The sequence below is a fragment of the Collinsella aerofaciens genome, from assembly GCF_015554145.1.
Taxonomy (GTDB): domain Bacteria; phylum Actinomycetota; class Coriobacteriia; order Coriobacteriales; family Coriobacteriaceae; genus Collinsella; species Collinsella aerofaciens_AA.
The window spans coordinates 57,672-98,425 of sequence record NZ_JADNHZ010000008.1; the positions used below are offsets into that span (position 1 = coordinate 57,672).

Consider the following 40,754-nt stretch of genomic DNA (forward strand, 5'->3'; position numbering starts at 1 on the left):
AGCTCGCCTGTGCGCTCAGTCACAATGCTAAGCTGCTCGTTTTGGACGAAGCCACCGCGGGCCTCGATCCCATGGCGCGCGAGGAACTGCTCGACGAGTTGCTTGCCTTTGTCGCCGACGGCCAGCACAGCGTGCTGCTCTCAAGCCACATTACATCCGACCTCGATCGCACTGCCGACCGCGTCATCTGCATCGATAACGGCTCGATTGTGTTTGACCTGCCGCGCGAGGACATTACCGACCGAGCCGGCATCGCCCACTGCACCCAAGCACAGGCGTCCGAGCTCATGGCTTGCGTCGAAGGCGCCCGTGCCGCCCACCACGCCTATAGCGTGGACGTGCTCGTGCCCAACCGTCGCGAGGCGCTCGAGGCCTTCCCCGAGATTCCCTGCGACCGGGCAACAATTGATGACTATCTTCGCCTCATGCTGAAAGGGGCTTCGAAATGAAACGCGCCTTTATGTCTGAGCTCGCCATCGTCCGCACGCTTGTCCCGAGCATCGCGGGCGTCGGCCTGTTCATCTTCGTCGTACTGACCCTCGCCAACGCATCGGATGGCGATTCCGGTATGAGCGCCGGCGCCTGTGCGGTCAGTGCCATGTCGCCCATCATGGTCATGAACTCGCTGGCCGGCTACGACAATCAAAACGGATGGGAGCGCTATCGGGCAACGCTGCCCCTCTCGCGCAAAGACATCATCTGTGCACGCTACCTGAGCATCATTGTCTTCTCGGCCGTCATGGCGTGCGCCGCCGCGCTTCTGAGCATCGTCTCCATCCCGCTCTTCAACAGCGTGGGTATCCCCTCGACGGGACAGATCGTCTTTGAGACCACAATAGCCTCCGCCGCATCGATGCTCATCTCCCTCATGATGGTGTTTCTGGCACAGCCGCTGTTCTTTCGATTTGGACACATGGAGGCGCTGCGCCTTTCCGTCGGCCTGTTTGCCCTGCTCGGATGCCTTGCCATGGCCACGCTGAGCTCCTCCAACCCCATCAGCAACTGGCTCATGTCGATTGCCGGGGCGAATCCCGACCCTGCTGTTCTTGGCTGTCTGTGCGCAGGAATCGCGGTATTGACCCTCGTGCTATGTGCACTTAGCTGCATCGTCAGCACCAAGGTTTATCGAGTACGCGATCTGTAGCCACGCGAAACTTGACCCATGCTGGCCACAATCGGTCGTAATCGCCCATCCGCCAATCCGTGACAAATGGCATGTCCCCGGCCCGTGTGTGACGTTCTATAATAAAAACGTCACGGGCCTCAGCCCAATTTCGATCATCCAAGGGGATGTCTTTTTGGTCATTGTTCTTTAGGGAACGGTCAATCGCATACAAATTGAAAACGGCCGTCTTGCGGCCGTGGTTTGTTGCGCCGTTCCGCCTCCGTCATCTGCCACATATGCACCTGATAGGAAAGAACAATGAACTCTGCGAAATCTCAATCCTTCCCAAAAGCCACCAGCTTCGACGCGGCACTTGTACGTTCTAAGATTATGGGGCCGAACCCCCTCAAGCTCTGCGAAGAGCTGCTTCGCGGCGCAAGCATCCCCCGCGGCGTCCGCGTCTGCGACCTTGGATCGGGCACCGGTATCACCAGCGCCCTGCTTGCCCACGAATACGGGTTGGACACGTACGCTGTCGATCTGTGGAGCGACCCACAGGAAAACCGCGCGTTCTTCGATTCGCTCGGCATCCCCCGCGACACTATTCACCCTGTTAAGGCGGACGCCTCACAAGGGCTGCCGTTTGAGCACGACTTTTTTGATGCAGTCGTGAGCATCGACTCGTACAACTACTACGGTCGCGACCCGCACTATCTGGGCGAGCGCCTGCTCCCCTACGTAAAGCAAGGCGGGATGCTCTACTTAAGCATCCCCGGCATGGTTCGCGACTGCCACGACAACCTGCCCGCCTGCCTGCTCAAATCCTGGGCACCCGAGCAGCTCGACTATATGCACGACATAGCCTGGTGGCGCGCCATGATCGAGCCGACCCCCGGCGTCGAGATTGTCTCGATGCAGCCTATGCTCTGCACGGACGAAGCGTGGGAAGACTGGCTCGCCTGCGACAACGAGTACGCAGCAGGCGACCGCGCTGCCGTTGAAGCCGGCGCGCTCGAATACCTCAACACCATCGCCATCGTGCTGAGAAAGTTCTAAACAATAGCCGCGCGAGCCGTAAACAAACGGCCTCACGCGGCTTCTTTAAAACAAGTTCTGAACAACCGTAAAGCGCAATACGCTACTTGCGCAGCGGCTTGGGCAGCGGAATGCCGGCGGCGATGACGGCCGCGATGATCATGCAAACGATACCCTTGAGTGGGAAGCACATGAGCAGCAGGCCCACAACCATAACAGGCTGGCGCATAACGGCGCCCATCGTCGATGCCGTGCAGACGGCGACGCAAAAGACCGGATCTGCGCCGGTGAGGATGGCAAGGCCGTAGCCCAGGCTTACGCCCGAGAAGATAACCGGGAAGAAGTGGCCGCCGCGCCAGCCCATGTTGATGAGGGCGGGTGTCAGCATGGCCTTGAGAAGACCGGTCGCGATAAGCACGCCGGCGGGAATGGTCAAGTAGGTCTCCATAAGTACGTCGGCCTGGGTCTCACCGGCAAACATGGTATAAGGCAGAACTGTGCCGCAGATGGCGAGCGCCAGACCAGCCAGCATGGCCTTGACGACGGGGCGCTCCCCTATTGCATGGGACAGCGCCTCACTTGCATGCTCGGAGACAAAGTACAGCCAACCGCATACGGTGCCGACCAACGCCAGCGGAATGAGCCAGACAAGTTCCAGGTTACCCACCTGGGCGGCCTCGAACCTGGGCATGCCCATGCCGCCGCCCATAAGCTGGCCGAGCAGCAGATAGGTGCCCAGACCGCCGGCAATCGCGATGCCGTAGACCACGGTCTTTTGCGCCTTGGGCAGCTTGATGGTGATCTCATCGGACGCGGAGTCCTCGCCAGCGCCCTGGCCGTCGGCGCTACCGGCGAGCGGCGCCACAAAGCCAAACACGGGCGCGGTAAAGAGCGCCGTCAGGGCAGCCTGGGTGCCCAGCAGCGTGAGCTCCCTAAACTCGGCGCCAAAGCGACGCATGCGGTCGCCGACCCAGCTGCACAGACCCGCGATAACTCCGGTCAGGCCGGCCTCCGGTCCAATACTTCCGCCAAACAGCAGCGGCAGCAATGCCGCAAGCGAAAGCTTGCCGAGGTTGTCGTACGGGTAGCGACCGTCTTGTTTAACCTTGGCCATCACCTGGTTGAGGTCATCGGTCTTGGTGCCCGTAATCTTTTCGTACAGACCGATCAGCAGGCCGCCCAGCAAGCAGACAAAAAACGGGTACGGCAGAAAACCGAACGGGCCGCTCGCGAGCTCAGGCGAAGCGACGCCCAGCGCGTGCGGAATCTCGGTCCATAGATAGTCGACACCGTGCTCCATCGCAAAAAAGAACAGCCAGACCGCGGCGCCTGCGAACGCACCGGTCACGGCAACGCTAACTAAAAACAGCGCACGGTTTTTGGGTTTTGCAAGACTATCCATCGGGACCTCCCGTGGTCAAATTCGGCAAAGATACGTTTTATTGTAGAGCGAGCGTTACCCGAACGAGCCAACCGTCTGCGCCGCAAACGGCACCATTGGGAGTCATAGTGGGGCAGGCTCAAGACTTATCCGTTGATAATCGAGGCAATCTCGCGCAAATCGTCGGCAAAGTAGATGCCGTGCTGGCGCCTCGGGCTCGAAAGCCCTTTATCAATCATGTGCTCGAGCAACGCCTTAAGATCGTTGTAGTAGCCCCCAAGGTTGTACAGAATGCACGGCGCATCGAGATGCCCCAACGACACGGCGGACATGACCTCGGCAATCTCCTCGAGCGTACCCGTCCCACCGGGAAAGGCGATGAACGCGTCACCGAGCTCAATCATCTTGGCCTTGCGTTCGGCCATGTCACTCGTCACGATGAGGTCGTCGATACCGTCATGTTGAAACTCGGCCTCGATAAAAAAGCTCGGTTCAACACCCGTCACGTGTCCACCTGCCTCGAGTACGCTATCGGCGAGCGCACCCATCAGACCCGACTTGGACCCGCCGTATACCAACGCGTGTCCGTTAGCGCCAATCCAGTCGCCCAGCTCCTGCACCGCGGGCAGAAACGCCGGGTCATTGCCGACGCTGGCACCCAGGTATACCGTGATATTCATATTCAGTCCCCCTCGTCGTGACGCGCGGCGCCCGTTCTAGCGTTGGCGTCGGCGATATTCGCGCACACGGCGCGATAGGTCGGCAAGCTCGTCACGATCGAGCTCTTCCAAATGCTCCAGATCATCCATAAAGCGCGCCATGGTGTCCTTTTGGCGCATCTTGATGAGCGTGTTGCAGTAGTTCACCGCCACGCCCGTGAGCATGGCGATGTAGAAGATGCTGATGACGCTCAAAACGACGGTGATAGCGCGGGCAACCGGCGTCTCGGCCGGGATATCACCGAAGCCGATCGTCGATACGGTCTCAAAGCTAAACCAGAGGCCGTCGCCAAACGTAAGGGTCGTGGGCTCGGACAGCCAGACGGCCGTCGAGCACAGCAGATAGAAGACGAGAAACAGGCCCGTGATGCGCGCAAAGCCAGCCTGGCGCAACACGTCGGCAAGCGTCCTCAACTTGTTCATCGCGACCCCTTTTCCAGACGCCCAATCACATTCGCTCGTTATTGTCCCCAACTGCCGGGAGTGACCGTTTAGCGGTGCGGCGGCTGAATGGGCAGGCTGAGCTGGTATCCTTATGCGAAACTGTCTCAACTCGATAGGATTTCATGTGAAACCTTCCGCCGTCCTTCGCTTGGCTCTATATCGCACCCTGGCCGTCGCGCTTGCCGCGCTCGCCATACTGAGCGCCGTCATGCCCGCCCCCGCCTTTGCCGCCGACTCCGACCAGCAGGTCAAGACGGTCCGCGTTGGCTGGCTCGTCAACAACAAAGGCTTCCAGGAAGGCATGCCGGGCGAGCGACTCTCGGGGTGGGGCTACGAGTACCTCCAGACCCTCTCGTATTACACAAAGGGCTGGCAATACGAATACGTTAGCGGGACCTTCTCCGAGCTTATGGACATGCTCGAAGCAGGCGAAATCGACCTCATGCCCAACATCTCGTATTCGGCAGAGCGCGAGCAGAAGCTGCTCTTTTCCTCGAACCCCGAGGGCACCGAGCGCTACTACATCTACGCCAGGCCCGACCGAGACGATCTGGCCAAGGGTGACCCCCAGGCGCTCCAAGGCCTCACCATCGGCTGCAACTCTGGCGTTATGCAAACTATCGTCGGCCAGCAGTGGCTCGCCGACGAAGGCGTCACCTGCACCTATAAAGAAATCGACACCGGCAGTGCCCTCTTTGAGGCGCTTGCAGACGGCGAGGTCGACGCCGTCATCATGAACGATACCATTTCGTCGCCCGATGCGTCACCCATGTTCTACGTAGGCTCGAGCGACTACTATTTTGCCGTTCCCAAAAGCCGCCCCGATCTGATGAACGACATCAACGCCGCCATGACGACCATCGCCCGCGATAACCCGCGCTATAACGAGGAAGTCAAATCGAGTTACTCGACCCAAAACAGTGGCTCGTCATCGCTCACCGGCCCCGAGACCACCTGGCTCAAAGCAAACGGCAATACCATCACGCTCGGCTATCTTAAAAACCAACTTCCCTACTGTACGCAAAATGACGACGGCGAGATGGAAGGATCGCTCGCCTCGCTTGCAACGACGTTGCACGACAAGTTTGGTATTACGGTCAAAACAATCGCACTCTCGAACAACAAGCAAATGATCAAAGCCCTTTCCAACGGAACCATCGATGTCGCCCTGCCATTGTTTCGCGACTACTGGCTCGCCGAGCAGACAGGGGTCATCCAGTCAAACTCGATGGGAACGGTTTCGCTGACCGCCATTCACAGTGGCAAAAACCTGAACAGCGACCTTAAGAACATCGCTTGTACAAAGAGCACAATCGTTAACCGTTTTGAGCTCGAAAGTCTCTTCCCGAACGCAACAGTAACCGAGTACTCGAATGACGGCGAGGTGCTCAAAGCCCTCAATGAGGGGAAGGCACGTTGCATCATTGTCCCCAGCACGCGCCTGGAAACTCTCCGCGACACCTACGACATCGAGGATTTCGAAACACAGGAACTCACCAACACGGCGCAGCTATCGTGTTTAATTTCGCGCGGCAAGCCCGAGCTGCTGGGAATCATCAATAAGGGCATCGTCAATGCAGGTGAATCGCTCTCTGCAAACAGCTATTTCCCCACATCGTACTCGGCGCAAGAATCGGACACGTTCCAGTTTTTCTATCGCAACCGCACCGCCATTGCGACTGTTATCATCTGCATCTTGCTCACCAGCATCGCCATCCTTGTCTGGTCGCTTTACCGCGCACAGGAGGAACGGCAGAAAGCTGATGCCGCCAACACCGCCAAAACCGCTTTCCTCACGCGCATGAGCCACGACATCCGCACGCCGCTCAACGGCATCCTGGGCCTTATCGAAATTGAGGAATTGAGAGAAGGCGACATGCAGGTCGCCCGCGAAAGCCGCGCCAAGGCGCGCGTTGCCGCCAATCACCTGCTGTCACTGATTAACGACATCCTCGAGATGGGCAGGATCGAGGAGTGCAAAGTGACGCTCGAGCACGAATCATTCAACCTTAAAGAGCTGTGCGACAATGCGCTCGTACTGTGCAAGCTCCGCGCATCGGACCGCGGCATAACCATGCTCGACACCAGCGAGCCCTACGCTGTCGATCAATATATGATCGGCAGCCCCACCCATATTCGGCAGATCCTTGTCAACCTGCTCGACAACAGCATCAAGTACAACAAGCACGGAGGCACCGTCACGTTCTCATCGACCATCAAACCGGTCGACGACGAGCATGCCGTGTTTTGCTTTAGCGTCTCGGATACCGGCATTGGTATGACGCCCGAGTTTTTGACGCACATTTACGAGCCGTTTGCCCAGGAAGGCGACGATGCGCGCAGCAAGTTCCAAGGAACCGGCATTGGCATGTCTATCGTCAAATCGCTCATCGATATGATGGGCGGCACGATTGAGATTTCGAGTGAGGTTGGCGCGGGAAGCACGTTCAACGTCCAGATACCGCTCGATATCGACAAGAACCCTCAGGCAAAAGAACGTGCGTCCAAGCAGGCATACAGTTGCTCGCTTGCCGGCATGAACGTCCTTTTGGCAGAAGACAACGAGCTCAATGCCGAAATTGCCCAGGCTCTACTCGAAAGCGAAGGCATCGTCGTAACGCGCGCCGCCGACGGCAACAAAGCAGTCGACCTATACGTTAGTCGTCCCGCCGGCAGCTTCGATGCGATCCTGATGGACATCATGATGCCAGGCATGGATGGCTACGAGGCAACCCGCGCGATTCGCCTGAGCGAAAAGGCCGATGCAGCCGACATCCCCATCATCGCGCTCACTGCCAACGCCTTCAACGAGGACGCCAAAGCGGCACACGATGCCGGTATGAACGCCCATCTGCCCAAACCGCTCGACTTTAACAAGCTCAAAAACATACTCGCCCGCATCAAGAAATACGGATCCGTTTCGCTATAGTTTGTGCTCAACCACCATGCACAGCCAGAAAGGAAGCCAACGATGTTTAGGCCCTTACGTCGAAAGAAACGCGCCATCACTGACGAGGAAGCGCGCGAGTTGCTCGCCACCTGTAAGCGCGGCGTCTTTGCCGTCAACGGCGATGATGGCTACCCCTATGCCATTCCCGTCAACTACTTCTTTGACGCCGAGCACGACAAGATTTATTTCCATGGCGCCAAGGCCGGCCACAAGGTCGATTCGCTCAGGCGTGACGATAAAGTCTGCTTTACCGTTTACGGCAACGAGTGGTACAAGGACGGCGACTGGGCTCCTTACGTCATGAGCACCGTGGTCTTTGGCCGTTGCCGCCTGGTAGATGAAGCGCCTGCGTTTATCGAGGACAAAGTCCGCCAGCTCGCGCTTAAGTACTACCCTTCCGCCGAAGAAGTCGAGGAAGAAATCGCCAAAGACATCAAGGGCGTCCAACTCTACGAGATTTCAATTGAGCATCTCTGCGGTAAGCAGATTCACGAAAAGTAAGCCCCTCAGCAAGCCTCATCAATAGCAATATGGCCCGGTTCCAACCCACCTTGGAACCGGGCCATATGCTTATGAAGCGTCGGCGGCTATGTGCGCAAGCGCCTCAACGAGCTCCTGCGAACTCACTGGTTTACTCAGGTGCGCGTTCATGCCCGCCTCACGCGAAAGCCTGCGATCGTCGGCAAAGGCGTTGGCGCTCACGGCGATAATCGGCGTGGTCGCGGCATCCTCGCGATCGAGCGCTCGAATCCGACGCGTGGCCTCAAGGCCATCGATACCGGGCATCATGATATCCATCAACACCACGTCGTACTCGTGCGGCGCGCTCGCGGCAAACATCTCGACGGCAGACTCACCATCCTTAGCATGCGTCACGACGGCACCGGCGCGGGCGAGCGTAAACTGTGCGATCTCGGCATTCAGGTCGTTATCCTCTACGAGCAAAACGCGCAAGCCCTGGAGCGCATCGCCGTCGCCCGCATTCACGCGCACTGCCTGAGGAATCTCGGAGCACTTGCACTTCTCAAACGGCAGACGTATGGTAAACGTCGTCCCCTGCCCCAAGATGCTCGAAAAGCTCATGGTTCCGCCCATAAGCTCGACCAACTGTTTGGCAATAGGCGCACCCAGGCCAGTTCCCGATGAAGCGCCTTCCACCTGCTGCTCCTCGCGACAAAACGGCTCGTAGAGGTGCTGTTGAAACTCCTCACTCATGCCAATACCGTTATCGGCAATCGTGTATTCATAGACAGGAACGCCATCCGCTGGCTCCACCTCGCGGCACGCCAGGCGAACATAGCCGCCCCGGCGATTGTACTTGACGGCATTGCCGGCAATATTGAGCAACAAGCGTTTGAGGTGCGTCACGCTCACCCGCGCATAGGGATGATTAAGCGTCTGCTGATCGCAGATAATTGTCACCAGGCGCTCCTCGGCCTGGCGCTCCAGAATATCGCGCACCTCGTGGTTGAGGGTCACCAAATTTGTGGGAACAAGCTCCAGGTCGACCTGCCCGCTCTCCAGGCGACTCATATCCAGGGCCTCATTCGCAAGGTCGAGCAGCAGTCCCGATGCCGTCCAGATCTTTGAGCGGCACTCGGTCTGCTTTTGCAGATCGTCCGCATTGGCATCGCCGACCTCAACCATGCCGCGAATGCCGTTGATGGGCGTGCGCAGATCGTGGCTCATGCGACGCAGGAACTCCGTCTTTGCCGAGTTGGCAGACGAGGCCTCACGCGCCGCCTTTGCCAGCTTGTCGCCATAGTCGCGCTCCTGCTGCAGCAAGTCCGCCAAACGTCGACGATCAGCGCGGCGACGCACCATCACAACAGTGGCTACAACACCGCTGTAGAGCACCAGCACGCCGGCAGCGACAGCCGCGACGACCTCAAAGTAGCGCTGCGCCGAGGCATAGGTGTACACGTAGAATTTTTGCGCTTTGCCGTATGTGCCCAAATACCACTCGCCGTTGACGTTGACCAGTCGGACTTTGCCGGGCAGGCATCGATCCTTAATTTCGTCAACAATGATGGCGTCCGTCGCGGGCAGGTCGAACACGCCCAATACGGTAGGTTCGACGGCATTGGTCGCAACGACCTTGCCATCGTTTTCGATCACGATATTGCCGCTATCGATGGTTTCATAGCCATCAAGCAGGCTCTGCAGTTTGAGTGTATTGCTTGCAACTGCCTTCGCGCTCTGATGCCTTACCGAGATAACGATACCCTCGCCATCCTGCCGGGTTACACAGCCAATGTCTGCGACCGAATCATCCGCAAGCGTGATGCGGGCGGTATAGGACTTAAGCGGATGGGTTGCCACCTCCAGCACGGGTGCCTCTTTGAGATACGTAGCAAGCGACTCGTAGTCCACGCCATCCGTCGAGGACTCGGACACCAAATTGCCCGATGCGTCCGTCACGATCAGTGCGCTCACGTTGAACTGGTCAGCATATTGCTCCAGCGCGGCATTATCCACCGAGCCGTCGCGCTTTATATCGCGCGCTACCTCTCCGGCAATCTCCATCACGCGAATCAGGTTTTTGGTCACATAGGCGCTGTTAAACGCATCGTAGGAAAGGCTCTGCGTCGCCACGTAGTCGACAACGTCGGCAAAGCGCTGCTCGGCCTGGGCCGTGGTGTAGCCGTAGCTCATCATGCCGGCGACAACCGAGAGCGCTATACCCACCAGGGCGGCAAGGAGCCATACCCAGGTCGAATGATTGCCCTGCTCCTGAGCGGTGTAGTCGGGCGCATCGATCACGACAGGCCCTCCATATTCAAAAATGGTGAGGGGTCATCAAAGTACTTTGACACCAGGCGTTCCATGGTGCCATCGGCAAGCATTTCTTGGTAGGCATGGGTGAGTTTAACGTCGATACCGCGCGTGTCGTTGATATCGAAAGCGGTGCCCAAACCAACCTCCAGCAGCGGCTCGTTCAGAATGCGATACGTCACGCCATAGTCTTTTTCATAGGTGAGCAGCGAGGACTCATGTGCGGCGATAGCGTCGACCAGGCCCTCGACGAGCGCCGGGTTCAGGTATGAGCGGTCCGAGAAGCTGTAAAGCTCCTTGATTTGCGGAACCTTTTCATTGGTACGGTTGAGTAAAATGCCCTCGGGCTTGGTGGTGGACTGCACCCCCACGACCCTGCCCTCAAGATCGGCGAGCGTGTAGATGTCGCTTTCGGGATTGACCGCGACCACCTGGCGGCTCGCAAGGTACGGACCGGCCCAGCGATACTCGCTTTCGCGACCCGTCATACTAAAGCTACCCATGACACAATCGAGCTCGCCGCTCGCCAGCAGCTCTTTCTTCTTTTCCCAGTCAATCAGCTGGTATTTTGGCTTGTAACCAACGCGGGCCAACGCCTCGGTCAATATCTCGACATCCAGGCCAACGATATCGCCGTACTCGTCGGTATACACAAACGGTGGGTAGAGGTCGCTGCCGACGTTGAGCGTCTTAAGGTCGTCGTCTTTGACCTGAGAGGCATCCAGGCCTTTTGATGCAGACGTCGAGGCTTCGTCATTCGACCCAGAACAGCCAGCTATCGCTACGACAAAAGCACTCGCCACTGCAAGCGCAACAAACAACGAAACGGCAACCGAGCGACGGGGTCTTTTCATCGAGCTCCAGACGATCCTGTTTACAGACTGAAATGCTAGAAATAATAGCAAATGGAACCACTCGAGCGCCCAATGGTTACAGATGCCTTACCATACGGGGCCTTCCAGCCGACGCGGCAGAAGGCCCCGCATGCAGAGCACACTTACCGTGCATTAAAAACGTAACGGTCCAGGCGGTCGCACGCTTCCCTCACGCGCGAAAGCGGCAGCGCCAGATTCACGCGAATGTGGCAGGGTCCATGGAACGGGCGGCCGTCCTGATACCCCACGCCCACGCGTGCCCCCTCGTCGAGCAGCCACTGAATATCGCGGCCATGCTCGTGGCACCACTCGGTGCAGTCCAGAAACACCATATAGGTGCCCTGCGGACGCGAATAGGACACGCCCGCAAAATGCTCGTCAACGTAATCGCAGAAGTACTCGATATTGCCGGCAAGCACCTGGTTGAGCTCGTTCACCCACTCGTAGCCTTGCGGCTGGTAGGCACCGATAAGTGCATGCATGGAGAGAACATTCATCTCGTTGTAGTGAGTCTTGTTGGACACGGCGCACACGCGGTCGCGCAACGTCTCGTTATAGATGATGTGGTAGCTGCCGACCAGGCCCGCCAGGTTGAACGTCTTGCTCGGCGCATAGAGGGCAACCGTGCGCATGCGGGCATCCTCGCTCACCGACTGCGTCGGGATATGCTTGTGACCAGGCAGGATGATATCGGACCAAATCTCATCCGAGATCACCACGCAATCGTGCTGGCGATAGATGTCCATGGCGCGCTCGATCTCGTCGCGCTCCCATACGCGGCCGCAGGGATTGTGCGGCGAGCAGAACACCGCGGCATGAATGTGGTTTTGGGCGAGCTTTTGCTCCATGTCCTCAAAGTCCATACGCCACACGCCTTGGTCGTCGAGCCTAAGCGGGCTGTGGACAATGCGATAGCCCGCAGCCTCGATGGACTTGGTAAAGCCGATGTAGGTGGGACTGTGGACCAGCACCGTATCGCCCGGCTGGACATATGCGCGCAACGTCGACACGACACCGCCCAGCACGCCGTTTTCGTAGCCGATATGCTCCGGCGCCAAGCCCTCAACGCCGTTGCGACGGCTCTGCCATTCGATGATGCGGTCGAAGTACTCGGGACGCGGATTGAAATAGCCAAACATGGGGTGCTGGGCGCGCTGAATGATGTACTCCTGGACCGTGGGCACCGTGGCAAAGTTCATGTCCGCCACCCACATGGGGATGCGGTCGAAGCCCTCGTCGGGTGCGTTCGGGGCCATACCGGGGATCTCACCCCAAGAGTCAACAGCGATGGCGTCCGTACCGTGGCGGTCGATAAGCGAAGTAAAGTCGTATTTCATGCTGAGCTCCCGTGCAAAGCGGATTGTTTCGGTAGGCGTTATTGTCCACCAGCGTAGACGGTTTTTGCACGGGTTTTGGTCTTAAAGTTGGCGGGGTCGGACGAATCGCCGGTTAGTCCTGCGCCTCTTTGACGGCGACCACCGTTAGCCTGGTTCCGTCAACGGTAAAAGACACGTCGAGTCCGGCGTATGCCAAGTGATAAACGCGGTTTGGCTCGTGCTTGCTGCCTGCGCGGCGCGGATCTTGGCGAAGGACCTCGACCAGGCCGGGGAGCTTTGCGGGCGCGACCATGTCCTGCAGCGTTTGCGGGAGCTCGACATCGAGCTCTTGCCACGGCGCATCCTCAATCCAGCCACCAGTCGCATCCGGGTGACAGTCTGCAAACGGAATGTAGGGCTTGATGTCGTAGATGGGCGTGCCGTCGCGCAGATCGGCCCCCAGCACATGGATGATGGGACCATCGTCGGTGAGCTCAACACGGCTGAGCTTGACGCAGGTAAGACCGATGGGATTAGGGCGAAACGGACTGCGTGTGGCAAACACGCCCACGCGTTCGGCTCCACCCAGACGCGGCGGGCGCACGGTTTTCGACCATTTTGCGTTGGTGCCGGACCTGTCCCGCGTCTTGGCATCGGCGGCAATATCCTTGGCCGTGCCGCCGGGCGTGCCGTTTTCAAAACGCCACAGCAGCCATAAGTGAGAAAAGGAGTCCAGACCCTCAACCGCTGCGTTGGAGGCAAATTCCGGCTCAAAAACGATACGTCCCTGCAGATGGGGCGCCAAAAAGCTGTTGCGTGGGATGCCGAACTTCTGCGGCAGATCGGTGTGTATGTGTGCAATAGGTTCCATGTCGGTCATTGTACGGCATGGAGGTGTGGGGCATTGCGCGCAATTCTTCGCCGCGGTCCCCCGTCGTGCAACCAACGGTTGCTTGGAAGGGCACCTGCTGCCGCGTATGCTTAAGCCATCAACCAGCAGAAAGGAGCCGTTATGGCCTTTGCAGAAAAGCTCATTGCTGTCCGTCGCGCCCATCACCTTACCCAAGAGCAGCTTGCCGCCAAGCTCTTCGTCACACGCCAAGCCGTCAGCCGTTGGGAGCGCGACGAGGTCACACCGGGCATCGACATGATGAAGCTCATCGCCGCCGTAACCGGGGAGCCGCTGTCTCACCTGCTCGAAATGCCCGAGCACTATTGCCAGAGCTGCGGCATGATACTCACGCCCGACGACTGCGGCACCGACGCCACGGGCGCCACGACCGACCATTACTGCAAGTGGTGCTACGACCACGGCAAGTACACCTACGACACCACCATGGAGGCAATGATCGAGGATTGTGCCCCGCGGCTGGCACAAAACACCGGCATGTCGCTCGACGAAGCCGTCTCGCTCATGGGCGCCGTCCTGCCACAACTGGAGCGCTGGCGCACCGTGCAGGAAAACGAGGAGCGCTACGGCGCCGAAGCACGGGCGCGCTATGGCGATGAGGCTATCGATGCAGCAAACGAAACGTTACTGGACATGGATCCTCAGACATGGAACGACATGAAAGAACTCGAGCGCGCTATTCTGGGTCAGCTCTCGATTGCCATGGGCGACGGCGATCCAAAGAGCAGCGAGGCCCAAAAACTTGTTGCGATGCATCGTCGTTGGATTGGCCTCAACTGGGGAAGCGAACCCCAAGACGAGGCATACCTGGGGCTCGCTCACGGCTATCTTGCCGACCAGCGCTTTGTCGACTACTACGACAAGCCCTGCGGCGCCGGGGCCACAGCGTTTCTGGTCCAGGCCATCGAGTCATCGCTGGCTTGCGCATAGACCGCGGCGGCTTTGGGTATCTCAATCGAAACCTCAACCGATTGGAGACACCATGGCTACTGATCATGAGCTCGTGTTGTACGTTATGACCGGCTGCCCGTATTGCATAAAGGTCAAGCGCTTTTTGGCCGATAACGGCGTGACCATTCCCGAACGCAATATCTCGACCGACCCCGATGCCGAGCAGACGCTCATCGCCGTCGGCGGCAAACGCCAGGTTCCCTGCCTATTCATCGACGGCGCACCACTCTACGAATCGAGCGACATCATCGCCTGGGCACAGAACAACCTGCTCTAGCACTCATTGGGGACGCACTTGAATGAGTAGTTTCACTCATTGGGGACGTACTTAAATGAGTAGTCGCTAAAGAACGTCCCCGATGACTAGTCCCCCGCCGAACCCAAACATGTACGCCAGCATCCAAAGTCGACTTTTTTCGACATCTTTGGATGCTGGCGTACAGCTTTTTTGCGCGGGTCCCTCACAACCACTCGTTGGGGACGCACTTAAATGAGTAGGTAGGAATTCAGTTTCTCAAATTTATAGAACATACGTTTGCTTATATGCTATACTCGCCTCAAGGCATGAGACTGGTCGAGAGCTCCCGCGGAGGTCCCCAATGACACGCTGGAGCGGGTTCGGTAAGTAAGATCGGTGGTTACCGCACTCGCCCACCTCAGACAGGTTGCGCTCCTGTTCGCCGTCGCCATCAAAGAACGGCACTCACAACCAAACGTTTCCGTTATCCGTGAGTCACACAGGAGTGCATTGCTATGGCTAAAAAGATTCCAACCCTTTCACCCGACATTATTTCAAACACCTGCTCAGATATCAGTAGGATTGTCGAGGCCAAACACCTCGGCCAGAAAGGTATCAACCATGAGACCTCCTCGGAAGGGGCTCTGCTCATCGGGCGCCGTCTCGAGCAAGAGATTGCCGGATACCCCATCTCCAATCTCAATGGCTTACTCTCGCCCATCGCTTGCCACCTCAAGCAGTACTTTAGCCCAAGCCTGGGCCCGACTTATCTCAAGCGTTGCATAAAGCTCGCACGAATTGTTCCGGAAGACATGGGTTTTCGACCGGAGCTTGATCTGGAACACTATCAGTCGCTCGCTCACATCGCCGACAAAGATCTGCGCTTAGATCTGATGAACGTTGCCGCGGATAACCATTGGAGCGCGATGCGCATCGATCGTCATGCCCGCTATCGAAGTCCGCAGGACACTTTGGATGCTTGGGAGCGCCGTGTGCTTGAATCAAATCAAGAAGTACGGCGCTTCGCCCGCGCCTACACAGATGCCTGTGGAATCATTTCACTCGATGAACTTATTGAGCTCTACAACTCCTGCGCCCCCAATCCAGTCTCGAGATTTGAGATAAATGAGACTATTTGGCAAATCAGGAACGAATCGGGACAAATCGACAATCCCTGCATTATATCCAGAGATAGAAAACTCTATCTCATAGCACCAGAGCTCGATGACGCTGTTGATGAAGCCCCTTATTACTATGATGACTACGGATACTCTTATCGAAAATATGAACGGCGCAGCGAATACACCGGCGAGATGCGCGCGCTGCGCGAACGGCGCGTTGGCATCAGAGTAGCAGCCATCTTCGCCGGTCACGAACGCCTTCCAATCAAAAGGCTCAGCTATGACGAAGTCATCTGCGGGCATATAAAGTGCAGTCGATCTGCCGAACGACTCAAGCAGTACGTCCTGAGAGACCCTGAGCTCAAGGCATCTGATCTCCATGCAAGAGAAGATGAGTTCGATTTCATCATGACAAAGCTTTTGCGTTCCGTTGGACTCAACGGTATGCCGACAGCCCAGCAAATTGCCGAAGACGCAGCTTTCTTATTGATTGTCGTACGACCCGAGCTTTATGAACGCAAGAAAACACCCGAGGTCTCCAAGCTCCTCTCGATAATCTATGAAGACGCTCCCCTCTGGGAGTTCAACGGACGCTCACATTCCGAGCTGAGAAGCGAAGAAGTGCTGGAGCCTCCGGTGCCAATTTCACATCGAGAAGTCCAATCAAAACAGGCCGCTTAACCCTATTAACTGCTTGCATTTTTGTCTACAAAACTGTATACAAAAAGAGAGGCCCTTATGGAGCTCATCGCAATCCACCCCCATGCCCTCAAGCACGGGCTGACGGAGACGGATATTACATGCGCCTGGAACTCCGCTTTCGCATGGTTCAGGCGTGATCTTGAAAATGGAGGTATCGATTACGTTCTCGTTGGACTTGATGGAAGAAGCCGTCTCATGGAACTCATCGCTCGATATTGCCCCGATCGAGATGGCTACATCATTTACCACGCCCTTGTCCCTCCTACGCGCAAGGTGCTCAGGGAAATCGGGGTCGATCGATAGGAGGCGCTATGGACGCTAAGCAGCTCGAGAAGATGATGGGGTTTGCTCCCGGAGAGCTGGAAAAGGCAGCAGAGGCATACGAAAAAGATGAGTGGCCAAAGGGCCGCACCATCAAGTTAGGGAGGCCGCCGATCTCCGATGAGCCGAGCGTTGTTTTGTCGGCACGCGTGGGTGAATCGGTTCTTGAGGCGTTTGACGCAAAGGCAAAGCGTCATGGGCAGACACGCACAGAGCGGATCAGGGAGCTCATTACGCTCGATGCAATGATTGCCTAGTCCCCCGCCGAACCCAAACGTGTACGCCAGCATCCAAAGTCGACATTTTTCGACATCTTTGGATGCTGGCGTACAGCTTTTTTTGCGTGGGTCCCTCACAACCGCTCATTGGGGACGCACTTAAATGAGTAGTCGGTTAAGAACGTCCCCAACGACTACCCGATGACACGGCGATCCTATTCCTCGATCTCTTTCCAGCACTGAGGATCGGCTTCGTACATATCGCCTGTGTAGCCATACGTCACAGCGGGGCAGCCTCGGCACCAGCCGAAAAGCTCGCATTTGGAGCACTTCTTGAACTTTTTAAAGTCGCGCTTTGCTTCCATCTGCGGCGAAAAGAACAGCTCCTCGAGCGTGTTCTCGGCAACGTTGCCCACCTTGCTCTCCATGCGACGACATGCATAGACGTCGCCCGTAGGCAGCACCGTCATATGGCCCGTACCGCAATGGCAGCCGTCATAGATCATGCCGGGCTTGGCGCTCGTGGGAATGGTGAACTTGCCCTGCTCCCACAAAAGAAGCGTCCACAGGTGATCTTTGAGCTGGAAGAACGTTTTGCAGCCCGCAGCCTGGTGAAACTCCATACGCTCTTGCGCAGCCAGCAGCACGTCGCGATATTCCAGCGGCTCCAGATGGAACTCATCGCGCTTTTGGCCCGAGGTGGGACAGTATCGTCCAAAAGCGAACACGTCGACTTCAAGGCTTGCCACAAGGTCAATGAGCTGCGGCAGCTCGGCGGCATTCATGCTCGAAACCGTATTCATAACGGCAACCCAGATACCTGCGCGCTTAAGGCACCCGATCGCACGCAAGGTCTCGGCAAACGAACCGGGCTTACGGAAGTAATCGTGCGTTTTCTCGAGTCCATCGAGCGAGAGCTGGTATTTGCGGCACCCCAACTCTTTCATGCGGGCGCAGACCTCGTCGGTTAGGTGGAACGGATTGCCCATCACGCACCACATAAAACCCCGCTCGTGCAAAAGCTCGGCAAGGCGCCAAAAATCGGGATGGAGTATGGGGTCACCGCCCGTAACGTAAAAGTACGGCTGACGACCGATGCGTTCGCAGAGGGCCTGGGGCTGATCGACGACCTCGACCATCTGCTCCCACGGCATGCGCTTAAAACCAGCGCAGGCACCGTTGGCGAAGATATAGCAATGTTTGCAACGCTGATCGCATTCATCCGTAATATGCCACTGGAAGGCAAACGCGGGCTTTTGCATCGTGGGACTCCCTTGGTCGATGTTCAAATTGATGACGGTATTGGGCTACAGGCGCTCAACGGCGCCGACGGGGCAATTCTCTTCACAGGCGCCACAGTGCAAGCAGTGCTCAGACTCTATGCGATACGAGCCACCCGGCTCGATGCACTTCTGCGGACAGTGCTCAAGACAGGTACCGCAACCGATACACGCATCGGAATCAATACGAAAACCCTTAACGGGCGCGGACGCCATGTCCTCGTCTAGGGTAAAGACAGCGCGCTCAATAGGACGAACCCCCAGGTTAAAGTAGTCGAGCACGATGTTTTCGACCTTAAAGATAATGTTGATATCACGCGTATCACCGGGATAAACGTTGGCAAGATACGGCTGCTCGGCATAAATAACGTCACGCCAGTAAACTTGCTCGGAATCCAAGGCGGGAGTGGCAACGCCGGACATGCGGATCATTTCGTTAAACCGCGTGTGGACGAGCGTTTGGACGCGCCCATCGGCCATAAGCTGGCGGGCCATCTCCTTGCCGCGCGCCGTGAGGAAGTAGATGGCGCGGGACTCGTAATGTACAGCGCTCACGCAGCGAATTTGCGGCGCGCCATTTTCGTCCACAGTTGCCAGCGAGAGCGTCCCGGCAAGCTGCATCTTCTTGAGACAAGTCTGAGCATCCATTACGAGTCCCCTCCTAGCGATTGCCTACTGAGCGTCCGCAGCGCCGCAAGCGGTGCCGCAGGCCGGAGCAGCCTTGGGATCGGCGGAGCCACAAGCAGGGGCGGCAGCAGGATCGACGGAGCCGCAAGCAGGAGCAGCCGCGGGATCGACGGAGCCGCAAGCGGTGCCACAGGCCGGCGCGGCCTTGGGATCGGCGGAGCCGCAGGCGGGCGCGGGATCGGCGGTACCGCAAGAAGCGAAGGCGGCAACGTTCTCGAGATTCTCGGACATGGCAATTCCTTTCGATTGGGGGCGGCTGGGCGAAGCCGCCCGGACGTAGACGCTTTTGCGCCTAAGCACATCATGCGAGGAATACACCCCACCCAAAAGAAGGCACTAATCTATTAGCCAGTTACCAAAAAGTAAGTTGTAGCCGCGGGCGCCAGCAGCTGCGATAATGCAAGCAACCTACCCGATTGCGAGGTTACCATGCTCACCAAAGAAGAACTGCCTCCCTGCCCCGTCGCCACGTGTTTTCAGCTCTTTGGTAACAAGTGGAAAATCTATATCATCCAGCAGCTCATTGAGCAGCCCCTGGGCTTCAACGCGCTACATCGCTCTATTCCCGGCATCAGTCAAAAGGTGCTCTCGTCAAACCTAAAGGAAATGGATGCCGCGGGACTTATCACGCGCACCGTCATTCCCGAAACGCCCATCCGTACCGAATACGCGCTGAGCGAGCTGGGTCAAAGCCTTATGCCCATCATCGATTCTCTTGTGGAATGGGGCACCGACTACCAGCAGCTTGTGCGAAGCTCCTAGCAGCTACGGGCTTTTGCAAATTGAGCGCCGTGGGGCATACCGCTCCACGGCGCTTACCTTTTTGTGCCTTCTTTTGAAGAAGCGGTCCGGGTTGCACACTGCTGTCAAACACGCCCAACTCAATTGGACAGGAGGTCAGCCATGAATCAAGCCGAGCGTCGTATTTGGCTTATCAATGCATTGCTCAACGAGCGAGCGGACGGACGCGGCATTGCCGTTCCCGCCGGAGCCGGCGAGCAGCGCGATTTGCTCAGGGCCCTTATGAACGTGCGGTCGCCCGAAGCGCTCGCGACAGAGGTGCTCGATATCCAGGATGCCTACTTGCAGCAGCGGCTTGTTGAGCGCGGCGGCGCAACCGATGCCGGCACGCTTCCCTACTGCAATCGCATTGCCGTCTGGCGTGGCGACATCACGCTGCTTAAGGCCGACGCCATCGTCAACGCCGCCAACAGCCAAATGCTCGGCTGTTTTGTGCCGGGACACCACCGCATCGACAATGCCATCCACACATACGCCGGCATGCAGCTGCGCCTGACGTGCGCCAGCCTCATGTGTAAACAGGGGCATGAGGAACCGACCGCATGCGTCAAGGTCACGCCAGCCTTTAACCTGCCCTGCAGCCATATCTTCCACACCGTCGGTCCCATCGTGCCCAACCATAAGCCTGGCCCGCGCGAGGAACTGCTACTGCGCCGTTGCTACACCAGCTGCCTGGAAGAAGCGACGAGCCGAAAGCTCGACACGCTTGCCTTCTGCTGCATTTCGACGGGCGTCTTTGGCTATCCCCAACAAGCCGCCGCGCGCGTTGCCATCGATGCCGTTCGTCATCATCTAGACCATAACGACCCCAACCTTAAGGTGATCTTCAATGTTTTTCTCGCGTCTGACGAGCCAATCTACCGCGACCTTCTCCAAGCAGATCGCTAAGCTCCGAGCCGCACTCGATGCATCCGACGCCGTGATAATCGGCGCCGGCGCGGGTCTTTCCACCGCGGCTGGCTACGCCTACGCGGGAGAGCGCTTCGAGAAACTCTTTGGCGACTTCGCCGCACGCTACGGCTTTACCGACATGTACTCCGGCGGTTTCTACCCCTATGACTCCCTCGAGGAATACTGGGCATTTTGGAGCCGCTATATCATGTGCAACCGATATGACCCCATACCCAAGCCCATCTACGAACAGCTTTTGGTCCTGCTGCGCGACCGAGATTACTTTGTGCTGACCACAAACGTAGACCATTGCTTCCAACGCGCCGGTTTCGATAAACAGCGACTCTTTTACACGCAGGGCGATTATGGTCTATTCCAGTGCAGCAAGCCCTGCTGTCAGGAAACTTGGGACAACGAAGAGCTCGTACATTACATGGTCGCCGCCCAAGAAGACCTGCGCATTCCGTCTGCGCTAGTGCCCCGTTGCCCCCATTGTGGCTCCCCGCTCACGATGAACCTGCGCGCCGACGACACGTTTGTGCAGGATAAGGGCTGGTGTGCCGCGGCCGACCGTTACCAAGATTTCCTGCGCCGCCACAGCAATATGCGCGTTCTGTTCTTGGAGCTTGGCGTGGGTGGCAACACGCCCGTCATCATCAAGTACCCGTTTTGGCAGATGACCGCCAAAAACGAGCGCGCAACGTACACATGTGTCAATTTTGGCGAGGCAGTCGCTCCGGCAGAAATCGCCGATCGCAGCATTCTAATCAACGCCGACGCAGGGCGTGTGCTGGACGCACTTGCCGTCCAAGCCGTCAGATGACGAAGCCGATGCTCAACATAGTCATTGGGAACGTTCTTGAATGACTAGCCGTTAAAGAACGTCCCCAACGACTTCATTTAGCCGCAAAAGCGGGCTATGGGCGCGAGCGGCTGCTCACGAAAGACGCGCTCGACGGCGGCGCGGTATTCGTCGACCTTTTTGGTCTTGCGCACGATCTTGTGAACGTTAGCGGGATCGGCGAAGGCGCATTTGGCGTAGAACCACCACTCCTTCATGCGAAAGACCGCATTGCCGCCAATCTCTTCTGCATACGCCGCAAACAGCGTGTCGTGGAAGCGCTGCAGCTCAGCAGGTGTGGCAGCAGGACCGCCCTTAGCCATGCGAGCCAGCGCGGGGTTCGCAAGCAAGCCGCGCCCCAACATTACGTGACGCGTTCCGGGATAGGCCTCCACCAGCGCATCCATGTCCTCAAGATCAAAGATGTCGCCGTTGTAGGCCACCGGGAACGGCGCCCGCTCCAGCGTCTCGCCGTAAAACTCTTTGCGCGGCGAGCCCGCATAGCGGTCCTTTTGCACGCGTGGATGCACGATCAGCTCCGCCAGCGGCATGCGGCAATAGAGGTCGAGCACGCGCTCGTACTCCTCGTCGTTCTCCAGTCCCAGCCTAGTCTTGACCGAGACGGGCAATGGCGAGCGCTCGCACACGTCGCTCAAGAACACCTCGAGCTCATCCAAGTTGCGCAGAAAGCCCGAACCCTTCCCCTTGGCGACAACCGTGCCCGAAGGGCAGCCAAGGTTGAGATTGACCTCGCGGTAACCCATGTCGGCGAGCACCTGCGCCGCCCACACAAACTCGTCCGCGTTTTTGGACATCAGCTGAGGCACCACGTTAAGCCCCTGGTTATTGGCGGGATCGACCTCTTTAAACGCCTTGCCGCCAAAGCGGTTGCCCACCCGTGGCGGAGGCAAAAACGGCGTGTAATAACAATCGAGCGCACCGAAACACTCCGCATGCACGCAACGGAACACATGCCCGGTAATCCCCTCCATAGGGGCCAGCGATAAATACATCGACATCCATTCTCACATCAATGTGACAAAGGGACTGTCCCTTTGTCACATTTGCAAATCATCATTCGGCTGTTTATTTTGGCACACATACGTATCGGGCGGCATCATCGCGTGGGCACAGGAGCAGCCGCTCTAAACCAGGGCTGTCGTGGCACTTTTGCCGTATGACCTGCGCTCACCGATGGCGGGATTCTCTATACTGAGTCACATATGACGGCATCGCGCCACAACGACCGCCACGACACCAAGGACCAGCCATGGCAGCACTCTCCGAACAAGAACGTAAGCGCATCCAGCGATACTGCATCTGCCCCAAGGTTGCCGGAGCGGCGCTTGCCATGGCATTCGTGCTGCCCTTATCGATCATTCCCTTCGAAATGATCGACGACATCGTCTTCCATCACGAAAGCTTTCAAGAGACGGGCATGATGACCGCCTTGGTGCTCACCGCCATCGAGCTCGTCATATTCTGCTATTGCGCTCTCGCCCCGCGCTTTGGCATGCGTGGCAAGCAATGGAAGGAAATGCAGTACCGGCTCGCCGTCGAGCAGAACGAGAAAGACCGCTCGGCACAAATCGCAGGCGTTGTTGGCACGCAGGCCGCCGCACGCCTGCTCAAGAACAGCGACAACGAGGCTGCACGCAACCTGGGCGGCGCGGCAGAAGTCGCCGCTGCCGTAGGCGCCGTCGCCACCGCGGCAGACGTGCTTGCCGAAAGCTTTGCCAACGCGAAGGCCATGGCAGAGGCCTGTGGCGTACCTATCCCCCATGCAAAAAAGTGGATCGTCGCGCTTGTGGCGCTGCCCCTCGCAATCGTGTGCGGCGCCTATATCCCACAGCTGGCGCAGGGAAACATCGAGATGCAAGAAAACGCCGCGGCCGCGGCCGAGCAGATCGCCATCGCTCGCAAGGCGCTCGAGCCCTCATGCGAGTACGTGTCCGCCGATGACCCCTACGAGCGATATCAAGACTACGGCTATCACGTCCGCGGCTATCTGCACGACGGCGACTCCGATGCCCAGAAGACCTATACGTACCTGGATTTTGACAACAAGGGGACGCTCGCGGAAGTGAGCTACGCGGCAGAGGTCGACCCCGATGCGAGCCTCGAGGACAACCTCGCCCGCATCGAGCTCGATCTTGACGAGCTTTCCTCTGTCGTCCAAACCATAGACGTCAAAACCGCAAGTCCCGAGCTCCTAGCGCCGCAAAAGCTCCCCGAAGAGTTTAGGCAGGCTTTTTTGAGCGGCTCACTCTACGAGAGAATCTCTATCAGGACGAGTGACGGCCCCGTCAAAGCGTATTACTCGTTTGATACGGATCCCAAGGACGAGTTTGACGAGTATACCCATCCAACCATCCGCATCACGCTGATGGGCAAAACAAGCTAGACGCAGGAGAGAAATGTGACAAAGGGGCTGTCCCTTTGTCACATTATTCGGAGCGTAGGGCTTCCACGGGGTCTTTCTTGGATGCGCTACGGGCCGGCAGCAGGCCGGCGACAACCGTCAGCAGCACCGAAATCGCGATGAGCACCAGCGCATCCTGCACGGGCAGGCTCATCAGGTTGGGGACCTGCTTGGCCGCAAGCGCCCAGGCATTGACCGGGAAGCTCACGAGCACCACGACGACAATGGCAAAGACGCCGGCAATGAGGCCCTCGATAAAGGTCTCGGCATTGAACACGTTGGCCACGTTGCGCTTCGATGCGCCGATCGCGCGCAGGATGCCAATCTCCTTTTTGCGCTCCAGTACGCTGATGTAGGTGATGATGCCGATCATGATGGAGCTCACGACCAGGCTGATGCTCACGAACGCGATGAGCACCAAGCTGATGGTGTTCACGATGTCGGTCACCGAACCCATGATGATACCCATGTAGTCGGTGTACGAGATGGCCTGTTCATCGTGGCTGGCAGCTTTGACCTGCTTGTTGTACGCATCGATGTGATCAAGAACGCGCTCCTTGGCCTCAAAGTCGCGCGGGAAAATCTTAACCGAGATGGGGTCTGCCTCATCCGCATAGCCCAGCGTGGTCAGATTGTTATCGTAGGTGAGCTTAGATGCCTTGGCATAGCTCATCATGAGCGAACTCAAGTCCTCGGCGTCCATGTTGAAATGGATGGCACGCGCAAAGGCGCTCGCATCCACACGCATAGCGCTCGCCAGGTTGGCAAAACTCGATGACATCTGCGTCGCCATCTGGCCCATGAGCCCTGCCGCGCCCGCCTTGAGCTGAGCTGACACCGTCGCCGCAATCCGATCGCCGATCGACTTCATCACCTGATCCATAGCCTGCTGCAGATACGGAGCCAGCTGCTTTTGCACATAGTCGGTCATCGCCTGCTGCAGGCGCTCGGCCAGGGCATCGCCTCCGAGCGCCTTGAGCTGGGCCAGGATTTGCTGGGCTGCCGTATCACTCTCAAGATACGTCGAGAACGCGGCGGCAAGCTTTGATGCGTCCTTAAGATCTTCGGGCGACAGCGCCTTAAACTGATCAGACTGCAAAAAGCCCTCAAACAGCTGGTTGGCTAGCGTTCCCACCTGCTGCATTTGCTCGGGCGTAAGTTCCAGACCGTCAAAGATACCCGAAAAATCTGGGGTTGGCGCTTTGGCCATGATGTCGCTGAAGTCGATGTCCTTCCCAACACCCGAAAGGTCAAGGTCCAGCCCGGACAAGTCGATACCAGAAAGGTCCATACCGCCGGCCGCACTCGAGAGCGCAGACGTATCGAACGAGAACGCATCCTTGAGCGCCGCCTCGTCCACACTGAACATGCTGCCCAGATCCACGCCCTGTTTGGCCTCGCTCTGCAGTTCGGCGAAAGTTTTACCCGTAAAGACATCCGTCTCGGGATGGGCAAGTTGCTCTTGCACAATCTGCGAATCGGCGGCACGCTCCATAAGCTGGCGAGTCAGCGCATGCGTATAGGCAATACCCGGGGACAACGCACTCGCGTTGGCGGTCTCGTTAGGTCGCACCACGCCCACAACGTGCACGTCGATACCGTCGGCAACCTTGGCGGCCATAAAGTCGGCGTCGCCAGACATGTCAGTCCACATGCCGGTCTCTTCGTTTTTGCGATAGGCATCGGCCGGCGACAACACCTTAAACGTCGTGGACAGCGCATCGTCGTAGGTAAAGTCGGTGCCGGTCTCGGGCGTTTCGACCCCACCGTCAGCCGTCATAGCGCTGTTCACCAGATCGTTGAGCTCATCGATATCCAGCGCACCGATGCTGTAGAGCGTGTAGTCGCCCACCGTGCCGCGGCTCGAAAGCACCATCACGGCTTCGTTGGCAGACGTGGGCCAATGACCGGCGACGACATCGTACTGACTGTCGAGCAGGCTCTGATCGTCGATCATCTCGTTAAAGACCGAGGTTCCCATAGAATCCATGCTCACCGTTGCCGCCGAACTCGCGCCTCCGCTCATGGCCTCGGTCATGGCGTTGGGCACCAGTCGGACAGGCTTCTCATCGCCCTTCCCGGCACGATAGACAACCGGCGATACACCGTAGCCGTACTGGATGGCATTGACCTCTTTATCGATGCCATCGCCACCGGCATCGAGCCATGCCTTAAAGCTCGTCATGTCGTTGGACTTAACGCTCGCAAACATATCCTTTACGGCCGTGACCACGGGGATTTTATCGGTTCCCTTAGCCTTGCCGCCGGCACTGTCGTCGGACGAATCCGCGTTTTCAGGCGAACCATCATCCACAGCCCCCTGTCCGCCCATCATGGACGACAGGTCGTAATCCTGCTTGGAAATGGTGAGCGGGTAGCTCGAGAGCGTATCCTCCTCGACCTTTTTGATGTAGCCGTTTACGCCGTTGGACAGCGCCAGAATCGCCGCGATACCGATAATGCCAATCGAGCCCGCAAAGGCCGTCATAGCCGTGCGGCCCTTTTCGGTCATGAGGTTTCGGGCAGAAAGCCCCAGCGCTGTCACAAAGCTCATCGAGGTTTTGCGCGTAGGCTTAGCCTCGCGACGCGCGGCCTTTGCTACATCAAAGGGATCGGAATCGTCGGTGATCTTGCCGTCCGCCAGGTTAACGATGCGCGTGGCATATTGGTACGCCAGCTCAGGATTGTGCGTGACCATGATGACCAGGCGGTCGCGCGCAACGTCCTTGAGCAGATCCATGACCTGTACGGATGTCGTTGAATCCAAAGCGCCGGTCGGCTCGTCGGCAAGGACGATCTCAGGGTCATTAATCAGGGCGCGGGCGATAGCCACGCGCTGCATCTGCCCGCCCGAAAGCTGGCTCGGACGCTTGTTAACGTGCTCGCCCAGGCCGACTTTCTCCAACGCCTCGCGCGCACGCTGGCGACGCTCGGCATGCCCCACGCCCGTGAGCGTCAGCGCCAGCTCCACGTTTTCCAAAATGGTCTGATGCGGAATGAGGTTATAGCTTTGGAACACGAAGCCGATGCGGTTGTTACGATAGGCGTCCCAGTCGCGGTCACGGAAGTCCTTGGTCGAGATGCCGTCAATCAGCAGGTCACCAGAATCAAAGTGATCCAGTCCGCCGATAACGTTGAGCATCGTAGTTTTACCCGAGCCCGAGGGACCCAAAATGGCCACGAACTCGTTATCGCGAAAAGACAGGTTTACGCTGTCGAGCGCCACCTGCGCAAACGACTGCGTAACGTACCTTTTGCAAATACCTTTGAGCTCCAGCATGGACGACAACCTCTCCCGCGCGGGCACGCTCGCCCGCTCTCCCCCGCCGTTCGTATTCGACGCGTTTGTCCTACTCTATCCCCATTTTTTGCCGGCGCCAGTGAGGAATGTAACGAAGCGCGCCAAAAAACGAACGGGACGACGCCCAAAAGAAGAGGTCCCGAGCGGGACCTCTATATGGTGGAGCTTATCTTGAAAGGTAGCAGACTACTTCGCACAGCGACACACGATCCTCGCTATGCTTTACGCGTTGTTTACTGTTCGCTATTCGCAATCGCCTGGTCGATAAGCTTGTCGAGTGCTGCGCGCTGCTCGGCGGAGCTGATGGCTCCCACGATTGGATCCCCTACGATGTTGCCATTCTGATCGATGACATACGTTGTCGGGAACGAGAACAAATTTGACGTAAACTTACCGGCCTCGCTATCCGACTTGAACCAGATGTTCTTATATGTCACGCCCTTCTTGCTCAGCACGTCCTTGGCGTCTGCAATCTCGCCCTTGTTGCCATCGAGCGTAAAGGAATTGACGCCCACGACCTGGCCGCCCTTCTTGGCAAGCTCCTTATTCAGGTCCTCAAGGTCGCCCAACTCACCCACGCACGGCTTGCAAGTGGTGAACCAGAAGTTCATGACGGTGACCTTGTTCTTAGAGAACAGCTCGTCGCTGTTCACGTCGTTGCCATCCAGGTCCTTGCCCGTAAAGCTGGGGAACTTCGTCGCCTCGCTCGAAGCATTGGCACCAGCCGTCATGCCAGCGGTCGAAGCGTCGACGCTCTCGCCTGCACTCGGCGTGCTTCCACAGCCGGGGAACTCCTTCTCCAAGCTCTCGAGCTTGTCCTCGATCTCCTTGATCTGCTGTGCACCGGCCTTGAGCGTCTTAAGCTCATCCGCCGTGAACTCATCCTTGGCGCCGTCGATGGTTTTGAGCAGGAAATCGCCGTAATTGCTACCGTCCTCAATCATTGCCGATTCTTTATTTGCCGCATTGAATACCTTTTCCCACAGCGCGTTATCACTCGAAAAGATCTCGTTCTCCTTCTGCATGAGCTTCGCATACAGCTCGGCGGCCTCGTCGGCATTGGCCGGCTTCTGCGCAGTGAGCTCTGCGATCTTAGGATCGGAGCTCGCAGATTCGCTCGCATTGCCACCGGGCGCCGAACATGCCACAAGGCACAAGGCCAATACCGGCACCATAAACAGGGCCGCAATCTTAGAAAGCTTCATAGTCATTCCTCCGTTTTGTCGAAGCTTGTTTACTTTTTATCGGCGGTCAAGGGAAGCTTTTCCGCCGACACATCCAGGCCATAGCGATAGCTGATGGCATCGACAGGACAGGCCCCGATGCACTTTCCGCACCGGATGCATTCGGCATGATTGGGCGCGCGGACCACATCAACGTCCATCTGACAAACCTTTGAGCACTTGCCGCACGAGACGCATTTGCACGCGTCGACCTGAATCCCCAACAAGGACACCCTATTCATGAGCGCATAGAATGCGCCGAGCGGGCAAATCCATTTGCAGAAGGGGCGATAGAACAAAACGCTCAGCACTATCACGGCAACGAGAACGGCAAGTTTCCAAGTAAAGAGATGTCCCAACGCAGATCGAATGCCGGCATTGGCAATGGCCAGCGGAATGGCGCCCTCGAGCACACCCTGCGGACAGATGTACTTACAAAAGAACGGGTCGCCCATGCCCACGTCGTTAACCACCAAGACGGGCAGCAGCACCACGGCAAACAGCAGCACAACGTACTTGATGTACGTGAGCGGCTTGAGCTTTTTCGTGGAGAACTTTTTGCCGGGAATCTTATGAAGCAGCTCCTGCAGCCAGCCAAACGGGCACAAAAACCCGCATACAAATCGTCCCAGCAGCACGCCGAGCAAAATGAGCGTACCGGTAACGTAGTAGGAGAAGTTGAACTTGGATGAACCTACCACCGACTGGAACGACCCGATGGGGCACGCACCCGATGCCGCGGGGCACGAATAACAATTAAGTCCAGGTACGCAGACTGTTTTTCCCGCGCCCTGATAGATGCCGCCTTTGGCAAAGTTTGGCAGGTGAATGTTGGTGATGAGCGTCGCCGCCGCCTGAATGAATCCGCGAAATCGGGCCAAAACATGCGACGCAGTGTTTTCTCTTTTATCCAATTCCGATACACTCCAAGCACAGCCTAATCGCTTTGGCCAGCACGGCATCCGCCTCGCCACGCATAACGCCAAAGCACACCATGGCAATTCCGACGATCAACAAAGCGACCTGTACCACGGGTTTTACCGCTTTGAACAATCCGACCACTCCTTTCGTTACGCGACCATTGGACCATATCGACTATAAAATCCGTGTTAAGCGCGATTTGGAATGTGCAAGGAGACTGTTATGCGTATTTTGATCGTCGAAGACGAGCGAGCACTGTGCGATGCAATCGCGCGCAGCTTGCGAAACTTGGCGTACAGCGTCGACTGCTGTCACGATGGACAGGAGGCGCTCGACCTGCTGGGCGTCGAAGTCTTTGACCTCGTGGTGCTCGACCTCAATCTCCCCCGTATCGACGGCATGACCGTGCTCAGGGAACTTAGGAAAACCGACTGCGAGACCAAGGTACTGATTCTGTCCGCACGTGGCGAAGTATCCGATAAAGTCGCCGGACTCGATGCCGGCGCCAACGATTACCTTACCAAGCCGTTTCATCTGGACGAACTTGCGGCAAGGATCCGCAGCCTTACCCTCAGGCGCTTCGCACAAAGCGACATAGTATTAACCTGCGGAAAGCTCAACTTTGACACCAAGGCGCGCATCGCTTCCGTGGACAGTGAGGCTCTATCTCTTACACGCAAGGAAACGGGAATCTTGGAATACCTGATGCTTAATCAGGGGCGACCGGTAAGCCAAGAGGAGCTTATAGAGCACGTTTGGGATAGCACCGTGAACAGCTTTAGCAACGCAACCCGCGTTCACATCTCGTCGCTCCGAAAAAAGTTGCGCGGCGCTTTGGGATACGACCCGATTCGCAATCGGATTGGAGAGGGCTACGTTATGGAGGATGGAGAATGAAAGGGCTTTCGCTGCAATGGCGCATAACGATTATGACGGCACTGCTCACGTGTGCGGCATGCGTGCTGACGAACTGCCTGGTCGGCTATACGGGCATGCGCTACATGGATGCCATCGGCAGCGACATCTCGGCCTTTAACGCAACCGGCGAAGATTCGCTCCAGGCGTTCGACCCAACGAAAGCAGCCCTCGATGACAAGGTCACGATCGTCGTAAACGACGCACAGGAGTCTTTTGGCACGACAGCCTGGTACATCACGGCTGGAGTCACACTCCTTGGCGGCGCGCTGGCATACTTTGTGAGCGGCCGTGCACTCAAACCGCTACGGGCTTTTGCAGCTCAGGTTGAGCGTGTGCAACCTGACAACCTAAGCGAAATCAGACTCAATGAAGATGTGCCCACCGAGCTACAACGATGCAGCGCCTCTTTCAACGACATGATCGCTCGTCTTGGCGAAGGGTTCTCTGCACAGCGTCAGTTTACCGGCAACGCCGCACACGAGCTGCGCACCCCGCTCGCCCTTATGCAAGCACAGATTGAACTATTCATCTCCGAACACTCCGGTTTGCAACCCGAAACAGCCGAGCTGCTCGGCCTGCTACAAGAACAAACCGAGCGCATGTCTCGAATGGCCAAGGTATTGCTCGAGATGAGTGAGCTCCGCAGCGTTCCTTGCGAGGACGATGTTGAACTTGGTCCCTTGTCCGAAGAGGTCCTCACCGACCTAGCGCCACTTGCCGAAAATAAGGGCATAGCCCTCAATTGTGCTGGAGACGCTTTAGTAATCGGGAGCGACACGCTCCTCTATCGGCTGGTGTTTAACCTGGTCGAAAATGCCATCCGTTACAGCCGCCCCGGCTCGACTGTCAACGTCTCCATCTGCGACAACGACAGCCGCGTGTTCCTGCGAGTCGAGGACCAGGGCCCGGGAATACCCAAACAGTACCGTGAGAGCATCTTCCAACCGTTCTTTCGCCTGGATAAATCCCGCAGCAGGGCATACGGCGGCGCAGGACTCGGGCTAGCGCTCGTTTGGGAGATTGCAGCGCTTCACGGTGGCGCCGTAGAGGTCGAAGCAAGTTCCGAGAACGGGACCACTATGCTCGCAAGCCTTCCAAAACGATCCGCAGCATTAACCGAACAGTAAAACGAAAGGGGTCCCGCACACGTTTGCGCGGGACCCCTCTCCGTCAATGCAATTCGCCCAAAAGAGTAGAAGTTTACTCCCACTCGATGGCGTCGGTTCTGCCGTCCCGTCACTCCAGTTACACCCAGTTTTCGGCATCGACACGGAACGCGTGCCGCCGAATGACGCGATGTCGCGTTTCGTCGGCTTCGGGGACAAAAGCTGGGACAACCTCAAAAACTTTTTTCAAACTCAGGGCTTTGAGTTTTTGTTTTTGTCCCAAAGTGCGCGGCGGGTCGCCTTTGGAGGCTCGATGGCGCCGAAAACGCCCGTTTTGAAACTCAACCGCCCTTTTGCCCGCAAGCCGCCAGCTGCAATCGCAAGTGAATTAACGCGGGTGGCTTGCGCGCCATTTGCAAAACCCCAGGTCGCAGGTCTTCGCCATTCGTGAACAAAGTGAGTAGTCTCAGGTGGCTTGCTTATGAGTTGGCGAACGGGCCTTCAGGATTCAGGGCAAACATGCTGGTAGAATAGGATTCTCAAATCAACGACAGGAGACCGAGCATGGCCGAACCCCACGATAGGAAGCCGATCCTCACGATCGAGCAGCAGATAGAGCACCTCAAGCAGAAGGGCGTAGCCTTCGAGCTGTGTTCCGAGGAAGAGGCCGCGGACTACCTGCGCGACAAGTGCAACTTCTTCAAGCTCGCATCCTACCGCAAACTCTTCTCGAAATACGAGGGAGGCCCGCGCGACGGCCGCTACGTAGACCTCGACTTCGGCCAGCTGCGCCTGCTCGCGGCGCTCGACCAGGAGCTGCGCCACGCCCTGCTCGGCATGACGCTCGACATCGAGCATTTCCAGAAGGTGACACTGCTTCGCGAGATGGAGGACCGTGGAGAGGACGGCTACGCCATCGTGGCCGACTACATGGCATCGCTTACCACTGCAAACAGGGAGTACCGCCTGCGCGAGCTCAAGATGAGCGGCCGCAGCCCCTACAGCTCGAGCCTCTACGCGAAGTACTCCGGCGACATGCCTGCCTGGGCCTTCCTTGAGCTCACCTCGTTCGGCACCCTCATCGACTTCGTGCGCTTCTGCGCCAGGCGATGGGGCGACAGGCGCCTCGAGGCCTCCCACTACGACCTCAAGCGCGTGAAGTCCGTCCGCAACTGCGCCGCGCACGGCTCGTGCCTGATCAACTGCTTCGCCGAGAGGGGCGCCGCCCGGGGCTCGGCGTCCAGCGGCGTCTCCCGAAGGGTCGCCGCCGTGGGAATTCCCAAGGCGACCAGGAGGAAGTGGATGGGGAATACGGCCATGCAGGAGGTCGCGACCGTGCTCGTGGCGCACTCCGGCTTGGTACCCGAGGGCTCCTCGCGCTCGCGCGCCGCATCCGAGCTCGCCGAGATGTTCGCCAGGGCCGACGGCGAAACCGAGGCGCTGCCCGACAAGGGGCCCGACGCCGCAGCTCGCTCCGCGCTCGAGTTCCTTCGCAGGTTGACAGAATCGCTCGGGTTGGTAGAATAGCCTGCAGATAGCAAAACCTTCACGGTTTTAGGGGCGGACTTGCGCAAGCGACTCTGCCCTATTTTTATATTCACTCGCTATAGGAGACGGGTGATACCTGGGTCAATGACAGAACTGAGAAGCCCGGAATAATGGAGCCAGTTAGAAACCCTCGGGTTTGCGGGGCGGGATCGTGAGAGCGATTCTGCCCTATTTTTTCCTCCGTCTGCCCCAAACCAAGTAGTTCGAAGATAGCCTGTAGGTGTCCTCGTGGGCGCCTTTTATTTTCAGGGAATCGGCCGCTTCATGAACGAGCGACCGGCTTGACCTAGATCGAACCGCCTTCATCTCCGTCTAGGCGCCGGCAATCAACATCGTGAATCCGCGCGTGCTACAATGCGGGCACCAGAGATGAAAACACAGTCCCCGTCGGGTAGTCGTGGGCGTGCGGGAGTCCGCATCAGTAACCTGCCTCCTTGGTTGTCCCTTCTCTGCATGGTCATCTACATAAAGGAGGAACCAGCCATGCAGATCAGCGTGTCGTCCACCCTGACCGTATATCACGACGGCCAATTCTGGGTCGGGCTGGCGGAGCATGTCGAGGACGGAAGGTACGGCGTCGCCCGCATCGTCTTCGGCGCAGAACCGTCCGATGAGGAGATCCTGCGATTCGTTGTCAACAAATGGGCGAAGCTCTCGTTCTTCGGTCACGGTCCGACCGAGGCGAGCAAGCCCGCGAAGAACCCCAAGCGACGCGCCCGCGAGGCGGCGAAAGCCCTCAAGCAGCCGGCGATGAGCACCAAGGCGCAGCAGGCGCTCGCGAATCAGCGGGAGACGATGAAGCGGGAATCGGCTCAAGCAAGAAGCCAGCGTCGCGCGGATGAGGCGGAGGCGCGCTTCGAGCAGCGAAAACTGAAGCGCAAACAGAAGCATCGCGGTCATTGATACCACCATCAACCCATATATAGCAGCAGGCGTAGCTTCGATTGAAACTACGCCTGCCACCTGGTGCTATAACGTTATACAGAACGTATGTTCTATACCCACTCGATGACTAACCCAGTCCGAGCACTACCGATGCGTGTCGCGTCATACCGCCTAAGAGCTGATTCGTTCAGAAAAGGTTCAGGGGGATTGTCGAGTTTATTGCACCCTCGCGTTTTGCAAAATAGAGCACAAGGCCCTTTAGCTCGAATTATTGCATTTAGAACCCCGCCGCTCGTCCATCCTAGCTTGCCCAGAAAGCCCTCCCGCGATGTCCGTGTTCCAACGGATGGGTACCATTTATCCGGGTGCACCTGGGGCAACGGGCCGGCAGGCCCGCGCAAGGTCGCTCGCAGAACACGCAACATCAAACACGACAGAAGAGGCGAACGACAGATGCCGGACCCCGGACGACAGCACCGCGGAAGACGAGCATTCCGACCACAACCGAACAACTCCAGCTACTAGGCAGGCGCCCGCATGGGCGCCTTTTACTTTTCGGGGGCTTAGCTGCCAGCTAAGGCACGCGGCTCATGGCCGTTTCGTGAAGACACGACCAGCTCGACCCATCTCGACCCGTCTCAGCTCCTGCCGTGCTCACCAATCGACATCAGGCGGTTCAATCGTCGCGCAGACGAAAAGGGACACGGTGCCGTGCGGTGTGCTCGCGCGGTGCCGCACGGGAAGATTGGAGGAACCATGGCACGCACAGCCGAATGCGTCGCGCCCGAGGGCAACCAAGATCGCGACGAATGGATGACGGTGATCGAGATGCAGGAGTACATGAGGGCGAGCCGAAACAAGGCATACGACCTCATCTGGTCGGGAGAGATCGACTCGTACAGGCTCGGAAGGAAGCTCCTGGTGTCGAGGGCGTCAGTGGACGCCTACATCGAGTCGAGGAGCGGGAGAAAATGACGGCGGCGACCGCCCCAGGAGCCGCCCGCGGCCGGGCACGCGAGGGAGCCTCGAGACGAAAGGAGCTCGAGGACGACCATGACCAAGAGCATTAGCAGGAGCCAGGTGAGGCTCATCGCATCGACCAACGCGATATTCGGCGCCGACGAGGCGTGCGCGATGCTGCGCATCAGCCGCGACGCCATGTACCGGCTCGCCAAGGACCCCGACGACCCGTTCCCGATCCGCTACATCGGCGGCAAGACGCGCGACGGCATCGTGCTGCACGACGAGCTCGTCGCATGGGTCGAGCGGAACAGCATCGTCGGCTCGCCCAGAAGGGGCTAGCGCCGATGGCGGCCGCAGGCCCGAAGGGGCGCGACGGCCCCTCCCCGCGCGAGTTCACGACGGTACGGCACTTCATGATGGCGGACCTGGGCCTCTCCGGCCTTTCCCTGCTCGTCTACGCGCGCATCTTCGGCTTCTGCGATGCCGGGTGCGGCTACTTCGAGAGCAAGGGCGGCCTGGCCCGATTCCTCAACGTGCAGGAGCGCAGCGTCCACCGCGCCATCCGCGACCTGCTCGACCGGGGCCTCATCGAAGAGTGCGGCATGCACGCCCCGGCACGCGGGCACGCCACCAAGCGGTACCGCATCGTGCGCGAGAGGCTGCCGCCCGGAGCGCTGGCAACCCCTGACGGTTCGTCAGGGTTTCCGGCGCGAAAGGGTGACGAAATGACAGGGTTCGCAGCGAACAAGGATGACGAACCGTCAGGGTTCGCAGCCAGAACCCCTGACGAAATGACAGGGAAACCCCTGACGATATGCCACCCAATAAGCAAAAGGGACAACAAGGACTTCAGAAGATAAGAAAGGGGCGCCCGATGGACCGAGCGGGACTCATCACCCTGGAGCAGGCCCGGGCGGCCGGGCTCTCCTTCGACGAGCCGGAGCCGAGGGCGTGCCCGCACTGCGGCGCCGCCCTCGATCCGCTCGGCGCGGCGCTGGCGGGCAGGGTCGCCTGGGTCTCCGCCGCCCCTTGCCCGTGCGAGGGCGCAGCCAGCGAGCGGGAGGCCGAGGCGCGAAGGCGCGCGGCCCTCGCCGCCAAGGAGGAGGCCGCCCGCCGGGAGAAGGCGCTCTCGCGCGCGGGCATCCCCAGGCGCTACCGGGCCGCCGAGGCCGACCGCTCCGAGTTCGCCGAGTACATCGCCTCGTTCGCGGGCAACGGGGGCGCCGGGCTCTACATACACGGGGGCGTCGGCGCCGGCAAGACGCACGCCGCCTCCGCCATGGCCAGGCTGTTCGCCGAGGCCGGCTACGACGTCGCCTTCACGACGGCCAAGGGGATGCTCGAGCGCGTGAAGGCCACGTTCGACGAGGGCGGCACCGAGGCCGCCGTCGCGCGGTACGCCAAGTGCGACGTCCTCGTGCTCGACGACCTCGGCAAGGAGGACGCGACGGAATGGTCCGTCGGCACCGTGTTCAGCGTGCTCGACGCGCGCTACGAGGACATGCGCCCGACCATCGTCACGTCGAACTACGCGCCGGGCGCGCTGGCGGACAGGCTCGCGAGGCGCGGCGAGCGCGTAACGGCAGAGGCGATCGCGAGCAGGATCTCCCAGACCTGCAGGCCCGTCTACCTGGGCGGAAGGGACAGGCGCCGGCTCGGCTAGCTTGTGCGCTTCCCGTGGAGGCGCGGACGGCTCGACCCAGCTCGACCCATCGCGGGCGGCCCCGGTCGCCGCCGCAATCGAAATCGCTATACACGTCTTGGGCGGCGCCGACGCGCCAGCACGCACGCCTGCTCCGACTCGCACCGTGCCCCCATCGCGAGGACGCCGCCCGCCAAGCAACAAACGAAAGGCGGAGGGCCCATGGACGGCTTCGAGAGGATAACCGGCCGCGAGCACGACGGGCTCGTGGAGAAGTGCCAGGAGAACGGCTGGCTCAAGGTCGGCGGCTTCGACTGGCAGGACGACCCGTTCCTCGAGGAGTACCCCTACGAGTTCTCCCGCACGGACAGCGTCGACAGGCTCCGCGAGGCGATCGGCTCGGGCAACTGGGCCATACGCCAGGGGTTCTGCTACCGCGACCTCGCGTTCATCCAGCAGGTGAACGGCGGCGACGAGTGGTGGACGCTCAAGCGCGACGGCGACGCGTGGACCGGCTTCGAGAGCTGGAGCTTCGGCGCCATCGCCCAGGAGCCCGAGCGGTTCGAGCGCGCCATGCGCGACATGTGCGAGGCGACGCCAGAGCAGTGCCGCAGCGGCGAGTGGGCCCATCTGCACGAGAAGGCTCCCGAGCCGCTGGCGCAGCGCGCCGCGTCCGCCCGCGAGGCGAGCCGCGCGCACGCCGGGCAGGAAGCCCGCGCCCCAATGGCGCGCGAGAGGGCCGTCGGGGCCGAATAGGGACGACCGGGGCGCGAAGGCGCCCCTTTTCATCTCGACTGGAAGGGAGGCGCGGGATGGCGAGCGACTACGGGGACGAGGCGGGCGGCAAGCTGCTCGACTGGATGCTGAGGATCGGCCAGGAGGCCGGCGCCGAGGCAATGGCGCGCAGCGCGAGGGAGCTCTCCGAGCGCCTCGCGGGAATCCGCGGGACCATCGCCGGCGGGCGCGCCGAGGCCATCGCGGCCGACGGCGTGCCGGCCTACGCGAAGCTCAGCCTCGAGGAGCTCTCTGGGCTTCCCGAGTACGCGACGATCAAGGAGGTCGTCTCCGACAAGCTGCGCGCCGCGTCGGTCGAGCACCACATCATCCCCGGCGAGGGCCGCGACTGGCTGCTCTTCAAGGTGGAGGACGCCCCCGAGGTCGACGAGGCCTTCCGCCAGCTGGAGCAAGAGACGGGCAAGGCCGCCGATCGCGCAAGGGAGCGGCTCTCCGAGATAGCCGAGAGGCGCCAGGCGCCCGAGCGGCTGGCGGAGCGCGCCGAGCGGGCGCGCGAGGCGTCGAGGGCCCACAGCCAGGGCATCGGCCGGGACCGCGGCCCGCGACATATCGAGGGGCCCGAGAGATGAGGTGGCAGGCGGCGGCCGCGCTGGCCGCGGCAGCGTTCGCCGCGGGAGACTTCGCGGCCGCGGCAATCGCGGCGTCGGGCGCGAACCCGATCCTCGACCCGGAGGCCGCCATGGCGGCGATACCCGCGGCGCTCCGCGCGGGGCGCGTCTTCTCCGCGGAGGCGCTTCCCCTGTGCGCCGGGACCGCCTGCGCGTGCGGCGCGCTCCTCGCCTGGGCCCGCTCACTGGGGACCAAGGGGGCCCGACGCGACGGCGAGGAGCACGGGAGCTCCAGGTGGGCCACGCCTAAGGACATCGCGCCCTTCGGCGACGCCAAGGACCCCGACAACAACATCATCCTCACCGACAGCGCGCGCATCCGCCTCGTGAGCCGCAGGTTCGACCTCTCCACCGACACCAACGACAACGTGCTCGTGGTGGGAGGACCCGGCACCGGCAAGACACGCTACTACGTCAAGCCGAACCTCCTGCAGGCCAACGCCAGCTTCTTCGTGACCGACCCGAAGGGCACGCTCATCCGCGAGATGGGCGGCGCGCTGGCGGAGCTCGGCTACGAGATCCGCGCATTCGACACCATCGACTTCTCGCGCTCCATGCGCTTCAACCCCATAGCCTACATACGCGACGAGGCGGGCGTCATCCGCTTCGCCCGCGGCATCGTCGCCAACACCGAGGGCGAGGCCGACCACAAGGGCGACCCCTACTGGGAGAAGGCCGAGCGCCTGGTCTACACCGCGCTCACGGCCTACCTCGTCATGCACTGCGAGCCCGCCGACCGAAACCTCGACGGGCTGCTCACGCTGCTCTCGCTCGCCGACGCACGCGACGACCCGGGCTACATGAGCCCGCTCGACATGGTGTTCCGCGAGCTGGAGACCGGCGAGCGCTACGTCAGGCGCGGCGGCGCCTCGGCGGAGGGCGGTTCGCTGCGCGGCTTTTCCGAGGAGGACGGCGCGTGGGAGTGGGTCAAGGTCCGCGAGCCGGCGCCGCCCGACGACTTCGCGCTCGCGAGCTACCGCGAGTTCCGCGTCGCCGCCGGCGACACCATGAAGTCGATGCTCTCGAGCTGCAACGTCCGCCTGAAGCCGCTGTCCATCCGCGCCGTGCGCGACCTGACCTCCAAAGACGAGCTCGACCTCGCCCACATGGGAGACGAGGGCGCCAGGGTCGCGCTCTTCGCGTCGATGAGCGACACCGACTCGACCTTCGACTTCCTGTTCGCCCTGCTCATGGACACGGCCGTGAGCGCGCTCTGCGCCGAGGCGCTCGAGGCGCACGGCGGCTCTCTGCCCACGACGGTGCACTTCGTCTTCGACGAGTTCGCCAACATCGGGCGCATCCCCGACTTCGAGCGCACCATCGCGGTCACCCGCAGCCGGAACATCGCGGTCTCGATGATCGCCCAGTCGCTCTCGCAGCTGAAGGAGACCTACGGCGACAACAACGCCGAGACCATCGTGAACGCCTGCGACACGCTGCTCTACCTGGGCGGCAAGGCGAACGAGACCAACGAGGAGATCAGCAAGATGGCCGGCAAGCAGACGGTGGCGAGCGAGACGCAGAGCGACTCGCGGGGCGCCGGCTGGACCCGCACCGTGAACCGGGGCGTCTCCGAGCGCGACCTCATACAACCCGCCGAGGTGGCGCGCATGCCGCGCGAGGACGCGCTCGTGCTCGTGAACGGCTGCATGCCGCTCATGGACCGGAAGTACCGGCTCGAGCGGCACCCGCGCTCGCGCCTGCTCGAGGAGGCAGCCCGCCGCGGCCCGTTCGACTTCGCGGAGTACCGCAGGCGGAAGGGCGGCCTCTCGTGACGGGGCCGCGGCGGGCGCGGGCCTCCCCCGCCGCGGGGGAGGAACGGCAAGGAACATCGTCAACCGAAAGCAAAGGAGAGCAGCATGCTCGCAAACGTCATCAAGCTCGTGTCGGGCTGCGTGACCTTCCTCGGCGGCTTCCTGGTCGTGTGGGGAGCGGTCTCGCTCGGCCTGGCCATCAGGGAGCAGCAGGGCGGCCCGCAGATCGCGACCGCCATATCCACCATCGCCGGCGGCGCGATCATCATCGCCGCGTCGGTCTACTTCGGGCAGCTGGACACGTCCTGGCTGCCGGCATAGGGGGCGTCGCGAATGGCGCTCCGGATACCGGTGCAGAAGGACATCGGAGAGTACGAGGAGAAGATCGTCGGGAAGATGAGCCTGCGCACGCTCGCCTGCGTGTCGCTCGGCTTCGGCAGCGCGGTCGGGGCGGCGGCCTTCGTCCACCTGGGCCTGCGCGCCGACGTCGCGGACGCGGCCTTCCCGATCATGCTCTGCAGCATGCCGTTCTGGCTCGCCGGGTTCTGGCGGCCCTTCGGCATGCGGGCCGAGGAGCTGCTGCCGCTTTTGGCGGCCCACGAGCTCTCCCCGCAGCTGCTCGCGTACGAGCCATGCCTCGCCGGGAGCCTCCCCGAGGGCTCGCCGCGCCCGGGCCGCCCGGGACGGCGCGCGAGGCGCAGTGCCAGGAAGAAAGGAGCCGAGCTCTATGAGCCGAGCAAGAACCAACAAGGAGAATAGGCCGAAGCGCCCGAGCACCCTCGGGCTGCTCCTCGGCGGCACGGGCGGGCGCAAGGACGCCTCGAAGGGCGCGGAGGCCGAGCGGCAGAGGCGCCGCCGGGAGCGCGACCGCTCGAGCGAGATGGCCGCCTACGTCGGCTACGACGCCATGTACAGGGACGGCATCGCCCAGGTGATGCCGGGGATGTTCAGCCAGACGGTCGAGTTCTCCGACATCAGCTACCAGTCCGCGCGCAAGGAGGCGCGCGAGACGGCCTTCACCGTGATGAGCTGTTAGCGCTACTGTAAAAACAACCATTTTGACCAACGCTCAATAACCAATCATGCCAACGCAATCCCGCCATTTGC

Annotated in this window: 44 protein-coding genes (1 of these 44 only partly in view); 29 read left to right on the forward strand and 15 right to left on the reverse strand. The window is 59.6% G+C overall.

The features are described 5' to 3' along the window. From I2E13_RS04600 to I2E13_RS04610, 3 genes are all read left to right on the forward strand, one after another. On the forward strand, nucleotides 1-449 hold the 3' portion of the coding sequence (locus tag I2E13_RS04600) for an ABC transporter ATP-binding protein (protein WP_195404308.1). It extends 433 nt beyond the left edge of the window; only the last 449 of its 882 coding nucleotides appear in the window; the start codon falls outside the window, past its left edge; the stop codon is at nucleotides 447-449. Continuing rightward, a complete protein-coding gene (locus tag I2E13_RS04605) occupies nucleotides 446-1,144 on the forward strand; it encodes an ABC-2 transporter permease (protein WP_195404309.1) in 699 nt (232 codons plus the stop codon). The genes I2E13_RS04600 and I2E13_RS04605 overlap by 4 nt, the downstream gene beginning before the upstream one ends. A 279-nt stretch (nucleotides 1,145-1,423) precedes the next feature. Continuing rightward, the gene (locus tag I2E13_RS04610) at nucleotides 1,424-2,161 is read left to right on the forward strand and encodes an SAM-dependent methyltransferase (RefSeq protein ID WP_117645828.1); all 738 of its coding nucleotides are present in this window, start codon (nucleotides 1,424-1,426) and stop codon (nucleotides 2,159-2,161) included. An 82-nt stretch (nucleotides 2,162-2,243) separates the two neighbouring features. Here the strand turns inward: I2E13_RS04610 and I2E13_RS04615 are convergent, their stop codons facing one another. From I2E13_RS04615 to I2E13_RS04625, 3 genes are all read right to left on the reverse strand, one after another. Continuing rightward, the gene (locus I2E13_RS04615; protein WP_195404310.1) at nucleotides 2,244-3,542 is read right to left on the reverse strand and encodes a chloride channel protein; all 1,299 of its coding nucleotides are present in this window, start codon (nucleotides 3,540-3,542) and stop codon (nucleotides 2,244-2,246) included. Nucleotides 3,543-3,667: 125 nt separating this feature from the next. Continuing rightward, nucleotides 3,668-4,201, reverse strand: a complete 534-nt coding sequence (locus tag I2E13_RS04620) for an LOG family protein (RefSeq protein ID WP_117635830.1) — start codon at nucleotides 4,199-4,201, stop codon at nucleotides 3,668-3,670. A 36-nt stretch (nucleotides 4,202-4,237) separates the two neighbouring features. Beyond that, nucleotides 4,238-4,663, reverse strand: coding sequence for a potassium channel family protein (locus tag I2E13_RS04625; protein WP_055252221.1), 426 nt, complete (start codon nucleotides 4,661-4,663; stop codon nucleotides 4,238-4,240). Between the two features lie 145 nt (nucleotides 4,664-4,808). Here I2E13_RS04625 and I2E13_RS04630 point away from each other — a divergent pair, with 145 nt between their 5' ends. Both I2E13_RS04630 and I2E13_RS04635 read left to right on the forward strand, forming a co-directional pair. Then, nucleotides 4,809-7,613, forward strand: coding sequence for an ATP-binding protein (locus I2E13_RS04630; protein WP_195404311.1), 2,805 nt, complete (start codon nucleotides 4,809-4,811; stop codon nucleotides 7,611-7,613). 42 nt (nucleotides 7,614-7,655) lie between these two features. Further along, on the forward strand, nucleotides 7,656-8,135 hold the full coding sequence (locus I2E13_RS04635; RefSeq protein ID WP_117790905.1) for a pyridoxamine 5'-phosphate oxidase family protein: 480 nt from the start codon (nucleotides 7,656-7,658) through the stop codon (nucleotides 8,133-8,135). Nucleotides 8,136-8,204: 69 nt separating this feature from the next. Here the strand turns inward: I2E13_RS04635 and I2E13_RS11195 are convergent, their stop codons facing one another. The 4 genes from I2E13_RS11195 to tsaA form a co-directional block, all read right to left on the reverse strand. Next, entirely contained in the window at nucleotides 8,205-10,397 is a 2,193-nt protein-coding gene (locus tag I2E13_RS11195; RefSeq protein WP_195404312.1) for a hybrid sensor histidine kinase/response regulator, read from the reverse strand. After that, nucleotides 10,394-11,263, reverse strand: a complete 870-nt coding sequence (locus I2E13_RS04645) for a substrate-binding periplasmic protein (protein WP_195404313.1) — start codon at nucleotides 11,261-11,263, stop codon at nucleotides 10,394-10,396. Before I2E13_RS04645 ends, I2E13_RS11195 begins: the two co-directional genes overlap by 4 nt. A 143-nt stretch (nucleotides 11,264-11,406) precedes the next feature. Further along, nucleotides 11,407-12,621, reverse strand: a complete 1,215-nt coding sequence (locus I2E13_RS04650) for a MalY/PatB family protein (RefSeq protein WP_195404314.1) — start codon at nucleotides 12,619-12,621, stop codon at nucleotides 11,407-11,409. 112 nt (nucleotides 12,622-12,733) lie between these two features. Next, on the reverse strand, nucleotides 12,734-13,471 hold the full coding sequence (tsaA, locus tag I2E13_RS04655; RefSeq protein ID WP_229057823.1) for a tRNA (N6-threonylcarbamoyladenosine(37)-N6)-methyltransferase TrmO: 738 nt from the start codon (nucleotides 13,469-13,471) through the stop codon (nucleotides 12,734-12,736). Nucleotides 13,472-13,612: 141 nt separating this feature from the next. On the opposite strand from tsaA, the gene I2E13_RS04660 reads away from it, so the two are divergent. The 5 genes from I2E13_RS04660 (at nucleotide 13,613) to I2E13_RS04680 (ending at nucleotide 17,100) form a co-directional block, all read left to right on the forward strand. After that, nucleotides 13,613-14,440, forward strand: a complete 828-nt coding sequence (locus I2E13_RS04660) for a TipAS antibiotic-recognition domain-containing protein (RefSeq protein ID WP_195404316.1) — start codon at nucleotides 13,613-13,615, stop codon at nucleotides 14,438-14,440. Between the two features lie 52 nt (nucleotides 14,441-14,492). Beyond that, on the forward strand, nucleotides 14,493-14,738 hold the full coding sequence (locus I2E13_RS04665; protein WP_195404317.1) for a glutaredoxin family protein: 246 nt from the start codon (nucleotides 14,493-14,495) through the stop codon (nucleotides 14,736-14,738). Between the two features lie 476 nt (nucleotides 14,739-15,214). Then, the gene (locus I2E13_RS04670; RefSeq protein ID WP_195404318.1) at nucleotides 15,215-16,501 is read left to right on the forward strand and encodes a hypothetical protein; all 1,287 of its coding nucleotides are present in this window, start codon (nucleotides 15,215-15,217) and stop codon (nucleotides 16,499-16,501) included. A 57-nt stretch (nucleotides 16,502-16,558) separates the two neighbouring features. Continuing rightward, nucleotides 16,559-16,825 carry a hypothetical protein gene (locus tag I2E13_RS04675; RefSeq protein WP_195404319.1) on the forward strand — a complete coding sequence of 89 codons (267 nt, stop codon included), beginning with the start codon at nucleotides 16,559-16,561 and terminating at the stop codon, nucleotides 16,823-16,825. An 8-nt stretch (nucleotides 16,826-16,833) separates the two neighbouring features. Further along, complete coding sequence (locus tag I2E13_RS04680) at nucleotides 16,834-17,100, forward strand: ribbon-helix-helix protein, CopG family (RefSeq protein WP_195404320.1); 267 nt, start codon at nucleotides 16,834-16,836, stop codon at nucleotides 17,098-17,100. Nucleotides 17,101-17,276: 176 nt separating this feature from the next. Here the strand turns inward: I2E13_RS04680 and acgM are convergent, their stop codons facing one another. Genes acgM through I2E13_RS04695 form a run of 3 tightly spaced genes read right to left on the reverse strand, consistent with a single transcriptional unit; the run spans nucleotide 17,277 to nucleotide 19,259 of the window. Next, nucleotides 17,277-18,323, reverse strand: coding sequence for a radical SAM/SPASM domain protein, ACGX system (gene acgM, locus I2E13_RS04685; protein ID WP_195404321.1), 1,047 nt, complete (start codon nucleotides 18,321-18,323; stop codon nucleotides 17,277-17,279). A gap of 45 nt (nucleotides 18,324-18,368) precedes the next feature. Next, entirely contained in the window at nucleotides 18,369-18,989 is a 621-nt protein-coding gene (locus I2E13_RS04690; protein ID WP_195404322.1) for a 4Fe-4S binding protein, read from the reverse strand. 24 nt (nucleotides 18,990-19,013) lie between these two features. Then, nucleotides 19,014-19,259, reverse strand: coding sequence for a hypothetical protein (locus I2E13_RS04695; protein WP_118270501.1), 246 nt, complete (start codon nucleotides 19,257-19,259; stop codon nucleotides 19,014-19,016). A gap of 198 nt (nucleotides 19,260-19,457) precedes the next feature. On the opposite strand from I2E13_RS04695, the gene I2E13_RS04700 reads away from it, so the two are divergent. The 3 genes from I2E13_RS04700 (at nucleotide 19,458) to I2E13_RS04710 (ending at nucleotide 21,543) form a co-directional block, all read left to right on the forward strand. Next, nucleotides 19,458-19,790 carry a winged helix-turn-helix transcriptional regulator gene (locus tag I2E13_RS04700; RefSeq protein WP_117862845.1) on the forward strand — a complete coding sequence of 111 codons (333 nt, stop codon included), beginning with the start codon at nucleotides 19,458-19,460 and terminating at the stop codon, nucleotides 19,788-19,790. Between the two features lie 141 nt (nucleotides 19,791-19,931). Next, nucleotides 19,932-20,717: a protein-ADP-ribose hydrolase gene (locus I2E13_RS04705; protein ID WP_195404323.1), complete on the forward strand. Its 786-nt coding sequence runs from the start codon at nucleotides 19,932-19,934 to the stop codon at nucleotides 20,715-20,717. After that, the gene (locus I2E13_RS04710; RefSeq protein WP_195404324.1) at nucleotides 20,659-21,543 is read left to right on the forward strand and encodes an SIR2 family NAD-dependent protein deacylase; all 885 of its coding nucleotides are present in this window, start codon (nucleotides 20,659-20,661) and stop codon (nucleotides 21,541-21,543) included. The genes I2E13_RS04705 and I2E13_RS04710 overlap by 59 nt, the downstream gene beginning before the upstream one ends. A 77-nt stretch (nucleotides 21,544-21,620) precedes the next feature. Here I2E13_RS04710 and I2E13_RS04715 read toward each other — a convergent pair whose 3' ends face one another. Beyond that, nucleotides 21,621-22,574 carry a tRNA dihydrouridine synthase gene (locus I2E13_RS04715; protein ID WP_195404337.1) on the reverse strand — a complete coding sequence of 318 codons (954 nt, stop codon included), beginning with the start codon at nucleotides 22,572-22,574 and terminating at the stop codon, nucleotides 21,621-21,623. Nucleotides 22,575-22,831: 257 nt separating this feature from the next. On the opposite strand from I2E13_RS04715, the gene I2E13_RS04720 reads away from it, so the two are divergent. After that, nucleotides 22,832-23,965, forward strand: a complete 1,134-nt coding sequence (locus I2E13_RS04720) for a hypothetical protein (RefSeq protein ID WP_195404325.1) — start codon at nucleotides 22,832-22,834, stop codon at nucleotides 23,963-23,965. Between the two features lie 43 nt (nucleotides 23,966-24,008). On the opposite strand, the gene I2E13_RS04725 is transcribed toward I2E13_RS04720, so the two are convergent. The 4 genes from I2E13_RS04725 to I2E13_RS11305 form a co-directional block, all read right to left on the reverse strand. Next, nucleotides 24,009-27,263, reverse strand: a complete 3,255-nt coding sequence (locus I2E13_RS04725) for an ABC transporter ATP-binding protein/permease (RefSeq protein WP_195404326.1) — start codon at nucleotides 27,261-27,263, stop codon at nucleotides 24,009-24,011. 254 nt (nucleotides 27,264-27,517) lie between these two features. Beyond that, a complete protein-coding gene (locus I2E13_RS04730) occupies nucleotides 27,518-28,489 on the reverse strand; it encodes a TlpA family protein disulfide reductase (protein WP_195404327.1) in 972 nt (323 codons plus the stop codon). 29 nt (nucleotides 28,490-28,518) lie between these two features. Beyond that, nucleotides 28,519-29,421, reverse strand: a complete 903-nt coding sequence (locus tag I2E13_RS04735; protein WP_195404328.1) for a 4Fe-4S binding protein — start codon at nucleotides 29,419-29,421, stop codon at nucleotides 28,519-28,521. After that, a complete protein-coding gene (locus I2E13_RS11305) occupies nucleotides 29,414-29,503 on the reverse strand; it encodes a CD1871A family CXXC motif-containing protein (protein ID WP_022094046.1) in 90 nt (29 codons plus the stop codon). Before I2E13_RS11305 ends, I2E13_RS04735 begins: the two co-directional genes overlap by 8 nt. Before the next feature lie 129 nt (nucleotides 29,504-29,632). Between I2E13_RS11305 and I2E13_RS04740 the strand changes: the two genes are divergently transcribed. The 15 genes from I2E13_RS04740 (at nucleotide 29,633) to I2E13_RS04810 (ending at nucleotide 40,683) form a co-directional block, all read left to right on the forward strand. Beyond that, on the forward strand, nucleotides 29,633-30,325 hold the full coding sequence (locus I2E13_RS04740) for a response regulator transcription factor (protein WP_118205423.1): 693 nt from the start codon (nucleotides 29,633-29,635) through the stop codon (nucleotides 30,323-30,325). Next, nucleotides 30,322-31,473 carry a sensor histidine kinase gene (locus I2E13_RS04745; protein ID WP_195404329.1) on the forward strand — a complete coding sequence of 384 codons (1,152 nt, stop codon included), beginning with the start codon at nucleotides 30,322-30,324 and terminating at the stop codon, nucleotides 31,471-31,473. Before I2E13_RS04740 ends, I2E13_RS04745 begins: the two co-directional genes overlap by 4 nt. Nucleotides 31,474-31,624: 151 nt before the next feature. Further along, nucleotides 31,625-31,903, forward strand: coding sequence for a hypothetical protein (locus I2E13_RS04750; RefSeq protein WP_129583900.1), 279 nt, complete (start codon nucleotides 31,625-31,627; stop codon nucleotides 31,901-31,903). A 113-nt stretch (nucleotides 31,904-32,016) separates the two neighbouring features. Further along, nucleotides 32,017-32,979 carry an Abi family protein gene (locus I2E13_RS04755; RefSeq protein WP_075844146.1) on the forward strand — a complete coding sequence of 321 codons (963 nt, stop codon included), beginning with the start codon at nucleotides 32,017-32,019 and terminating at the stop codon, nucleotides 32,977-32,979. Between the two features lie 504 nt (nucleotides 32,980-33,483). After that, nucleotides 33,484-33,903: a YjdF family protein gene (locus I2E13_RS04760; protein WP_195404330.1), complete on the forward strand. Its 420-nt coding sequence runs from the start codon at nucleotides 33,484-33,486 to the stop codon at nucleotides 33,901-33,903. Nucleotides 33,904-34,641: 738 nt separating this feature from the next. Then, nucleotides 34,642-34,860 carry a helix-turn-helix domain-containing protein gene (locus I2E13_RS04765; RefSeq protein ID WP_117734617.1) on the forward strand — a complete coding sequence of 73 codons (219 nt, stop codon included), beginning with the start codon at nucleotides 34,642-34,644 and terminating at the stop codon, nucleotides 34,858-34,860. Nucleotides 34,861-34,938: 78 nt separating this feature from the next. After that, nucleotides 34,939-35,187 carry a helix-turn-helix transcriptional regulator gene (locus I2E13_RS04770; protein WP_101677788.1) on the forward strand — a complete coding sequence of 83 codons (249 nt, stop codon included), beginning with the start codon at nucleotides 34,939-34,941 and terminating at the stop codon, nucleotides 35,185-35,187. Nucleotides 35,188-35,192: 5 nt separating this feature from the next. Continuing rightward, nucleotides 35,193-35,708, forward strand: a complete 516-nt coding sequence (locus I2E13_RS04775) for a hypothetical protein (RefSeq protein ID WP_195404331.1) — start codon at nucleotides 35,193-35,195, stop codon at nucleotides 35,706-35,708. 14 nt (nucleotides 35,709-35,722) lie between these two features. Further along, complete coding sequence (locus tag I2E13_RS04780) at nucleotides 35,723-36,511, forward strand: ATP-binding protein (protein ID WP_195404332.1); 789 nt, start codon at nucleotides 35,723-35,725, stop codon at nucleotides 36,509-36,511. A 201-nt stretch (nucleotides 36,512-36,712) separates the two neighbouring features. After that, nucleotides 36,713-37,246: a peptide ABC transporter substrate-binding protein gene (locus tag I2E13_RS04785; RefSeq protein WP_195404333.1), complete on the forward strand. Its 534-nt coding sequence runs from the start codon at nucleotides 36,713-36,715 to the stop codon at nucleotides 37,244-37,246. Between the two features lie 56 nt (nucleotides 37,247-37,302). Next, nucleotides 37,303-37,854, forward strand: coding sequence for a hypothetical protein (locus I2E13_RS04790; RefSeq protein WP_156996988.1), 552 nt, complete (start codon nucleotides 37,303-37,305; stop codon nucleotides 37,852-37,854). Continuing rightward, entirely contained in the window at nucleotides 37,851-39,668 is a 1,818-nt protein-coding gene (locus I2E13_RS04795) for a VirD4-like conjugal transfer protein, CD1115 family (RefSeq protein ID WP_195404334.1), read from the forward strand. The genes I2E13_RS04790 and I2E13_RS04795 overlap by 4 nt, the downstream gene beginning before the upstream one ends. Nucleotides 39,669-39,752: 84 nt before the next feature. Next, a complete protein-coding gene (locus I2E13_RS04800; protein WP_006234636.1) occupies nucleotides 39,753-39,968 on the forward strand; it encodes a hypothetical protein in 216 nt (71 codons plus the stop codon). A gap of 12 nt (nucleotides 39,969-39,980) precedes the next feature. Continuing rightward, nucleotides 39,981-40,406, forward strand: coding sequence for a PrgI family protein (locus tag I2E13_RS04805; RefSeq protein ID WP_195404335.1), 426 nt, complete (start codon nucleotides 39,981-39,983; stop codon nucleotides 40,404-40,406). Then, complete coding sequence (locus I2E13_RS04810; RefSeq protein WP_195404338.1) at nucleotides 40,375-40,683, forward strand: hypothetical protein; 309 nt, start codon at nucleotides 40,375-40,377, stop codon at nucleotides 40,681-40,683. The genes I2E13_RS04805 and I2E13_RS04810 overlap by 32 nt, the downstream gene beginning before the upstream one ends. Nucleotides 40,684-40,754: the final 71 nt, after the last annotated feature.

Excerpts from the sequence above, each read along its gene's own strand:
- I2E13_RS04605 (WP_195404309.1), top strand. The coding sequence starts at position 446 with ATGAAACGCGCCTTTATGTCTGAGCTCGCCATCGTCCGCACGCTTGTC.
- I2E13_RS04610 (WP_117645828.1), top strand. The coding sequence starts at position 1,424 with ATGAACTCTGCGAAATCTCAATCCTTCCCAAAAGCCACCAGCTTCGAC.
- I2E13_RS04615 (WP_195404310.1), bottom strand. The coding sequence starts at position 3,542 with ATGGATAGTCTTGCAAAACCCAAAAACCGTGCGCTGTTTTTAGTTAGC.
- I2E13_RS04620 (WP_117635830.1), bottom strand. The coding sequence starts at position 4,201 with ATGAATATCACGGTATACCTGGGTGCCAGCGTCGGCAATGACCCGGCG.
- I2E13_RS04625 (WP_055252221.1), bottom strand. The coding sequence starts at position 4,663 with ATGAACAAGTTGAGGACGCTTGCCGACGTGTTGCGCCAGGCTGGCTTT.
- I2E13_RS04635 (WP_117790905.1), top strand. The coding sequence starts at position 7,656 with ATGTTTAGGCCCTTACGTCGAAAGAAACGCGCCATCACTGACGAGGAA.
- I2E13_RS04645 (WP_195404313.1), bottom strand. The coding sequence starts at position 11,263 with ATGAAAAGACCCCGTCGCTCGGTTGCCGTTTCGTTGTTTGTTGCGCTT.
- I2E13_RS04650 (WP_195404314.1), bottom strand. The coding sequence starts at position 12,621 with ATGAAATACGACTTTACTTCGCTTATCGACCGCCACGGTACGGACGCC.
- tsaA (WP_229057823.1), bottom strand. The coding sequence starts at position 13,471 with ATGGAACCTATTGCACACATACACACCGATCTGCCGCAGAAGTTCGGC.
- I2E13_RS04660 (WP_195404316.1), top strand. The coding sequence starts at position 13,613 with ATGGCCTTTGCAGAAAAGCTCATTGCTGTCCGTCGCGCCCATCACCTT.
- I2E13_RS04665 (WP_195404317.1), top strand. The coding sequence starts at position 14,493 with ATGGCTACTGATCATGAGCTCGTGTTGTACGTTATGACCGGCTGCCCG.
- I2E13_RS04670 (WP_195404318.1), top strand. The coding sequence starts at position 15,215 with ATGGCTAAAAAGATTCCAACCCTTTCACCCGACATTATTTCAAACACC.
- I2E13_RS04675 (WP_195404319.1), top strand. The coding sequence starts at position 16,559 with ATGGAGCTCATCGCAATCCACCCCCATGCCCTCAAGCACGGGCTGACG.
- I2E13_RS04680 (WP_195404320.1), top strand. The coding sequence starts at position 16,834 with ATGGACGCTAAGCAGCTCGAGAAGATGATGGGGTTTGCTCCCGGAGAG.
- acgM (WP_195404321.1), bottom strand. The coding sequence starts at position 18,323 with ATGCAAAAGCCCGCGTTTGCCTTCCAGTGGCATATTACGGATGAATGC.
- I2E13_RS04690 (WP_195404322.1), bottom strand. The coding sequence starts at position 18,989 with ATGGATGCTCAGACTTGTCTCAAGAAGATGCAGCTTGCCGGGACGCTC.
- I2E13_RS04695 (WP_118270501.1), bottom strand. The coding sequence starts at position 19,259 with ATGTCCGAGAATCTCGAGAACGTTGCCGCCTTCGCTTCTTGCGGTACC.
- I2E13_RS04700 (WP_117862845.1), top strand. The coding sequence starts at position 19,458 with ATGCTCACCAAAGAAGAACTGCCTCCCTGCCCCGTCGCCACGTGTTTT.
- I2E13_RS04705 (WP_195404323.1), top strand. The coding sequence starts at position 19,932 with ATGAATCAAGCCGAGCGTCGTATTTGGCTTATCAATGCATTGCTCAAC.
- I2E13_RS04710 (WP_195404324.1), top strand. The coding sequence starts at position 20,659 with ATGTTTTTCTCGCGTCTGACGAGCCAATCTACCGCGACCTTCTCCAAG.
- I2E13_RS04715 (WP_195404337.1), bottom strand. The coding sequence starts at position 22,574 with ATGTATTTATCGCTGGCCCCTATGGAGGGGATTACCGGGCATGTGTTC.
- I2E13_RS04720 (WP_195404325.1), top strand. The coding sequence starts at position 22,832 with ATGGCAGCACTCTCCGAACAAGAACGTAAGCGCATCCAGCGATACTGC.
- I2E13_RS04725 (WP_195404326.1), bottom strand. The coding sequence starts at position 27,263 with ATGCTGGAGCTCAAAGGTATTTGCAAAAGGTACGTTACGCAGTCGTTT.
- I2E13_RS04730 (WP_195404327.1), bottom strand. The coding sequence starts at position 28,489 with ATGAAGCTTTCTAAGATTGCGGCCCTGTTTATGGTGCCGGTATTGGCC.
- I2E13_RS11305 (WP_022094046.1), bottom strand. The coding sequence starts at position 29,503 with ATGGTGTGCTTTGGCGTTATGCGTGGCGAGGCGGATGCCGTGCTGGCC.
- I2E13_RS04740 (WP_118205423.1), top strand. The coding sequence starts at position 29,633 with ATGTGCAAGGAGACTGTTATGCGTATTTTGATCGTCGAAGACGAGCGA.
- I2E13_RS04745 (WP_195404329.1), top strand. The coding sequence starts at position 30,322 with ATGAAAGGGCTTTCGCTGCAATGGCGCATAACGATTATGACGGCACTG.
- I2E13_RS04755 (WP_075844146.1), top strand. The coding sequence starts at position 32,017 with ATGGCCGAACCCCACGATAGGAAGCCGATCCTCACGATCGAGCAGCAG.
- I2E13_RS04760 (WP_195404330.1), top strand. The coding sequence starts at position 33,484 with ATGCAGATCAGCGTGTCGTCCACCCTGACCGTATATCACGACGGCCAA.
- I2E13_RS04765 (WP_117734617.1), top strand. The coding sequence starts at position 34,642 with ATGGCACGCACAGCCGAATGCGTCGCGCCCGAGGGCAACCAAGATCGC.
- I2E13_RS04770 (WP_101677788.1), top strand. The coding sequence starts at position 34,939 with ATGACCAAGAGCATTAGCAGGAGCCAGGTGAGGCTCATCGCATCGACC.
- I2E13_RS04775 (WP_195404331.1), top strand. The coding sequence starts at position 35,193 with ATGGCGGCCGCAGGCCCGAAGGGGCGCGACGGCCCCTCCCCGCGCGAG.
- I2E13_RS04780 (WP_195404332.1), top strand. The coding sequence starts at position 35,723 with ATGGACCGAGCGGGACTCATCACCCTGGAGCAGGCCCGGGCGGCCGGG.
- I2E13_RS04785 (WP_195404333.1), top strand. The coding sequence starts at position 36,713 with ATGGACGGCTTCGAGAGGATAACCGGCCGCGAGCACGACGGGCTCGTG.
- I2E13_RS04790 (WP_156996988.1), top strand. The coding sequence starts at position 37,303 with ATGGCGAGCGACTACGGGGACGAGGCGGGCGGCAAGCTGCTCGACTGG.
- I2E13_RS04795 (WP_195404334.1), top strand. The coding sequence starts at position 37,851 with ATGAGGTGGCAGGCGGCGGCCGCGCTGGCCGCGGCAGCGTTCGCCGCG.
- I2E13_RS04800 (WP_006234636.1), top strand. The coding sequence starts at position 39,753 with ATGCTCGCAAACGTCATCAAGCTCGTGTCGGGCTGCGTGACCTTCCTC.
- I2E13_RS04805 (WP_195404335.1), top strand. The coding sequence starts at position 39,981 with ATGGCGCTCCGGATACCGGTGCAGAAGGACATCGGAGAGTACGAGGAG.
- I2E13_RS04810 (WP_195404338.1), top strand. The coding sequence starts at position 40,375 with ATGAGCCGAGCAAGAACCAACAAGGAGAATAGGCCGAAGCGCCCGAGC.